Annotated in this window: 46 protein-coding genes, 1 pseudogene and 1 other annotated feature; of the genes and pseudogenes, 29 read left to right on the top strand and 18 right to left on the bottom strand. The window is 39.4% G+C overall.

What is annotated here, in order from left to right; translation table 11 throughout:
- Positions 1-1,411: 1,411 nt before the first annotated feature.
- The 7 genes from FJG96_RS00300 to parA form a co-directional block, all read right to left on the bottom strand.
- Positions 1,412-1,630, bottom strand: coding sequence for an EexN family lipoprotein (locus tag FJG96_RS00300; protein ID WP_139412272.1), 219 nt, complete (start codon positions 1,628-1,630; stop codon positions 1,412-1,414).
- 32 nt (positions 1,631-1,662) lie between these two features.
- Complete coding sequence (locus FJG96_RS00295; RefSeq protein ID WP_139412271.1) at positions 1,663-1,875, bottom strand: EexN family lipoprotein; 213 nt, start codon at positions 1,873-1,875, stop codon at positions 1,663-1,665.
- A gap of 3 nt (positions 1,876-1,878) precedes the next feature.
- Positions 1,879-2,148: an EexN family lipoprotein gene (locus FJG96_RS00290; RefSeq protein WP_139412270.1), complete on the bottom strand. Its 270-nt coding sequence runs from the start codon at positions 2,146-2,148 to the stop codon at positions 1,879-1,881.
- Between the two features lie 197 nt (positions 2,149-2,345).
- A complete protein-coding gene (locus FJG96_RS00285) occupies positions 2,346-2,621 on the bottom strand; it encodes an EexN family lipoprotein (protein ID WP_139412269.1) in 276 nt (91 codons plus the stop codon).
- 185 nt (positions 2,622-2,806) lie between these two features.
- Positions 2,807-3,097: an EexN family lipoprotein gene (locus tag FJG96_RS00280; RefSeq protein WP_139412268.1), complete on the bottom strand. Its 291-nt coding sequence runs from the start codon at positions 3,095-3,097 to the stop codon at positions 2,807-2,809.
- A gap of 1,125 nt (positions 3,098-4,222) precedes the next feature.
- The gene (locus FJG96_RS00270) at positions 4,223-4,450 is read right to left on the bottom strand and encodes a hypothetical protein (RefSeq protein ID WP_139412267.1); all 228 of its coding nucleotides are present in this window, start codon (positions 4,448-4,450) and stop codon (positions 4,223-4,225) included.
- On the bottom strand, positions 4,450-5,076 hold the full coding sequence (gene parA / locus FJG96_RS00265; protein WP_139412266.1) for a ParA family partition ATPase: 627 nt from the start codon (positions 5,074-5,076) through the stop codon (positions 4,450-4,452). Before parA ends, FJG96_RS00270 begins: the two co-directional genes overlap by 1 nt.
- Before the next feature lie 1,254 nt (positions 5,077-6,330).
- On the opposite strand from parA, the gene FJG96_RS00260 reads away from it, so the two are divergent.
- The gene (locus FJG96_RS00260) at positions 6,331-6,666 is read left to right on the top strand and encodes a protein tyrosine phosphatase family protein (protein ID WP_139412265.1); all 336 of its coding nucleotides are present in this window, start codon (positions 6,331-6,333) and stop codon (positions 6,664-6,666) included.
- A gap of 597 nt (positions 6,667-7,263) precedes the next feature.
- Here the strand turns inward: FJG96_RS00260 and FJG96_RS00250 are convergent.
- Positions 7,264-8,280 carry a bifunctional riboflavin kinase/FAD synthetase gene (locus FJG96_RS00250; protein ID WP_139412264.1) on the bottom strand — a complete coding sequence of 339 codons (1,017 nt, stop codon included), beginning with the start codon at positions 8,278-8,280 and terminating at the stop codon, positions 7,264-7,266.
- Positions 8,280-9,125: a TIGR01459 family HAD-type hydrolase gene (locus tag FJG96_RS00245; RefSeq protein ID WP_139412263.1), complete on the bottom strand. Its 846-nt coding sequence runs from the start codon at positions 9,123-9,125 to the stop codon at positions 8,280-8,282. The genes FJG96_RS00250 and FJG96_RS00245 overlap by 1 nt, the downstream gene beginning before the upstream one ends.
- Positions 9,126-11,211: 2,086 nt before the next feature.
- Here FJG96_RS00245 and FJG96_RS00235 point away from each other — a divergent pair.
- Positions 11,212-11,571, top strand: a complete 360-nt coding sequence (locus FJG96_RS00235; protein ID WP_139412262.1) for a helix-turn-helix domain-containing protein — start codon at positions 11,212-11,214, stop codon at positions 11,569-11,571.
- 637 nt (positions 11,572-12,208) lie between these two features.
- Here FJG96_RS00235 and FJG96_RS00230 read toward each other — a convergent pair.
- Positions 12,209-12,955 carry a hypothetical protein gene (locus tag FJG96_RS00230; protein ID WP_139412261.1) on the bottom strand — a complete coding sequence of 249 codons (747 nt, stop codon included), beginning with the start codon at positions 12,953-12,955 and terminating at the stop codon, positions 12,209-12,211.
- A gap of 394 nt (positions 12,956-13,349) precedes the next feature.
- Here FJG96_RS00230 and FJG96_RS00225 point away from each other — a divergent pair, with 394 nt between their 5' ends.
- From FJG96_RS00225 to FJG96_RS09175, 25 genes are all read left to right on the top strand, one after another.
- Positions 13,350-13,673 carry a TrbC/VirB2 family protein gene (locus FJG96_RS00225; RefSeq protein ID WP_139412260.1) on the top strand — a complete coding sequence of 108 codons (324 nt, stop codon included), beginning with the start codon at positions 13,350-13,352 and terminating at the stop codon, positions 13,671-13,673.
- Between the two features lies 1 nt (position 13,674).
- Positions 13,675-13,983 (top strand): VirB3 family type IV secretion system protein, encoded by a 309-nt coding sequence (locus tag FJG96_RS00220; protein WP_139412259.1) that lies wholly within the window; start codon positions 13,675-13,677, stop codon positions 13,981-13,983.
- 22 nt (positions 13,984-14,005) lie between these two features.
- Positions 14,006-16,360 (top strand): VirB4 family type IV secretion/conjugal transfer ATPase, encoded by a 2,355-nt coding sequence (locus FJG96_RS00215; protein ID WP_139412313.1) that lies wholly within the window; start codon positions 14,006-14,008, stop codon positions 16,358-16,360.
- Positions 16,357-16,890, top strand: coding sequence for a type IV secretion system protein VirB5 (locus FJG96_RS00210; RefSeq protein WP_139412258.1), 534 nt, complete (start codon positions 16,357-16,359; stop codon positions 16,888-16,890). Before FJG96_RS00215 ends, FJG96_RS00210 begins: the two co-directional genes overlap by 4 nt.
- Positions 16,877-17,881: a TrbL/VirB6 family protein gene (locus FJG96_RS00205; RefSeq protein ID WP_139412257.1), complete on the top strand. Its 1,005-nt coding sequence runs from the start codon at positions 16,877-16,879 to the stop codon at positions 17,879-17,881. Before FJG96_RS00210 ends, FJG96_RS00205 begins: the two co-directional genes overlap by 14 nt.
- 211 nt (positions 17,882-18,092) lie before the next feature.
- Positions 18,093-18,407, top strand: a complete 315-nt coding sequence (locus FJG96_RS00200) for a type IV secretion system protein VirB7 (protein WP_139412256.1) — start codon at positions 18,093-18,095, stop codon at positions 18,405-18,407.
- Positions 18,361-19,065 (top strand): VirB8 family type IV secretion system protein, encoded by a 705-nt coding sequence (locus FJG96_RS00195; protein WP_210234972.1) that lies wholly within the window; start codon positions 18,361-18,363, stop codon positions 19,063-19,065. The genes FJG96_RS00200 and FJG96_RS00195 overlap by 47 nt, the downstream gene beginning before the upstream one ends.
- Positions 19,062-19,928: a P-type conjugative transfer protein VirB9 gene (gene virB9, locus FJG96_RS00190; RefSeq protein ID WP_139412254.1), complete on the top strand. Its 867-nt coding sequence runs from the start codon at positions 19,062-19,064 to the stop codon at positions 19,926-19,928. Before FJG96_RS00195 ends, virB9 begins: the two co-directional genes overlap by 4 nt.
- Positions 19,921-21,093, top strand: coding sequence for a type IV secretion system protein VirB10 (virB10, locus tag FJG96_RS00185; protein ID WP_139412253.1), 1,173 nt, complete (start codon positions 19,921-19,923; stop codon positions 21,091-21,093). The genes virB9 and virB10 overlap by 8 nt, the downstream gene beginning before the upstream one ends.
- Entirely contained in the window at positions 21,094-22,164 is a 1,071-nt protein-coding gene (gene virB11, locus FJG96_RS00180) for a P-type DNA transfer ATPase VirB11 (protein ID WP_139412252.1), read from the top strand.
- A gap of 73 nt (positions 22,165-22,237) precedes the next feature.
- Positions 22,238-22,453 carry an antitoxin VbhA family protein gene (locus tag FJG96_RS00175; protein ID WP_139412251.1) on the top strand — a complete coding sequence of 72 codons (216 nt, stop codon included), beginning with the start codon at positions 22,238-22,240 and terminating at the stop codon, positions 22,451-22,453.
- A gap of 11 nt (positions 22,454-22,464) precedes the next feature.
- The gene (locus tag FJG96_RS00170) at positions 22,465-24,099 is read left to right on the top strand and encodes a BID domain-containing T4SS effector (protein WP_139412250.1); all 1,635 of its coding nucleotides are present in this window, start codon (positions 22,465-22,467) and stop codon (positions 24,097-24,099) included.
- 124 nt (positions 24,100-24,223) lie between these two features.
- The gene (gene traG / locus FJG96_RS00165; RefSeq protein ID WP_139412249.1) at positions 24,224-26,140 is read left to right on the top strand and encodes a Ti-type conjugative transfer system protein TraG; all 1,917 of its coding nucleotides are present in this window, start codon (positions 24,224-24,226) and stop codon (positions 26,138-26,140) included.
- Positions 26,141-27,270: 1,130 nt separating this feature from the next.
- The gene (locus FJG96_RS00160) at positions 27,271-28,869 is read left to right on the top strand and encodes a BID domain-containing T4SS effector (protein ID WP_139412248.1); all 1,599 of its coding nucleotides are present in this window, start codon (positions 27,271-27,273) and stop codon (positions 28,867-28,869) included.
- Between the two features lie 306 nt (positions 28,870-29,175).
- Entirely contained in the window at positions 29,176-30,333 is a 1,158-nt protein-coding gene (locus FJG96_RS00155) for a BID domain-containing T4SS effector (RefSeq protein ID WP_139412247.1), read from the top strand.
- Between the two features lie 344 nt (positions 30,334-30,677).
- Positions 30,678-31,502 carry a BID domain-containing T4SS effector gene (locus FJG96_RS00150; RefSeq protein WP_139412246.1) on the top strand — a complete coding sequence of 275 codons (825 nt, stop codon included), beginning with the start codon at positions 30,678-30,680 and terminating at the stop codon, positions 31,500-31,502.
- Positions 31,503-31,859: 357 nt separating this feature from the next.
- On the top strand, positions 31,860-33,167 hold the full coding sequence (locus FJG96_RS00145) for a BID domain-containing T4SS effector (RefSeq protein ID WP_139412245.1): 1,308 nt from the start codon (positions 31,860-31,862) through the stop codon (positions 33,165-33,167).
- A 306-nt stretch (positions 33,168-33,473) separates the two neighbouring features.
- On the top strand, positions 33,474-35,435 hold the full coding sequence (locus FJG96_RS00140; protein ID WP_139412244.1) for a BID domain-containing T4SS effector: 1,962 nt from the start codon (positions 33,474-33,476) through the stop codon (positions 35,433-35,435).
- A gap of 366 nt (positions 35,436-35,801) precedes the next feature.
- Positions 35,802-39,023, top strand: a complete 3,222-nt coding sequence (locus FJG96_RS00135) for a BID domain-containing T4SS effector (RefSeq protein ID WP_139412243.1) — start codon at positions 35,802-35,804, stop codon at positions 39,021-39,023.
- Positions 39,024-39,170: 147 nt separating this feature from the next.
- Positions 39,171-39,326 carry a hypothetical protein gene (locus tag FJG96_RS08710; RefSeq protein WP_180338202.1) on the top strand — a complete coding sequence of 52 codons (156 nt, stop codon included), beginning with the start codon at positions 39,171-39,173 and terminating at the stop codon, positions 39,324-39,326.
- 834 nt (positions 39,327-40,160) lie between these two features.
- A complete protein-coding gene (gene murJ, locus FJG96_RS00130; RefSeq protein WP_139412242.1) occupies positions 40,161-41,732 on the top strand; it encodes a murein biosynthesis integral membrane protein MurJ in 1,572 nt (523 codons plus the stop codon).
- Positions 41,733-41,791: 59 nt separating this feature from the next.
- A complete protein-coding gene (gene trpS, locus FJG96_RS00125; protein ID WP_139412241.1) occupies positions 41,792-42,862 on the top strand; it encodes a tryptophan--tRNA ligase in 1,071 nt (356 codons plus the stop codon).
- A 63-nt stretch (positions 42,863-42,925) separates the two neighbouring features.
- A complete protein-coding gene (locus FJG96_RS00120) occupies positions 42,926-43,417 on the top strand; it encodes a universal stress protein (protein WP_139412240.1) in 492 nt (163 codons plus the stop codon).
- Between the two features lie 62 nt (positions 43,418-43,479).
- Positions 43,480-44,058: a NifU family protein gene (locus FJG96_RS00115; protein WP_005774797.1), complete on the top strand. Its 579-nt coding sequence runs from the start codon at positions 43,480-43,482 to the stop codon at positions 44,056-44,058.
- A 594-nt stretch (positions 44,059-44,652) separates the two neighbouring features.
- Positions 44,653-44,775 (top strand): hypothetical protein, encoded by a 123-nt coding sequence (locus FJG96_RS09175; RefSeq protein ID WP_281278965.1) that lies wholly within the window; start codon positions 44,653-44,655, stop codon positions 44,773-44,775.
- Positions 44,776-45,078: 303 nt separating this feature from the next.
- Here FJG96_RS09175 and FJG96_RS09170 read toward each other — a convergent pair whose 3' ends face one another.
- From FJG96_RS09170 to FJG96_RS00105, 3 genes are all read right to left on the bottom strand, one after another.
- Positions 45,079-45,201 carry a hypothetical protein gene (locus tag FJG96_RS09170; RefSeq protein ID WP_281278964.1) on the bottom strand — a complete coding sequence of 41 codons (123 nt, stop codon included), beginning with the start codon at positions 45,199-45,201 and terminating at the stop codon, positions 45,079-45,081.
- 130 nt (positions 45,202-45,331) lie between these two features.
- A complete protein-coding gene (locus FJG96_RS00110; protein ID WP_139412239.1) occupies positions 45,332-45,667 on the bottom strand; it encodes a zinc ribbon domain-containing protein YjdM in 336 nt (111 codons plus the stop codon).
- Positions 45,668-45,935: 268 nt separating this feature from the next.
- Positions 45,936-47,576 (bottom strand): alpha-D-glucose phosphate-specific phosphoglucomutase, encoded by a 1,641-nt coding sequence (locus tag FJG96_RS00105; protein WP_139412238.1) that lies wholly within the window; start codon positions 47,574-47,576, stop codon positions 45,936-45,938.
- Positions 47,577-47,796: 220 nt separating this feature from the next.
- Between FJG96_RS00105 and FJG96_RS00100 the strand changes: the two genes are divergently transcribed.
- Complete coding sequence (locus FJG96_RS00100; RefSeq protein ID WP_139412237.1) at positions 47,797-48,321, top strand: peroxiredoxin; 525 nt, start codon at positions 47,797-47,799, stop codon at positions 48,319-48,321.
- 359 nt (positions 48,322-48,680) lie between these two features.
- Here FJG96_RS00100 and FJG96_RS09165 read toward each other — a convergent pair whose 3' ends face one another.
- From FJG96_RS09165 to pyrF, 5 genes and pseudogenes are all read right to left on the bottom strand, one after another.
- Complete coding sequence (locus tag FJG96_RS09165; protein WP_281278963.1) at positions 48,681-48,803, bottom strand: hypothetical protein; 123 nt, start codon at positions 48,801-48,803, stop codon at positions 48,681-48,683.
- An 86-nt stretch (positions 48,804-48,889) separates the two neighbouring features.
- Entirely contained in the window at positions 48,890-49,435 is a 546-nt protein-coding gene (locus FJG96_RS00095; RefSeq protein ID WP_139412236.1) for a replication protein, read from the bottom strand.
- Positions 49,436-50,338: 903 nt separating this feature from the next.
- Positions 50,339-51,826, bottom strand: coding sequence for a histidine--tRNA ligase (gene hisS, locus FJG96_RS00090; protein ID WP_139412235.1), 1,488 nt, complete (start codon positions 51,824-51,826; stop codon positions 50,339-50,341).
- A gap of 387 nt (positions 51,827-52,213) precedes the next feature.
- Positions 52,214-52,575: pseudogene (locus FJG96_RS00085) on the bottom strand (helix-turn-helix domain-containing protein).
- A gap of 582 nt (positions 52,576-53,157) precedes the next feature.
- Positions 53,158-54,003 carry an orotidine-5'-phosphate decarboxylase gene (gene pyrF / locus FJG96_RS00080; RefSeq protein WP_139412312.1) on the bottom strand — a complete coding sequence of 282 codons (846 nt, stop codon included), beginning with the start codon at positions 54,001-54,003 and terminating at the stop codon, positions 53,158-53,160.
- 509 nt (positions 54,004-54,512) lie between these two features.
- Here pyrF and FJG96_RS00075 point away from each other — a divergent pair.
- Positions 54,513-55,589: a YrzE family protein gene (locus tag FJG96_RS00075; protein ID WP_139412234.1), complete on the top strand. Its 1,077-nt coding sequence runs from the start codon at positions 54,513-54,515 to the stop codon at positions 55,587-55,589.
- 1,516 nt (positions 55,590-57,105) lie between these two features.
- Positions 57,106-57,403, top strand: a sequence feature (23S ribosomal RNA rRNA prediction is too short).
- Positions 57,404-57,671 lie beyond the last annotated feature (268 nt).

Here is a 57,671-nt window from a genome sequence, read left to right as displayed (position 1 = left end):
TATTAAGCATAATCTCTTAGTTTTTCGTAATCTATGCAAATAAACACTGTGAATTTTCCACAAGGTCAAAGTAAAATTTTAGCTCTCTCGATCAACCACCTCCCAATTTCAAACATCTCTTGCAACTCTTTTGGTGTTAACCTCTCCTTTTTATTTGCATTTTTAACCATCAATTTTTGTCTTTTCACGCTCCTTCACACTTCCCTTGAAGCCCAACATCATCCCCACCTTAAAGGACAGAGTTTTCGACCAGATCCAAGCTGTAAACAATTTATCTTCTTATCAAGCATCTTACCGAGCCGATTTTACTTAATTTCCTCCCTCAAGGCATATCACACCCCTAAAGGAAAATATTGAAGCTTATGCTAAAAAGCACCACCATCTTGACCTCTATGAGAAAGTAAGCCGCACCATCATACACTCTACCCCCCTCATGGTGCAACGCCCCTTGGCTCTTAAGAATACGTTTATAAGAAGCATTTGTATCCCTTTCTTAATCGTTTTTTATTCGCAAGAGAACACTTTCATTTTTGACGTACAAAAAACATGGGGTTGCGTAACTTAACCGAGAACAGATTTGAAATAAGAGAATTCTACGCGTATCGGGGACTCATTCAATATGAAAAACAACGAACACTCTTTACACATCAAAGCATTGTCCGAAGAATATTGACCAAACACTCAAGAATAAAAAAGAACACATGTATAAAATTTTACATGGGCTCCACCACCACTCAAAACGATAATACTACGGCAAAATTATAATAACAAACCCCAAGAAAAAGGCATACAAACTTGAAAGAAAAAAACAGGGAAGGCAGTCACCCTCTTACAGCATCCGGCAAAGCCATTCTAGCAACACTGGCTCACACTCTAATTGATGTGATAATATTCTCCAATAAAAAGCGGTTTTTTAAAAATAGTTTAAGAAAAATATTTGACTATAAAACGATAATAAGTCCATTCAGAATGATTTTTCCCTTTCTTAAAAACAGAAAAAAATAAATTCCAAACAGATATTTCCACCCAATTTTTTCAAAATTAACCGTAAAAGCTTAAAGCCATTCTTCGTGTGATAAAATATTGATGTGTATTAAACACCCCAGCATAGATTGAATCTCATATTTCATCATGCATGCAACCAAAGCATTAAAAAATCAGCGTATAATTTGAAAAAATGAGCCGCAACACGCGGCTGCTCCTTCCGGTGCAACAGTACTACAATTAAAAGCACTTTTTAGCTGAACAGATGACAATATGTCATCTGTTCCACAACGAGTACAAATCGTAAAAGATTAGCTCTTAAAGTCAAAAGCACCCCAAAAGTTAGGAACAAAAATCCAAAAAACGGAATAAAATCAATAACGGTCCCATCCCTTATTGAGATAATAACTTATCTGAATTTTATTTTTTAATGAAAGCCAAAAAGAAATTCCATATATGCTTGTTTAACGTTTCGACAATTTTTAGATTTCTCTCTGGCAGATTCCTCCATCTTTTCACATTTCATTCCCCATTCTTGCATCAATTTTTCATCTTTCTTGAAATCTTCTACGCTATAAGTCTTTTCGCAACCAGCAACAAAAACTCCAGTACAAAGCAGCAATGCTGTAAGTATGACTTTATTCATCAATAAATTCCCCTTCTTTTTAACGGATAAATTTAGGGCCTCAAAAAAAGTTCTACATATGCTTGTCGAAGGTTTTTACAATTTTGAGAAGATTTGAACGGTGAATCGTCCTTCTCACATTTCTTTGCCCATTCCTCGTATAATTTTTCATTTGTTTTAAATTCTTTTACACTATAGGTTTTTTCGCAACCAGTAATAGCAAGTCCAGTACAAAGCAGCAATGCTGTGATAATGACTTTATTCATGATTTAATTCCCTTCCTTTTTTTCTTCAGATTTTTCCTCGTCATCATGTACAAAACTTGCGCCAGGCCAATCGTTTCTATGAACTATACGATAAGCTTTGTCTGCATTTTTACAATTTGTTGAATCTAAATCCCCTGATATCATGCACTTCATTGCCCACTGTTCAAGTAATTTGGGATCTTTTTTAAAATCTTCTACGCTATAGGTTTTTTCACAACCAGCAACAGCAAATCCAATGCAAAACAGCAATGCTGTGATAATGACTTTATTCATCAATAAATTCCCCTTCTTTTAGATGATAAAATTTGGACACAATTGAACGTCCCGTGAAAATTACACATTTGGTCCATTGTGCATTTTCAAAAATCTTAAAATCCCCCCCTTACGCGATTTTTTTGCAACCTTTGACGATAAATCGCGTAAAAGAAAAATACTGCTCTCAATATTTTTATGATTTAATTGTTGTCTTACTATTTCCTCGTTTTATTCATCTTTTTGTTATTTCCGAACAATTCCTTTAAAATTTTTTCAGAATTCTCTTGAACAAGATCCGCATTGGCTTGTACAAGATTTATACAATTTTGGGATTTCGTAATAGAAGATAGCTCTATCTTATTACATTTCTCTTTCCACTCTTTGCGTAATTTAGCATCTTTCTTAAAATCTTCTACGCTATATTCTTTTTCGCAACCAGCAACAGCAAATCCAATGCAAAACAGCAATGCTGTGATAATGACTTTATTCATCAATAAATTCCCCTTCTTTTAGATGATAAAATTTGGACACGATTGAATGTCCCGTGAAAATTGCACATTTGGTCCATTGTGCATTTTCAAAAATTTTAAATCAAACTTCTCTACGCGATTTTTTTTACAATCCTTAAATCAATAGAATACGAAAAAAGCATCCTCCTATCGAGATTGTTTATAATTTAATTATTGTCCTGCTGTTTTTCAGTTTCATTCCCACTTTGGCTATTTTCAAGAAGTTTCTTTGCAAGATCTCTATAATGCTCTTGAAAAAGTTCCATACCGGCTTGTGCAAAATTTACACAATTTTGGGATTTCATAAAAGCAGGTGGCTCTAACTTATTGCATTTCTCTTTCCACTCTTTGCGTAATTTTTCATCTTTTTTAAATTCCTCAACACTGTAGTTTTTTTCACAACCAACAGCGATAAGCCCTGTGCAAAGCAACAATGCTGTTAGAATGATCTTGTTCATGAATTTACCCCTCTCTTTATTTTATACTTTAAGAACTTGTTTTATACTTTGAGAACGACATCATTGGATTCACAAAATCCTGTATTGTGCTCTTACGTATACCTTTCCTTTGACAAATACGAACAGCTTCAACGCCAATATGTTGAATCATGAGAGTTGTTTTATTGGACTTGCATTTGGAATGTTATCTACGCAGTGGCTCTTTAGATTTGAACTGTTTAGACTTCAGCAACAATTTGATATCTTGATATTTTCAAAAAGCTTTTTAATCACTTTTTTTCAAGAATTTTTCTTTTTTTTAAAAAAACCACTTTATCATGAAAAACAGCACAAATATCGTATCAAAAATTCACCATACCCAGATCCATTGCAAGTTTTCTGCAAATGAAACAACAACTCTTTTAATGATTTGATTGCGCTCTTTCTTATTTCTTAATTCGCCGAGAAAGAAAAAAACTTAAACGCCCCCTACACTTTTAAAATACCAATAGAAATTCTAAAAAAGCAATCTTATACATTCCTGATAGCCATAGAAAGGATCATCCCTTGACCATCATCAAGTAGCCTTCAATACTCAGACTCTAAAATCATGTAGTCTATAAAATCACACAAATGAAAGAAATAATTTTCATATCACACTCAATGATTTCTTTTGGTTATGAGGAAAGCTTATAGCACACCCATATCAGTCAATTTTATTGATTTTCCCCCCTGATAAATATGAATATAATTTTAAAAAGGAAATATTATCTAACAGAAAAAAACAAACAACGCTACTACTAATTTATATGATTTACCCATGTATTTCAGTAAAATAAACAAAAAATAACTTCACCTTTAAAACCATTAATCAAGACAATTGTTATGGAAGAATAAACTGAACTATCCAGCGATAAGACAAATAACAAGGGGGAGGATGAGCACATCCATCGGAGAAAAATTGAAATGAAGAATTTTTATAGGTTTCATGACTCTTTCATGAAATGAATCGTATGAAAAAAACGCGTAAAAAAAATGAGCGCTTTGATTACGATTACTTTCATGTAAAAACGACTGATATCATCTTTTAAAAAAACAAACCAACGCACATTTTTATTATCATAGATCTGTTATCGTATATTATTTTTATTTTCCGTATTTTTTTGCAAGCAATTCGCGCACCTCATCAGCCATTTTAGTTCCACGACTTGCACAACTGACCTTCATTAATCGATGCAAAGTTTCTGGAATATCGATTGTGAGGCGCTTCATCCCTCCATTCGCGTTTCCTTTGTGGCTTCCTACCCATGCATCAGCCGTTAAAGGAATAGATTTATTGGTTGGTTTCGTACCAATTTTAATTTTTTTATTCATCACACTAACTCCTTGATTTCCGCTGCAACGGCTTCAATCTCTGCGGCGGCTAGCCCTTGCTTATCAACTTCATAAACAGCCTTACCCTGAGCTGCAGCTTCTGCAAAAATCACACGTTGTGCAACGCTAGAAGAAAGAACATGGACGGGATATATGCCAAGCGCTTCGTTCACATCACGCCCTATTGCTGTATTGACAATTTTACGATTAATAACAAAAGCAGATTTGAGATTTTCTTTATAAACGCGTGCTTCGTCAATCAGCTTGACAATTCCATCAGCAGCCCAAATATCATAGGGACTAGGTAAAACAGGGATAAGCACAAAATCCGAAGCCATAAGAGCACTACGCGCAAGATCCGTCACACGCGGTGGACCATCAATAATAATATAATCATAACTATGACCAATCTGTGTAATTTCTTTGTGAACCGTTGCACGCGGTAAACCAATAACGGAAAACAAAGGAGCCTCTTCACGCGCAGCAGCCCAATCCAATGCACTTCCCTGTGGATCAACATCAATAAGCAACACCCGCGCACCGGTACGGGAAAAACTGGCCGCCAGATTCACGCTCAACGTGGTTTTTCCGACGCCCCCTTTTTGATTCAAAAGTCCAATGATCATTCGTTACATCTTTCAGTATTATCGTTTTTACGATTATACTGAAAACAACAAAAGAAGCAAGCATCTAACACCTGCAAAACAACAACTTCTGTTAATTTTTACGGTAAAAACGACAGCACTCAATTTTATTTTTAGAATATTCTTTTAGTATGAAGCCCCAAATATTCTGAAGGGAATATTCTTAAAAAGAAAAAGATAAATTTAAACAAGCGATAGATCTTTCTTCCCTTGCCTTAAAATGAAGGTTTCTTAAATCCATGCTAATTGATCAAGAATGGTCTCAGCATAATCTTCCTTGGGATTTACCCTTTATGGGGTCCTTGATCCCCCCCTGACAAACAAGCCTTTTTCTTAAAGAGATAACCAATACCCTAGAAGAATTCAGGGGGACATATTGAATGAGAAAAGCAAAATCGATAAAATTTACTCATTTTCCCCCTCTCATCTTCAATCAATTAAAATCACTTGTCTCTCATCATCAGCAGAGCTCACAGATGCGAACAAACACGAAAAAAGGACTAAAAAGACGTCTTAATGAAGTGTCTGAAATGCCAAGAACGGCTGTCCACATCGATGGCGCGTATATAATCGTGTCGGTTTGTCCCTTTTCTTGAATGAAAGATGAGGGATATACAATGAATGTTATACTCTTTAAATTGAGACTTTTCCGCACGACAGAGTGGAATGGACTTGAGAAAATCAGGACAAACAAGTAACATAATGGGGTGTTCTCTGCTTCGCGAGAACAATGAGTCAGCCATAAAGAGCGTTATCTTTCATAACGGTCCAGCCATTGAGTAGATCTATCTTTACGCTTGAGAAGGAGAAAACCGCCCTCATCACACAACTTGTGCCAGCTCATGAGCGTATGATAAGGCTCTTGTCCCTTGAAACGATAAAAGGCATTTTTCGTCCTTTCTTATACAATTTCACTCCACGCACCTCCCCCGCTTACCAGCAAGAGATCTTGATTAATGCAACATGGAACAGCCTTAAAACAAGAAAATTTTACAGTCTTCAGAGTTCTCATTCAAGTTAAACAATGATAGATTATCATTATAGATCAATATATTATTCAATATCGAACATGTTATACAGTAGAATATGTTGCATCTTACAAGGCATTTTTCCAAGCAAGTTTTCTCGACAAAAAAAATATTTTTGTTAAGATGTCCTTGAAAGATTTTACCTTCTTCATGTCCTTTTATAGACTTGAGAGTATCGTAAAAATCGTGCAATTGGGAATAAACGAAAATGAATTTACAGCAAATTGCCCCTGATATTTTTATCGGCGCCCAAGTGAGTATAGAAAATATCAAAACATTGGCAGAAGCTGGTTTTAAAACAATTATCTGTAACCGCCCTGATCACGAAGAATCTCATCAACCTGACTTTTCAAGCATTAAAACGGTCGCAAATGACTATGGCATAAAAGCCTATTATCTTCCCATTTCTCCTCCGACCATAGAAAAATCAGATGTTGAGACCATGCAAACAATTTTAAAAACAGCATCTCTGCCTCTTCTCGCCTATTGCCATCGCGGAACGCGTTCACTGCATCTTTATCGTTTAGCATGTCTTGAATCATAGGTTTTACGCGCTCTTAAAAAACAAAAATTCTTCAATTCGCACCAATCTTTAAAAAAATTATCTGTCAAAAATGTTTGTCTTACAGCTTACACTTGGGGCTTTCCTCTTTAAGGTCCTCCTTCATAGGATGCAATAAACAAGCTTTACTCTTAAATAGACAACAAACCTTCTCCTTTGAAGCCATGAAAAAGCTATAAAAATTCCTGCAAATTGATAAAGCGATTAGCTTTTAAAATAAAAAAAATCATCGATTTTAAATTTTGTGAAAGTGTAAGGTTAAAAGTGTAAGAAGTTAAAAAAACAGTTCTCCTTTTTCTTCTCATCTCTTCTTGCCAAACATGCTGTGTCCTTATTCATTCACGATTCATCATAGATTTTAACGAATCAGAAAGAAACAAGCAGTAAAGTTTTAATTGACAACAAAAGCCATACAATTAACTTTAAAAAAGACAATGCCTCAATCAGATCTTCAGATATTCGATTCTCCCTCTCAACAACGCAAGAAACATATACTCCGTGATGTTTTGGAATATATGTTTGTGATGATCATCACTTTAAGTGCTATTTTTGCGAGTTTTCTCTCTTTTTCAGATAAACTTAGAGCCTATTTTTAAAAGTAAGCAACTGATCCAACGGGGATAAGGGTTGGACTGTTTTTAAAATTTCTTTTGCTTTTTTTTCATCACGGTGCATTTGTGCAATCAAAGGTTCAAGCCCATCAAATTTTTCTTGTCCGCGCAAAAACTGGAAAAAAGAAACGGTACAGCTTTCCCCATAAAGGTCGTCATTAAAGTCAAATAAATAGGTTTCCAAAAGGGGGGCTCCATCTTTAACAACCGTTGGACGACAGCCAAAACTTGCAACCCCATCATATAAAACCCCGTTGGCACGACGCAAACGCACCGCATAAACACCATGAGCCAAACGAACTTGAGAAGGCAACATCTGATTAGCGGTAGGAAATCCCAAAAGACGTCCAAGTTTGTCGCCTTGAATAATATTGGAGCATACCCGATAGTGATAGCCTAACAAATGAGCGGCTTTGTCCACTTCCCCTTGTGAAAGAAGTTGCCGAATAAAACTAGAGGAAATGATTAACGGTTGTGAATCTTGAGAATGAGACACACATGGATGAGAAACGCAAGGGACTTGCACGACCTGAAATCCCTCTTCTTTCCCTCTTTGGCAAAGAAGAGGAACGTTTCCACTTTTCTGATAACCAAATTGAAAATTTTCACCTGTCACCACAACGGAAACATCAAAAGTTTTCTTTAAAATCGATTTGATAAATTCATCGGCTGAAAGAGTGGCAAATTGAGCATCAAAGGGCTGTTCAATCACGCCATCAAAGCCAAGGATTTTAAAAATTTCAGCTTTTTCAGCCGCCTCAGTCAAACGATAGACAGGCGCTGAACGTTGAAAAAAACTTCTTGGATGCGGTTCAAAGGTTAAAACAACAGCGGGTTTCTTTTTGATCCGCGCGAAATCAAGTGCTTTTTGCAACACTCCCTGATGCCCACAATGAACACCATCAAAATTTCCAAGTGCCAACACAGCTCCCCGCCAAGCCGAGGGAAAGGTATGAATTCCCTGAAGACGTAAAAATTTAGCCATTACTGAAGTGCCCACATGATTGCTTGTGGCCTATAACCATGACGTTCTAGAAAAGAATGCAAAGCTTGCTTATCAACCACACCATTTTGCATATAATCATAACAATGAATCCCCCCCATAATATAAAGGGCATCAAGACCAAATTGAGCCGCCCCTTTAATGTCCGTCAAAAGACCATCACCAATCGCTAAAATTTGACTTTTTTCTACTGTCCCACGTATTTTTTGAAGTTTTTCAAAGGCACACTCATAAATAGGCGCATGAGGTTTTCCAGCAATGCGGACTTCCCCTCCTAATTGTTGATAAAGACGTGCCAATGCGCCGGCACACCAAAATTCCTTATTTCCATAATGGACAATCACATCTGGATTAGCACAAATAAACGGTAAATTCCGCGCCCTTATGCGACGAAACATCGCCTCATAAGCAGAGGGTTCTTCCTCAAACTCTTCAAGAAAACCACTACAAACGACAACAGAAGCTTCTCTCTCTTCAACAAATTCACACGTCAATCCTTCAAACAACACCAAATCACGTTGTGGACCAATGAAAAAAACTTTACGTGGTGCAGCACAAATGAGATCCCGCGTGACATCCCCTGATGTGATAATGGCATCATAATAGTCACGATGAACCTTCATACTTTGTAATTGAGCCGCAACATCTTCCCGTAATCGAGGAGAATTGGTCAATAGAATGACAGTTTTTCCCATTTGTCGAATTTTATCCAACGCTTTCAACGCTGGTTCAAATGCCTGTACACCATTATGCACAACACCCCATACATCACAAAAAACAGCATCATAACGTTCTATAACAGTCTCAATATGGGTAAGTTCATTCATGGTGCACCTATCTCTATTTGTCATTGATCAAGCTGTTTTTTTACTTCAAAACTACTTACCGAAAGATAATATTTCTGTCATCTTCTTTCTCAAACCATATCCCAACTTTACATCACTTATTAAAGATCATAAGAAAGGATAAAATAAATAAGCTATCGTTAAGTTGTGCAAAATTCTAAAGTGCTTTATAACAAAAGCTTATCATTCCACAATACTCATTTTCTTCATAAAAACTTCAATTCCAACAACAACTGCGTTGATACAGTTTTTTAGCGAAAATACTCAAGTTGTTTATTTGGAAAATAAACAGATTAAAAAACGCCTAAAAATTACTTCCTTAGGGATAAAATCCTTGATTTATAATGATCGTTTATTCTTCAAGCCTCATGAGAAGCCCAAATATCTTTTCTCATTTCAAATCTGTTTATATTAAATCAATCACAACACTTTGTTTGCCCATTCATTAAGTAGAATGAGCAATAAAAACACTTAAAGATAAAGAATAAAATATTTCTTCCTCTCAAACGCAAAAATTATCGGAGTATTTTGAACTGACAGAGGATTAGAACTATGCGCCATTGTACACCTTTTTTCAGGAAAGATAGACACATAGCGTTTATCCTATCCATAGAAGCTTTCCCTTGCTACACTTCAGGCAGCACCATTCATGAAATGAGAACGAGCCTTGAGAAAGACTTTTTAAAAAATTGAGAAAGATTTTTTTAAACAAGTAGGTGAAGTGACAAAATCCAAGCTATTTTGTTTTTGTGTGTTGCCTGAGGGATGTTCACTCATGAAAGCTTTTCCCTCTCATTATGATCTCTCAACCACATAAGAAAACCCATTTTGGTTATTGATCAAAGTCCTCGTGAGGCACCCATAGAGAGCTGAATTTTAAACTTCACGGGGAGATTGTTGCTCCCTTCAGCAAATGCAGGGCTGAGGACATCATTTTGCTGAGCACGTCTTAAAAATTTGCAAGGCAAACAGTCTCTCCTTCAATAAATCTACCCGTTTTTAGAAAAACGATTTTTATTGCCAAGCTTTTAAAATTACTTTACCCACTGAAAGATGTTTTGGTCGCATACGTGGCGATCAAGAGGAAAGACAAATTCAAAACCTTAAACCATAAATTTATCCCGCTTTGCGTTTTTTTTGGAATTCCGGGAGATTTTGCCATGTCCAGGTGCTTTCCAGCACTAAAAGCAAAATGCTGACTAGGGTTCAGTGTTTTCAAGCTCCCGGAATACGCATAAGAGGCGCTCGCACTATGCGGGGACAAATGCAAACTCAAAATCTTAATATTGCCAAGCTCTTAAAATTACTTTACCCACTGAAAGATGTTTTGGTCGCATACGTAGCGATCAAGAGGAAAGACAAATTCAAAACCTTAAACCATAAATTTATTCCGCTTTGCGTTTTTTTGGAATTCCGGGAGATTTTGCCATGTCCAGGTGCTTTCCAGCACTAAAAGCAAAATGCTGATTCGAGGTCAGTGCTTGTTACTCCCGGAATACGCATAAGAGGCACTCGCACTAGGCGGGGACAAATGCAAACTCAAAATCTTAATATTGCCAAGCTCTTAAAATTACTTTACCCACTGAAAGATATTTTGGTCGCATACGTGGCAATCAAGAGGAAAGACAAATTCAAAACCTCAAACCATAAAATTATCCCGCTTTGCGTTTTTTTTGGAATTCCGGGAGATTTTGCTATGTCCAGGTGCTTTCCAGCACTAAAAGCAAAATGCTGATTTGAGTTCAGTGCTTTTAACTCCCGGAATACGCATAAGAGGCACTCGCACTAGGCGGGGACAAATGCAAACTCAAAATCTTAATATTGCCAAGCTCTTAAAATTACTTTATGAATGGAGGTGTTTTGGTCGCATACGCAACGACCATTAGGGTCTTGAAACCCCTAAGCTCTAGCGTGAAAATGAACCCACTCTGTGGGTGTCCCGGGATTCCGGGAGTTTTTGCTATGTCCAGGTGCTTCCCAGCACTAAAAGCAAAAAAACTGACTAGAGCTCAGTGTTTTCAAGCTCCCGGAATACTCATGCGAGGGCGCTCGCAACCGGAGGGGGCAAATGCAATCTCAAAATCTTAATATTGATCTTTTGGTCGGCAAAAAGATTCGCTTGAAGCGAAAAATGTTGGGAATGTCTCAAAAAACATTAGGAGACGCTTTAGGGGTAAGTTTTCAACAAATCCAGAAATATGAAAAAGGCTTAAACCGTGTAAGCGCGGGGCGGTTAAAGGAAATTTCCGATATCCTAAATGTTCCGGTTTCCTTTTTTTATGCGGATATTATCACAAAAGAAAACACCTCCTACCCTCATGAAGAAATTGCATCATGCAAAGAGGAATTTTTGCTTTTAAAAAGTTTTAGAGTCCTGACCTCTGTTAAACAAAAAGCCATTTTAAAATTAATTTCTGATCAAAATTAAAACGTTTTAAATGACCTTTATCCTCTAATCTGCTTTCTATTCTAAGAACAAAGCCCTGCAATTTATAAACAACGCGTTTTTTATTGAACAGGCTATTGGGCTGATTTCCTATGATAGGCAACACGATATTTTCTCTTCATAAGCCTTCATGCCGCTTCATCAATATTTCTCTGAAAATATCTCGAAAAACATCATGACAAGAAAAAGCTCATTAAGCCATCATGAAAACAATTCATGATATATATCTTAAAATATTGAGCGATACTTCTTTTGACTGTTCCAAATTTGAAAAAGTTCTATCCTCTCCACCTCCCCTATACTTAAAAGGAGCAGCTTACAATCCGGTGTCTTGTCTACCAGTTTTACTGAACTGGCTTCAACCTCTCAAAGGACCATGTTCCATGAGGCGCTACGAACAAAAACGCTCTAAAAAGCGAGCCTCCTGCACACATTGAAGTACAAAAACGTTTCAATCCAGTTCAATCTGTCAACAAAACAATCCATCTTTTGAAGGAAGCACATCAACTTGGTTTATTTTAATCACCCACCTCAAAGAACAGCCTCTCATGAGACTGTAAGGTTTGTGCTAATCTCACACATTTTTGCAATAAACATCACGTAAATATAACAAGACCAATTATTGACTTGCAAAGGGGTTGTAAGATCCATTATCTTGCCGCCATTTTGAAGGTTCGGTAAAGTCGCTTGACCAAAGACCAATCTTGTTGTTACGTGCTTTTTCTTCCGCATAATGATACTGTGTTGGAAGAGGATTTTTACCCTCCTTTGAGAGCACCAACATCCCTTCGCTAAGACCTGCCTCGGCTAAATCAACCCCTTGAACAAAACACTGCGCATAATAAACACCATTGTGCATAAAAGCCCGTTTACAGGATAAATCCTGACCAAGTGTTTTGGTAACAAGCCAAGCCGTTGTAACCGCACCACAAGGCCATTCTTGATCCTTTAATTTTGCTTTTTGGCGGGGCGCGCATGTGTCCACACCATAAAGATGAATATCACGGGTCATATGAGATCGCCAAGATTGTGCAGAAGGCGTCAGCAATTTAAACGTAACCCCACTGGTAACCGATGCCCTGCCATGAAAAACAACTGTATTATTGACACCATCGCTTGATAAAACTGTCTTCTGACGATCGAGCACTGGTATATTTTTTTCAAGCGCAGATTCATTTTTTTCTAAAGACTGTTGAGTCATCGATTGACTTAAATCTTTTTCTTCCCGATAGAGATCCACGATATCTTGGATATCTTGCGTTTTTAATATTTTAAGAAAGCTGAAATCTATTTGATCTTTATATTGGCTTAATCCCCACACTATGGACCCCATAATGTAAATAATAACAATCCATTTAAATAGCATTTCTTAACACGCTCGCTCAAAAAGTTCATATTTTTCTATTATTTTACATTATTTATCAGCAATCCCCTTGTTTTTAAAGAAAAAAATATAAATATCTATTTTGTACATTAACTACATTTTGTAAAAAATAATATTTTCTCTCACCTTATTTCAATATTGTTGTCTTAAGCAGAAACACAACTTAAAATTGCCATTTTCATATAACACAATCTCAGTTTGAAAAGACTTCTGTCTCTTTAAGAAAAGCGTTTGAGAGTGAGAAAATCCACAATCAAGACTTTAAAAACAAAAAAAACGAGGAGTTTAAACTGTCAAAAATAACAGAATTCTCCCGTTGTTAGAGGCAATGAAATGTCGACAGATGAACAAATATTGTTTGTTAAAGAGAGGTAAAATGACAGATAATAGATTTCAGAACATCATTTTTATCGTGACCATGCTGCTTTTTACAGCAGTATTAGTATCCGATCCTTCTTGTGCTGCTCCTTCTGCTCCTAGTGGGGGTGGTTTCGGGAATCTTGATGGTGTTTTAGGCAACATTGTCACAATGATGACGGGCGCAACGGCAAAGCTCATTGCCATTATATGTGTTGCTGCTGTAGGTATTGGCTGGATGTACGGCTTTATTGATTTACGCAAAGCAGCTTACTGTGTTCTGGGTATTGCGATTGTTTTTGGGGCTCCCGCTCTCGTCGGTAAATTAGCGGGCACAACATAAAATGAACGAAGATACCCTTTTCCTTGCCTGTACACGTCCGGCCATGTTTGCCGGTGTTACAATGGAAGCCATGGCACTCAATGTCATGGCAACATCTATTCTCTTTATTTTGACCAGTGATTTTACCATGTTTGGTTTAGGCATCGGGATTCACTTTATTTTGCGTGAAGTGACAAAATATGATCACAACCAATTTCGCGTATTATTTGCGTGGCTCAATACAAGAGGAAAACAAAAAAATCTCAGCCGATGGGGAGGCGGTTCTACCTCCCCCTTACGCCTTGTCCGCACTTATAAGGAACTACGCTGAAGGAACAAAACCGGTGAAACAGATGTCAATGATGAAACGGGAAACTTTGCCTGAAGAATATATTCCCTATATACGCTACATCAACCAGCATGTCATTGCCTTAAACTCACGCTGTTTAATGGTTGTGATGGCTGTTGAAGGTGTCAATTTTGACACAGCAGACATTGATCAACTCAATTCTTTACACAACCAATTAAACACTCTTTTGAAAAATATCGCAGATGAACGGGTTGCTTTATATTCTCACATCATCCGTCGTCGTGAAACGATTTATCCAGAAGGACATTTTCTTTCATCTTTTGCCACAACATTAGATGAAAAATATAAAAAGAAAATGGTTTCACAAGAGCTGTATCGAAATGATCTGTTTATTTCACTGCTTTGGAACCCCGCAGCGGACAAGACACAACAACTAGCTTCATTTTTTCAGCGCTTGAGCAAAGCTAAAAAAACACAATCTGAACCTGACGCAGAAGCTATTCAGAAACTCGAAGAGTTAAGTCAAGATCTCATGCAAGGTTTAGAAGAATATGAAGTCCGTCTCCTATCAATCTATGAACATGAAGGACTTTTATTTTCCGAACAAAGTGAATTTCTCCATCAATTAGTGGGAGGAAGACGTGAACGTATTCCTCTTACATTTGGCACCATTGCCTCAACGATTTACTCAGATCGCGTTATTTTTGGGAAAGAAATTATCGAAATTCGCCATGAAAGTAATGAGCGCTTTGTCGGCATGTTTGGCTGGAAAGAATATCCTTCTAAAACCCGCCCTGGAATGACCGATGGTTTGCTTACGGTCCCCTTTGAATTCATCTTAACACAATCATTTGTTTTTAAAAGTAAAGCGGCCGCCAGTGCCATTATGAGCCGCAAACAAAACCAAATGATTAATGCAGCCGACCGGGCTAGCTCACAAATTGATGCACTGGATGAAGCTTTAGATGATTTAGAGTCAAACCGTTTTGTTTTGGGCGAACATCATATTTCTTTAGCCGTTTTTGCGGATCATCCCAAAATATTGACAGAGAACTTATCAAAAGCACGTTCCCATTTAACCAATGGGGGTGCCGTAATTGCCAGAGAAGATTTAGGATTAGAAGCCGCATGGTGGGCACAATTGCCTGGAAACTTTAGCTATCGTGCACGTTCAGGCGCTATTACCAGCAGGAATTTTGCAGCTTTATCGCCCTTCCATTCTTTCCCCATTGGCAAATTGAACGATAATGTTTGGGGAGCTGCTGTTGCATTACTCAAAACACAGGCTGGTTCACCTTACTACTTTAATTTTCATTATGGAGATCTTGGAAACACGTTTGTTTGTGGTCCATCGGGGTCTGGTAAAACAGTGATTGTTAATTTTCTTCTTGCACAATTACAAAAACACAATCCGACCATGGTTTTTTTTGACAAAGATCAAGGAGCAGAGATTTTTGTACGTGCTGGAGGTGGAAAATATAAACCTCTCAAAAATGGACAACCCACCGGTATCGCCCCCTTAAAGGGCATGGAATACAATGAAAAAAATAAAATCTTTCTTCGTCATTGGATTTTAAAGCTTGTGACCAGTGAAGGGCAAATCGTGACCGAAGAAGAGCGACAAGATATCGCCAAAGCCATTGACTCTTTAGAAAACTTACCCCCAACACAACGCTCTCTTGGTGCCCTTCAACTATTTTTTGACAATACATCCAAAGAAGGGATTGCCATACGGCTACAACGCTGGATTAGAGGCAATGATTTAGGATGGGTTTTTGACAATGATCAAGATGATCTTAATTTAAATGCACAGTTTATTGGCTATGACATGACCGATTTCTTAGACAACGAAGAAATTCGGCGCCCCTTGATGATGTATCTCTTTCACCGCATTCTTGATCTGATTGATGGACGGCGCATCATCATTGTCGTTGATGAATTCTGGAAAGCTTTAGAAGATGATTCATTCAAAGCCTTTGCGCAAGATCGGCTCAAAACAATCCGTAAACAAAATGGCATGATGCTCTTTGCCACACAAAGCCCTAAAGACGCTTTAAACTCCACAATCGCACACACCATTATTGAGCAATGCCCCACCCAAATATTTTTTCCCAATCAAAAAGCAAATTACAATGATTATGTTGAAGCTTTTAAACTTACTGAGCGTGAATTTGAACTGATACAGTCAGAATTAAGCAGGGAATCCCGCCGTTTTCTCGTCAAACAAGGACAAAGTTCTGTCGTTGCAGAACTTAACTTACGGGGAATGAACGATGAGATTGCCGTTTTAAGCGGCACAACAAAAAATATTGAACTTATGAATGAAATTATAAACGAACATGGCGCAGACCCTGAAAAATGGCTGCCCATATTTTATCAAAGGAGAAAAAAACAATGAAAAAATATGGCTTAGTGACACTGTTATCTTTTTCTTTTATTTCTCATGCACTCGCACAAATGTCCCCCGATGCAGACGAATATTATAAACAAGCACTCGAAAATACACAAAAATTAGATACTGCAAAATCAGAAACCGCTGAGACCATTTATAAGAAAGCCACTGAAACTGCAAAAAAAATTAAAGAGATAAATGGTCAACTTGAACAGCTGAAGTCACAAACAGAGACAACAGCAACTGAAACGACCTCAGACGCTGACAAAAACTCTAACCTTGAAGAATTGCAGAAACGACAAGCTCTTCGACAAGAGCTTCAAGTAAAAGTTTCTCTTCTTCAAGCCGATCTTCAAGCAAATTCTTTAAAACTTCAGGCCCTTAATATGATTCAAGCCAGAGATACGAAGACAAAAGAGGAGCTGCGTGAAGAAAAGGAGCAACAAAAACATAAATTACTTCAAGCACAATTAAAAGAAAAAGAAGAAAAACTCAAAGAAAAACTTGAAAGTACTGGTGCAGATGTCAGACTATAATTTCCCTAAATTTGATAAGTTTTCTCCCTTTGAAAGCATTTCTGGGTATATTTTAAAGCCTCTCGACAATGTGATGGACACAACGGTGAGTGGGTTGTCTTCTGCTATTTCAGCGCCCTTAAATCTTGCTGCAATCATTTTTATCTTTCTTTATGGCTATAATGTTATGACAGGTCGCGTTGCGCTTTCCATGCATAATCTTCTCAATAATGTTGTTAAAATTGTTGTTGTGACAACAATGGCAACGAATGCAGAGACGTTTAATAGTTATGTCAAAGATATTTTCTTCAATGACTTGTCCAACGCGATTGGGAATGCGTTAAACAGCAATCCTGCAAATTCCAATGTTTTTGATTATATTTTGTTAAAGGCAAGTGACCGCTATCAAGAAGTTTTATACAATGCTTGGTTTTTTGAAAAGATCATTGTGGGTCTTCTTGGTTCTATCATGCTTCTGGCCGTTATTCTCTTTTGTATAGGTGGCTTTATTGTGCAAATGTTTGCCCAAGTTGCACTGGTCATGATTATAGGTCTTGGACCTCTGTTCATTAGTTTATATTTGTTCAATGCAACGCGAAAATACACCGATGCGTGGATTACAACGTTGGTTAATTTTACCATTTTACAAGTTCTCGTAATCATGCTTGGAACAATTATATGCCAAGTGATCATCCAAGTTCTCAGAGTTTCCTATGAATCAATCTATGTTCTTTTCCCACCTGTCATCGTTATTTCGATCATAGGTGTTATTATCTTCCGAGCGCTTCCTGGTATTGCCACAGCGCTGGCCTCTGGCGGACCATACTTTAGTGCTGGTGTCTCTTCAGGAGGACAAATCTTCACAATGCTTGCCAATAGTGCAAGAGCGAGTGGGAATGCGGTCAAAAGTGCTGCTTCACAAATCTCAGGAGCAGCTGGGAATGCTGCAAAAGGTGCAGCAGGCGCGGCAGCAAAAGCGGGAAGATCTGGAGGTGGTCGTGGTCGGTTTTAAGATAAAGCACCTCTTTAAAAGAAGGAACATTTTGGTTTTTACTTTGCGTGCACCTTTTGGCGCACGCACCATGGTCTTGTTCCATGAAAGACTTAACATCTTGGGCCTTACAATAAAACCAATCACAATCTTGCATCCCATAAACTTGTAAAAATGTTCAAAATAAAAGGCTCTCATGCGTTGTATTCCAAGATATCTGTGAGTTTAAAAAATGAAACGAAAACTAACTTTTGTTATGATCCTAACAATCGCACTTTCTGGCTGTGCCTCTTTGAGTGGTCCCAAAAAACCACCACGCTGTAATGGCAAACAGACACGTGCTTTAAATAAGGACAAGTGGAATTGGGACAACAAAAACGTTGCCTCCTTAGAAAAGGCCGTACATCCTGTTACCACGCCCATTATTCTCAATACTTTGGAAAGTGAAAAAGCAACAGCCAACTTAGCAATTCATCCAGCTTTATTAAAGCCGGCTATTCATGAAGCACGATCTGAAAAAACTGTGGAGGTTCCGCGTGAAAAGTGATGCCCTTGAAGAATATATAAAAGAAGCCCGCTCATTTGACATTGACCGCATGCATGGCATGCGCGTGCGGATGAAAATTTCCATGGCTTTAACAGTGCTTTTTGGATTGATGACCATTGCGCTGGCTTTGGCTGTCGCAGCTTTAACACCTTTGAAAACGGTAGAGCCTTTTGTTATCCGCGTTGATAACTCAACAGGCATCATCGATACTGTAAGCGCCCTAAAAGACTCTCCTAACGACTATGATGAAGCGATAACGCGTTATTTTGCTAGCCAATATGTTCGTGCGCGTGAAGGTTTTCAAGCCTCAGAAGCGGAAAACAACTTTCGCTTAGTCTCTCTTTTATCTTCTCCAAAAGAACAAAACCGTTTTGCAACATGGTACTCGGGCAACAATCCAGAAAGTCCGCAAAATATTTATCATAACATGATTGCAACGGTCACAATCAAATCAATCTCTTTTATAAGCCAAGATCTTATCCAAGTTCGTTATTATAAAACGGTCAGAGACTTTAATGAAAAAGAAAATATTTCCCATTGGATTTCAATCCTAAATTTTTCTTACATCAATGCGCATATTTCAACGTCTGATCGTCTCATCAACCCCCTTGGTTTCCAAGTATCGGAATATAGATCTGATCCAGAGGTGATAAAATGATCAGACTTTTACAAATAATCTTTTTAATTTTTACGATCACTCTCAGCTTTCACACAGTTTTCTCATTTGCAGAAACAGCGCCTGTCAGTGCCCGTAAAGATAACCGCATCCGATTTGTCAATTATGACCCCTACAACGTCGTACAAATCATTGGCTCCATTCGTTCATCCGTTCAACTGGAATTTGCCGATGATGAAGAAGTCACTTATGTAGGAATTGGCAATTCGGTTGCTTGGCAAGTTGCGCCAGCTGGCCATTTTGTTTTTCTCAAACCGCGTGAAATCCAACCTGTAACCAATTTACAAATCGTCACAAGCCGCCAAGATGGAATACAACGCTCCTATCAATTTGAGCTGCAAATCCGTGACGGCGACGTTTCAGCCGGTAATGAGACCTATTTCTTGGTCAAGTTTCGTTATCCAGAAGATGAAGCCTTGCGTAAAAAATTAGCCGAAGCGGCAAAAGCCGAACAACGTGAAGAAAACTATGTCAATGATATTTTAAATATCCATGAAGATTTTGGACCTCGCAATTGGGCTTATGAAGCTCAAGGTTCATCCCTCATTGAACCTGCTTCTGTCTATGATAATGGGAAAACAACCACCTTTACCTTTTTAGGCAATGTTGAAATTCCCACCATTTACCTTGTAACGCCTGATGGGCAAGAGGCTCTTATTCCTAAATCAATCAAAGGCAACAAGGTTATTGTTCATGCGACAGCGGCACAATTCACGCTACGGCGTGGGAATGAAGTATTGTGCATCTTTAATAAAAGGTTCGTCCCACAAGGAATTAACCCTGAAACAGGGACGACATCCCCATCTGTACAACGTAAAGTGAACATAGGAAACAGCCATGAATAATACCGTGGATGAAAAGAACATTAATGATCGCGATACCATAAAAAATGCTCAAGGAAAAAGTCAACAGAGCAATGTAGGCAAAGCAATTGCTCTTATTATCCTTTTCAGTGTCTGTCTTTATTTAGCCTATTCCACACTTGTCACAGACAAAACACAACCAACAGAGAAAAAACAATCGATTGAATCTTTAAAAGAAGGAAAAGTTATCAAACAAACAGAACTTTTTCGCCCTGCAAAGCCTACCCCTCCCTCCCCTGAACAGGCGCATCGAAAGGACGGTCTGTTACCCAAAGTCGAGCTCCCAACACCCAACATCAATCAATTAAATTCTGATGATCCGCTACTGGAAGCTGCACAACGTGCTCCTGTATTAGCTTATGCGAATGCACAACAAGGCAAAGGAGATTCACAAACCAATAACAGCGCTTTGGCACAGCAACTGGAAAGCAAGCCCGATGAGACAACACAACGCTTTAATCATCTTCTCAAACCCACAGTGCTTGAAGGGATTCGTGCTTCAACCCTTGGCAATCGAAATTATATTATCACGATGGGAACGTCTATCCCTTGTATCTTAGAAACAGCGATCAACAGCGATCAACAAGGTTTTGCCAGTTGTATCGTCTCCAGAGATATTTTATCCGACAATGGTCGTGTTGTGCTTCTTGATAAAGGTACTCAAATTGTTGGAGAATATCGCGCTGGGTTGAAAAAAGGCCAAAAACGTCTCTTTGTGCTATGGAACAGAGCAAAAACCCCCAATGGTATCATTATATCTTTAGCATCACCGGCAACAGACAGTTTAGGACGCTCTGGGATTGACGGTGATATTGATAATCATTGGTTAGAGCGGATTGGATCTGCCCTTCTTGTCTCCCTGATAAAAGATGCAACAAGCTATGCCAATAAACGTTTATTAAAAAAACAAGAAAAAGAAGAGACTGAAACGATCTCTTCAGGACAAAACATCGCCAATATTATTGTCGAAAATTACGCCAATATTCCTCCAACCTTATCCAAAAACCAAGGGGAAATGGTAAACGTTTTTGTCGCCCGCGATTTAGATTTTTCCGGCGTTTATAAATTGAAAGTCATCGAAAACAAAAAACAGATTATCAATCGAGCTGTTTCAAGAAACTTTTACAAAAATTCTGCGATACCTTAAATGACCCAAATCTTACACACCATGAGCGATGAAACCGTCGCGATTGTTCTGACAAAACTTGAACCGATCAGTATTTTTTTGAAAGATGAGAGTCTTTTTGAAATTGTGATCAATCGTCCCCATCAAGTGATGACGGAAGGGATTGATGGCTGGAAAACAATAGAAGCACCGGCTCTCTCTTTCAATGAGCTTATGGGAATTGCGAAAGTTGTCGCGTCCTATTCCAAGCAAAATATATCAGACAAAAACCCAATATTATCCGCAACTCTACCAGGCAATGAGCGCATTCAAATTGTCATTCCACCCGCTGTTGAAAAAGGCACGATTAGTATGACAATTCGTAAACCCTCCTCACAGAGTTTTTCTCTCGAAGAACTAGCAAATAAAGGTCTCTTTTCGCACTGTGAGCAGGTTTCTTTCACACCATTGAATGATTATCACACGCGTTTTAATGAACTCAAACTCAGCGAGCATAACTTAGCTACTGCCTACTGCAATAAAGACTTTGTTTTCTTTTTAAATCAGGCTGTAAAATGCCAGAAAAACATTTTGATTGCGGGAAAAACTGGTTCGGGAAAAACAACATTATCAAAAGCATTAATCGCTAAAATTCCTCAAGACGAGCGTATTATCACCATTGAAGACACACAAGAATTGGTGATCCCGCACCCTAACCATGTCTCGATGATCTATTCAAAAGATGGACAAGGCTTAGCTTCTGTTGGCCCCAAGGAATTGCTTGAATCATCTTTACGGATGCGTCCTGATCGTATTCTTTTGCAAGAACTTCGGGATGGTACAGCCTTTTATTATATCCGCAATGTCAATTCAGGCCACCCAGGTTCCATTACGACGGTCCATGCCTCAACAGCCCTTGCTGCCTTTGAGCAAATGACCCTTTTAGTCAAAGAAAGTGAAGGAGGGGGTGATTTAGAGCGTGATGATATTCGAGGTTTATTGATTTCAATGATTGATATCATCATCCAATGCAAACGGGTTGAAGGGAAATTTAAGGTCACAGAAATTTATTATGATCCCTTCAAACAACGCAACATCTTTGGCGGAGACTAGAATAAGATTACATCGATTGAAGGCTCTTTTAAAGCAACGATTGAACATACATCGCCCATAAAAGGAACAATGCATGAAAAGCAAAACAACAGGAAACAGAGAAAATCTTTTATTGATGACAGCGGAAGAATTAAAATGCCGCCGCCAAGCCGTTGATGCCGCCATCAACACCCATACGATAGAAGGGATAAAGCTTCATTCCACAACGCTAAAAATTTTAGAAGAATACGCAAGGGGAAATATTTCACTCGAAGAATTTAATACGCTTATGGAAAACGCACCACTATAAGGAGATTAACAATGCCCAAAGCAAAAGCAAAAACAAAAAATATAAACAACCCTTCTCCCCATAATTACCTCTATCCTAAAACTGTTACATTAAAAAATAAATATGGCACAAAGGACCTTGATACTTTTTTGAAAAAATGTTCGCATGATACAACAAAGGCAATGATTAATCTGCGCGAAGAGTCCTTACCAGAACAGTTTGATAGCGCCTATCTATGCCATATTCATAAAAAATTGTTTAGCAACACATTTGAGTGGGCTGGTTTGACTCGAAATATCCCCGTTACATTTTCAGATGGCACCACAGCCGTCATGCCCGAAATGAAAAGAACAGGCTGGGAAAATGCTTTTGCAATCGGAGATGAGATCCAAGAAGGTTTACAACAATTAGATCAAACGCTTGCCGAAAAAAACAATTTGCAAGGCTTATCGCGCGAAGAATTTAATTCGGAAGCAATACACTTATTTAACGCTCTCAACCAAATCCACCCATTCAGAGAAGGCAATGGACGCACACAACGGGCATTTTTTGAAAATCTTGCCAAAAGCGCAGGCCATCGACTTGAATTTTCGCTTGTCACAAAAGAACGCATGCTTCTTGCTAGTGTTGCAGTCGCAGAAAAGGGTGATCTAGAACCGATGCAACATCTGTTTGAAGATATCTCTCATCCAGAAAAGGTATGTCTTTTAAAAGAATTCATGGATAACATGAAAAACAGCGGACGCAATGTGAATGATCGCCCTGTTATGGTTGTAAAAGAAGGTGAAACTTACACGGGCCTGTATAGAGGTGCTGGCCTTAACAGCTTTGCCTTCAATGTGAAAGGAGCTTACATCATCGGAAGTAAAGAACATCTCACACCAGAACAACTCAAAACATTAAAACCCGGTGATAGATTTACCTTCACCGTTCCACAAACACGAGAGTTAAAAGGCATTCTCATTCCAGAAGAGCAATTAGCCCCTTTGACAAAAATTGAAAAGGCTGAAAGGGTTGCAGAAGATGCCTGTGTTCAAACAGCGCGAAAACAAATTCAGCAGTTGGCAAAAATTGTTTATGGCAACGCACAAACATTAGACAAACAAATGGTCGCGATTATTAAAAATCCAAGCTTAGGTCAACAGCTTGCCAACCAGATTGAAAAGGCACCAGACTCTGTTGCTCATCTTGCAGGTTTTAATTTATGTGGACTCCAAAATCAGACACGTGCAAACGCGAAAAATCATGTTGATCTCCTCTGTACTGCTGTTACCAATTTCGCTCATGCTGTAAAACATGCGGAGAAGGAAATTACTCAAGAACATAGAGCAGAACAAAAACGCTGTGCCAAAACAGTAGAAATGCCAAGTCAAAGCTTGCAAGATCTTTTTGCCTTGCCAAAAGAATTACAGCAAGAAGTTTTAGCAAAAAATCTTGGACTTCAAAAAGAGTTGACCAGCTTTGTCAAAAACATCAATAGCCGTCTTTCCACAGCTGAACATAAAGCTGTCAAAAATAATGCGTATGAAGCATTAGCTGAAAGCATGGGTGTCTCGGAAAATAAAGCCAAGCAAATTACACAAACCATTAAGCAAGCCAAAGAAGTGCACCAGCAAACCTGCACACGCGCAGTCAACCGTTCAAATGTGCTCGCTATGGCCAGCTAAGAATGGATAAATTTTTTCTTTTTCATGAGAAGAGCGCACAAACAAAAACAGATGAGCGCTCTCTTGTGCCTTTGGAAAAAAGGGCATTTCGCAGCATATTCTAAAGAGGATTGAATAAAATACAATGAAATATACCAAGACACAAATGGTCCTTATTTTAACCCCTATTGCTTTAGGTGCTTTAACGATATTCCTTGTCCCTCATTTTTTGTTGCTGATAACAAATGGCCTTAAGAGCGATCAAATGTATTGGACCCTTCGTTCAGAGCCTTTATTAGTCTTATCACTAACAGCTGCTGTTTCATTGTTGTATAGTCTCTCGCAAAAACTGCACTTGCGTAAAATCATCACTTTTGTTTCCCTAGCCTTTTTTGGAACCATTGCCCTTTACTATATTGGAGGTGAAATAAAACGTTTAAGTCCCTATGTTGGCCAACAAGGAATAACGTGGAGCTATGCACTTCAATTCATGGATCCCATGGTTATCTTTGGCATCATCATTGGTGGTTTTTTTTCCCTCATTCAATTCATCACAACCTCTCCCCCTAAAAATAGGGTCAAGCGTGCCAAAAAAGGTGTTTTTGGGGATGCCGCATGGATGAATCTAAATGAGGCAGCAAAAATCTTTCCTGCCAATGGGCAAATTGTTGTAGGAGAAAGATACCGTGTTGATCAAGATAATGTGTGCAAAATTCCCTTTGCCCCTGGCAATAAAACAACATGGGGCAAGGGTGGAACAGCCCCGTTGCTCACCTTTAATCTTGATTTTGGCTCAACTCATATGATTTTTTTTGCTGGCTCTGGTGGCTATAAAACTACAAGTACAGTAGTTCCCACGTGTTTAACCTATCCAGGCTCTGTTATTTGTCTTGATCCTTCAACGGAAGTTGCCCCAATGGTTAAATTTGCGCGTCAAAAAATGGGCAATAGAAATGTTATTGTTCTCGATCCTAATTCACTTTTAACAAAAAATTTTAATGTCATCGATTGGCTTTTAGATGACAGTGTCCCACGCACGCAACGTGAAGCGAATATTGTAAGCTTTTCTAAACTGCTTCTTACCGATAAAAAATCAGACAATTCTTCAGCGGAATATTTCTCGACACAAGCCCATAATCTTTTAACGGCTCTTCTTGCTCATGTTATATTTTCAGATGAATATGAAGACGAAGAGCGCAATTTAAAAACATTACGTGGCATTCTCTCTCAATCAGAAACAGCGGTTGTCAATCAACTACGCATGATTCAAGACACAACCCCTTCTCCTTTTATTCGTGAAATGGTGGGGATTTTTACAGAAATGGCGGAGCAAACCTTTTCAGGCGTTTATACAACCGCCTCAAAAGACACCCAATGGCTTTCTTTATCCAATTACGCCGATCTTGTTTGCGGCGATGATTTTTCCTCCTCAGATATCACAGATGGCAATACAGATGTTTTTCTCAATCTTCCTGCTAGCATTTTAAACAGTTATCCAGCAATCGGACGTGTGATTATTGGGGCCTTTCTCAATGCCATGGTGACAGCAGACGGTAAGTATAAAAAGCGTGTTTTATTTGTCTTAGATGAGGTAGATCTTCTAGGTTATATGAATATTTTAGAAGAAGCACGTGATCGTGGACGAAAATATGGAACATCCTTGATGCTCTTTTATCAATCTTCTGGTCAGTTGGTCAATCACTTTGGCGAAGCAGGAGCACGTTCATGGTTTGAAAGCTGCTCCTTTGTTAGCTATGCTGCCATTAAAGACCTTCAAACAGCGAAAGACATTTCAGAACGCTGTGGTCAAATGACCGTTGAAGTCACCGGAACGAACAAATCAAGAGGTTTATCCTTAGGAAAGAGTTCTTACAACATCAATTACCAACAAAGAGCTCTTATTTTACCTCACGAAGTTATTCAAGAAATGCGTCAAGATGAGCAAATTATTCTCATGCAAGGACAACCCCCTCTGCGATGTGGTCGCGCCATCTATTTCAGAAGAAAAGAAATGCTAGCCGCAGCGGCAAAAAACCGCTTTGCCCCACAAAAGAAAAGCTAACCCTCATCAATGATGATAACAACAAAAAAGTATACATTGCTGTTTTTTTAAAAGCCTACGAACAAAAAAACACCCTACTACCATACCAGAAAAACAGGGTCACAAAGCCCGTGATTTTTCCTTTTCTATTTTCCCCTTGCTATTTTGCGTATCATTTTACCAGCGCCCATGATCTTTAAATTTTTATAAAAAACGTCCATCCCCCAACCAAGAGCAATATCAATATCTCTCTTAAGAAAAGAAACACCCTCTCACAAAGTTTTTCATATATAATTTATGACAACACATTTATTTATAATGACAATTAGTCTCATTTGGTTAAATGAGAGACCCAATAGCCTAAGACGCTCTCATTTCAAATCTATTCTATGATTAAAGAACGCAATCAACAAAAGCGTGCGGCAATGCCTATCCCCTTACAGACAAGCAAAAATATTTAAGAACGCTCATAACCAATCTCAATGATGCAAGAAAAACAAAAGATTTCCCTTTGAGACAAGAGCTCTCCCCCCACGATAAGCATTGATTTTTTTCCAAAACATATTCGAGAGATACACAAAAATGAATAAATCATTCTTATACAAGCTTCCCCCCTTTACGATATCATAATGTGTTCTATTTTAATAACCAAGCGCTAAAAAAGCGCTTTTCTTTCTCACCACAGAAAGTTTTTCCCTCTTATGGATCTTAAAGAAGCACAATACAATAAGAGTAACAAGACCAAGTAAAAAACATTTTATTTTTAATATAGACCAACAAGATGTTCACAGAGACCAAGAAGAAAAATATTATGGAGTAAAATTCTTGATGACTGCTTTTATTCATAAACTTCCCAATCTAAGTGCTATGTATGAAAAGTTCCAAAGCCGTCCGATAACCAAGAGCAATCCTCTCCGCCATATCCGCGTCCTTCATCAAAGCGCTTTTGCAAACTACTTTACTAAAAGCAAAACAGCAAAAGTCTTAAACAATATTTTTCTTTTTAGCTTCTTTCCCTTACCTCAAAGAGGGAAGAGCACTTTCTCTCATAACACTCAAAATCTCAAAAGAATACGCGCTGGGGGACTTTCAACATGACCCGCGTTTAAGGCGCATATCAATTCCCACCCTACTTTCTCAGGAGAGACGATATGTTAGAGCAAAATTATCTCTATAAAGGAACTTCAACCCTAAAAAATAAATATGGCATCAAAAACCCAAAAAAACTATATGAACGCAGCGCCCATGAAGCCGCCAGAGAGGCTGTTAATTTTCGTCATGAATCACCCCCTCTAAAATTTGATGCCGCTTATCTCAAATTAATCCACTGGAGCTTCTTCCACAAAACTTTTGAATGGGCAGGTCAAACCCGCGATACATCCTTTACCTTTGAAGATGGCAGCACTGCCCGTATGCCGGCGATGCGCCCTAAAGGGTATGATGTTCCTTTTGCCATCGGTCCGCAGATAAAAAAAGAGCTCACACAACTTGAAAGAACACTAAGCGAAAAGAACAATTTACAAGGTTTATCGCGCCAAGAGTTTGCTGAAAATGCCGCTGACGTTTTTATGATGCTCGAGCACGCACATCCTTTCCGAACAGGCAATGGACGCGTCAATCGAATGTTTATGGAAAAACTTGGACAAGCAGCAGGCCATAGCATTGACTTTTCGTTCATCACAAAAGGACGCATGACAGCAGCTTGTATTGAAGCCATACAACATAGCAATCCTCAACCGATGAAAGATCTTTTTGAAGATGTCACCCATCCGCAAAAATCTCTTATTTTAAAAGAATTTATCTCCCAGATGAGAGACGCTGGACTAGATGAAATTAATAATCGTGTTGTTGTTGCCGCAAAAGAAGGGGTCCCCTATGACGGCATCTTTAGAGGCGCTTCAGCAGAAGGGTTTGTCATGGAAGTCGGAGGGGGATTCGTCGTGGGCCACAAAGATGATCTTTCTCCAGAACAAATCAAAACATTACGCAATGGCGATCGTCTCTGCTTTCAAAAAAGCAACGTTCAAAATGTAAAAGAAACCTTGATCCCACAAGAAACCTTAGCTCCTCTCACAAACGACGAGTTATTTGCAAGAGTTTCAAATGACCCTTATGTTGAAGCAAGCCGAAAAGAAATCGAACATTTATCAAAGACTGTATATGGTAAAGCCCACGCCTTAAAGACACAATTGGATATGATAACGGCAGCTCCAAACTTAGGAAATCAATTTGCCGATGAAATTTTAGAAAACCCTCAATCAATTTCTAAACTTTCAGGGAGAAAAATCCTTGATATGAAAAGTCCAAATCGCAGACACGCCGAACAGACTGTTCCACAACTCAGCCACGCCCTTAAAGATTATGGCACAATAACCCAACAAACAAAAGATGAAATTCTAGGACAACACCAAAGAGAACAAAAACGCCTAAGCCACGGGGTTGAGAAACCTGGAAAAAATTTACAAACCCTTTTTGCCTTACCAGAAGAACAACAAAGGGAAGCTTTATTGCATTCTCCCGCACTCCGACAAGAACTCCATACCTTTTTACGCCAACTCCACAATCGTCTCTCCTCAGAAGATCGCAAAGCCATACAAGAAAGAGATCATACAAGATTGGCTTGTCTTCTTGGGACATCGGAAAGCAAAGCCAAAGAAATTGCGCAGACTGTCAAGAACACCCAAGAAGCCCAATGTCAAGTTCGTACTTTAAAAGTTAGTCGCTCTTCATCGCTGGCTCTAACCGGCTAAAAACGCGCACTTTTTTGCCTTCCAACAAAACGCTTGGTTCCAATCATTTCATCGCGCTTGCCCCCACCAATTGTTTTAAAATGTTACAAAAAAATAGTCCTAAAAATTGATCCTATAATTTATTATAACTTATTGATAAGATTTCACAAAAAAACTGTATAAAAGACATAAATCCCCACTACAGATCAATATGAATAGCGCGAAATCTTTGGTGACCATTCAATTCGATATCTTCTTTTATCAAGATATCAAAAAAGTGGGGAATGCACCAAAGAGGTTTTCTCAAAATATTGAAAGGAAACAGCCATGAAAAAAAGCCACCCACAATCAGACCCTCAGAACCCAGAAGCCCTCTACGCCAAAGTTGATAAATCACACAGAAAAGGTCCGCGCATCCCAAGCCCAGAAGAAATACAAGCAGCAAATAGAAGTCGACCACCTCTCCAAGAAGATCCCTACGACAGACCGAGGGGAAGAGAGCAAACAAATTCGCCCTACAACTCCCCGAGAATGGGAGCAGGTGGGTATGATACGCCCTCTTCTCAACGACCGCAAGAAACTCCTTATGCCCCTCAAAATCCACTGGGAGGAACGGTCTATGCTCCCCAATATCCCTTAGGAGCTTCTCGTCCAACCGCTGGGAGGGGTTCGCGTGAGCCTTCTCCGGAAAACCCCACAAATCCCTACGCCGTCGTTAATCTCGCAACGGGTGAAACAGAGTTCCAAGAGCGAAGAAATCCCCTCTATGACTCACCGAGCGGGAGCAATGAGGATCTACGCTCCTCCCCAAAGCCAACAGATTCTCTCTATGAAGAAATTGATCCGAGAACACAGGGCGGGCGCTCTCCCCATAAACCAATAGAAACTGTCTATGCAACATTGGGCGCGGGCGCTGAAGGCGGAGAACGCCAACAACGGGAAAATCCCATCTACGAAGGCGTTGGCAGAGCAACAACGCCTCCTCCCAGAACCCCAAAAGATGTGGTTACAACAAGGCTTTTACAACACACAGACTTTCAATATGGTGTAAGAGAAACTCAAGAGTGGTGCAAAGTTGTTTACGGTAACGAACATGCCTTGAATGGACCACTTGCGAAGATTCTTGAAAATCCTCAAGGAGCAGAAAAGATCTTATGGGACCTTGCAGAAAATCCTGAAGGTCCTGGAAAGCTTGCTGGTCGGCAACTTCTTGGCGTAAAGAGCCCCGATCGTAAAGAGGCTGAAGAGGGCTTTCGTCACCTTTGCTCATCTCTTGAAAGACATATCCATAAGGCACAAAAGCTCCACAAAGACTTTACACGTGATCTGGAAAGAGGTCAAAAACAAGAGAGTCCAGAAAGAAGCCCTGAACACCGACGTCACCATCACCACCATCGTCACGCCAGAGGGCAGGAACGAAATAGTCCAGAACACAGCCCTCAACGACAAAGACAGGAAGAAAAAGGAATAGCTTATGCCATGTAAGAGGGCATCAACATAAAAACAGATCAATTTTTGTTTTTCATATCATCTCTTTATTCAGTGAAATTCTTGGCGCAAATTGTTTCATGGCGGTTGCGCCAAGAATTGTTTTACAATGGTACAAAAAATAGACCTAAAAGTGGACGGTGTAATTTATTATAACTCATTGATAAGATTTCATAAAAAAACTGTATAAAAGACACAAATATCCGTTACTCTGATCTCGAATAGCGCGAAATCTTTGGAGGTCATTCAGTTGGATATCTTCCTTTGTCTCAAAGCAAACAAAGCATAAAAGGCGAGAATGCCCCAAAGAGGTTTTCTAAAAATATTGAAAGGAAACAGGCATGAAAAAACATCATCCACACCCTTCTGCAAATCCAGAAGCCCTCTATGCACAAGTGAACAAACAAAACAGAGGAAACCAGCGCAGACCAAACCCAGAGGAGGAAGTTTTATACGCATCCGTAAACACCATTGATCCTCTTTCAAGAGGTAGACACCACAATCAAAAGCACCAAGAGTCTGAAACAGACTACACAACGGTTGCTCCCTCAAGACGTGAAGAGGAAGTTGTATACGCATCCGTGAGCAGCATTGATCCTCTTTCAAGAGGCGGACGCCATAATCAAAGGCAACAAGAGTCTGAAACAGACTATGCAACGGTTTCCCCACAACAAAGAGGAAGAACCTCCCTCACAACTGACCAAATAAGTGTACACCTTTTAAAAAACCCACATGTCCAAGCATATGGAGAAGAGATCATACATTGGAGTAGCATTGTGTATGGAAAAGACAACCTTTTCCAGCAACACTTGCAAGGCATCCTTAAAGATCCGCATAAAGGGAAAGACCTTTCAGATCAACTTGCTGAAAATCCTGAAAGCATGGGAAAACTTGCTGGTCGCCACGCACTTGGCATGAAAAGTCAAACACGCAAACAAGCTGAAGAGGGTTTTAGACACCTCGTTAATGCCATTGATGGGTATACAAAGGCTGTAACAGAGGCAAGGGATAGGATTTTGCAAACCCCTCATGCGGAACAAAGACGCCAGCAAGAACATTCTCAAAGCCACCATCATCATCGTCATCATCACACAAGAGGACAAGAACAAAATAGTCCAGAGCACAGCCCACGACAACAAAAACATGGAATGGCTTATGCCATGTAAAGGGGCATTAACATCAAAATAGATCAACTTTTGTTTTTTATTTAATCTCTTTTGCAGTGAGTTTCTTGGCGCAAATCGTCTTGTTGCGATTGCGCCAAGAATTGTTTTACAATGGTACAAAAAATAGTCCTAAAACGGTCCTAAAAATAAACCCTGTTATTTATTGTAACTTATTGATAAGATTTCACAAAAAAACTGTATAAAAGACACAAAGCTCCATTATGTTGGGTGCGAATAGCGCAGGTCTTTGGAGCGCATATCAGTTCAATATCTTCCTTTGTCTCAAAGTAATCCAAGCATAAAGAACGAGTATGCACCAAAGAGGTTTTCTAAAACAATTTTTGAAAGGAAACGTGCATGAAAAAAGATCACCCTCACCCTTTTCCATCCTCTTCAATCAAAGAACTCATAGAACTCTATGAAAAAGCAGCGGCAGAGGTCACAGGCGAAGCCCCCCGTCCTCAAGAAAAGCCTTTAACAAGCAAAAGACTATCAACGATACCGGAACAAGATGAGGAAAGTCTCTCTGTTTTAGCAGAAGAAACGATTATGGAGACAAGTGCACAGGCATCTGTTAGAATGACGCATTCGACAACGCCTCTTTCAAGCACGCGCGCGACCCAAAAACTGCAAGAAGCTGAAATGACACGTGCAACAGCTGCTCCACAAGCCACCCAAAGAGCAACAACACAACTCTCAGAAGAAGAAATCATACAATTTCTTCCCCACCATTCATTGGTTAAAACCTATCAAGAAGAAATCCAACAATTATCGGCAAAAGCCTATGGCAACCCCAACATTTTGCAAGAAAAAATGCAGGAAATTCAAAGAAATCCCCAAGCGGGAGAAGAGCTCTCATGGCGCATGGTAGCCCATCCTGAAAGCATTGCTAAACTTTCCGGCAGAAGCATGTTGGGCTTCAAAAATAGAGAACGCAGACAAGCAGAAGAGAGTTTTTCCGCCCTCAGTCTCACCGTTGAGTGTTATACAGAAGCGGTAAAACAGGCAAGAGAGAGCCTCTTGCAATCTCCAGAGCAAGAACTCAAAAACTATGAACGTCTCATGGGAAAGGCTGCTGTTGCTGAACTGCTGAAAAAACCGGATCAAAGGGAAAAAGAAAGTCTTTCAGAAGCAGACATGTCCACCCAAATTCATCAAAATTCAAAAGTCAATAGACACCATGCGCAAATCAGATATTGGAGCAAAGTTGTTTTTGGTAATGAAAATATTTTGCAATCACAAGTGGAAGAGCTTTTCCAAAAACCTGAAACAATAGAACAGCTGGCACAGCAACTTGCCGGAGACCCCAAGTCTATTCACAAATACGCTGGTCGCAGCTTTGGGGGGTTAAAAAATAAAGCGCGCGTTCATGCTGAAGCGGGTCTTTCTCACCTCATTGATGCCCTTGACAATTATGCGACAGCTGTCACACAGGTCAGAGAGAACCTTTTACAAACTCAGCAGAGACAACAAGAACATCGTGAAGCATCTGAGCAAACACAAAACTTGCAGCAGCAACAAAGCGTTTCACAATCTGCTCAACGCCTTGAATCTTCAGCAGCCACACAAGAAAGAACAACGCCCTCTACCCAGCAAAGGGAAAGAGAAACAGATTTGCGTCCTCGCAAAACTGCCGCCCCAAAAGCAATGGCTTTTGCCAGCTAAACAGACATAAGTTTTCACGTTGAATCGAACATCTTGGCGCAACACAAGAGAAAGGTGATTTGCGCCAAGAAAGAGAGAACGTTGGAACCAAGTTCATTTTCCCACCACTTAATCTAAGCTATTGATAAAACAGTCTTTAAAGCGTGATCATAAACGGCATCAAAAGAGTGAAATCATGTGAAACTGCTCAGTTTTATATCCTCTCTCATAAAGTCACAGTGAAAAGGCATAAAACAGAATAAACACAAACGCACATTCTTACGTAGTATTTAAAAACAATATTGGAAGAGTTTGAAAGGACCATGCATGAAAAAAAGAAATCCCTCCCCTTTTATCGCCGAAATGATGGAAAAATTTCAACAACAAACTGAACAATCCCCCACCAGAACCCCCCCTCCCCCAATTTCTCCAAAACCGCAAAAACCATCTATACAAAAACAGCCAGAAAATTTGTCACCCTCTCCAAAGGTTGCGCCACCACCACCCCCACGCGTAAGAGAAAAAACACCAAGCGACACAAAAATCCAAAAGCCTGAAACTCAAGAAACGCCTCCTCTACAAACAAAAGTAGCACCGCCAAAACCCCCACGTGCAAAAGAGAGACAACAACACAGCCCACAAGTTGAATCCTCGTCCACCACCCAAAAAAGAATGGCCCCACCCCCTCCTCTACGCGGAAGAGAGAAAACGCCAACCGACGTAAAAATCCAAAATCCTGAACCCCTCGAGCACCCCTCCGCAGCCATAAAAACTGTGCCACAAAGACCCCCACGTGCAAAAGAGAGACAACAAAACAGCCCACAAGTTGAATCCTCTTCCACCGCCACAAAAAGAATGGCACCACCCCCTCCTCCACGCAGAAGAGAAAAAACACCAACCGACGCAAAAATCCAAAATCCTGAAACCCTCGAGCGCCCCTCCGCAGCCATAAAAACCGCGCCACAAAGACCTCCGCGTGCAAAAGATAGAATCCTGCAAAAACCAACCGTTCAAAAAGAAGAAAGTCCCTATGCAACACCGAGAGCGCAAACGCACCAACGCGTAAGAGACAAGACACCAATCGATGCAAAAATCCAAAATCCTGAAACCCTCGCCCCAAGTGTTAGACCCAAAACAGTACAACAGAGGAAAGTTAGGCAGCAAAGCAGTTCATCATCACAAGACAGTGGAACCTATGCAGTCCCTCGTTCAAGAAAACCGCACCAAATAGAAGAGAGGAAACCAAGCGATGCTGTCGTTCAAAAAACAGCCTCCGCACAAACAGCCATGAGACAGCCAAAACCGTCTCAGGAACAAAAAGCCTCTCTTAATACAATGGAAAGAGAACTCTTGCTCGTAGCATATCAAGAAGAAATACGATTTTTATGCGGAAAGGTTTATGGTGACCGGCTTATTTTAGAACAAAAAATAGCAGAGATCAAAGAAAACCCTGCTATGGGAGAACAGCTCTTATGGGATGTTACAGAAAACCCTCAGTCTATTTCTAAGCTTGCGGGTCGAAAAGTTCTTGGCATAAAAAACGGAGCGCGCAAACAAGCTGAAGAAACACTTCCTAATCTGTGTGAAGCCATTAACGGTTTTTTATATACCTCAAAATATGCAAAAGAGAATATTTTACAGAGTGCTCACGGGGAACAACGACAGCATCAACACGCGCAACAGGAAGAAGCAATCACTCAACACACACAAAGCCGGCTTAATTCAGAAAAGAAAATCCAGCCTCTCTCCAATCAGGAAATTGCCCGCAGAGTTCAACAAGATCCATCGGTTCAATATAGTCAAAGAGAAGTTCAATATTGGAGCAAAATTGTCTATAAAGATCCATTTATTTTGCAATATAGAATGGAAGATATGCACAAAATTCCAGAGATCGGAGAAGAGCTTGTCTTTCAAATTGAAAAGGATCCGACCTCTTTTGCTCCCCTTGCTGGTAGAAAAGCCCTTGGCATAAAAAATGGTGCACGCAAAGCCGCTGAAGAAAATCTTCCTACCCTTTGTACCGCCATTAAGGATTATGGTGAGACGATAAAGCAATTAAGAGAAACCATTGTTCACAACCATCAGACGGAACAACAACAACGCCATCAACCGCTTAGCGATCTCGATAAAAAATTGCAAAAGCAGCAAAGCCTATCAGAGACCCCGCAGCTGCCTGAGCGCTCAACAACAAAGCGACGTCAAGAGCTTTCTGAAACATCGAGACAAGAAGAGCACTCTCCTATTCGCCCGCGCAGAGGTGAAGCATCAAAAGCCATGGCTTTGTCGTGATAGTCTCATCACCTTTGGCTTGTCATAGAAAACTTTGGTGCAATTATGTAATTATATTGCCAAGATTGCACCAAGGTCAAAATTGCACCAAGGATAGCGTATAACCTACAGAAAAATTTGAATAAACTCTCCTCTGCCAAAACGCATTAAATAAAATTGCACGATAACATTTCATAAAAATGACCAACATTGACGTTGCGCCATCATCAACTTGGCTCCATGCGAAGAGAGTCAAATTTTTCCTATCATTCAAATCGACATCCTTCTTTGAAGAAGAAAATACTTAATAAAAACAACATAAGGCAAAAAGTGCAAAAAAGAAGCTTTTTAAAAAACAAATATTAAAAAATTTGAAAGGAAATATGCATGAAAGAAAACACAGAACAGGGTGCTTCCTCCACACAGGAAGAGTTACAAGAACAACAAATAGATGCAGCCGTTTTAAAGCAAATCAATGAAGCCGCACAAAATTTTTTCTATCCCAAGGGCACAGTGCTTAAAAATAAATACCGTATTAAAGATAAAGAGATCTTAAAAGAACGCTGTTCTGATGATGTCAAAAAAGAAATGATCAAACTTCTCCAAGAGCCCCCACCAGAACAGTTTGATGCTGCTTATCTCAAATATCTTCATCATCGCCTTTTTTCTCATGCATTTGAATGGGCAGGCCAGACCCGCGAAAAACCATTTACCTTTGAAGATAACACTGTTGCTTCTATGCCCATTATGAAAAGAGCCGAATTTACAAAACCTTTTGCGATAGGCAGAAAAATACAAGAGGGACTAGAAAAGTTAGATAAAACTCTTGCTGAAAAAAAGAATTTACAAGGCTTAATGCGCGAAGAATTTGTTGAACATGCTGCTGGAATAATGATCGATTTACATCACTTGCATCCTTTCAGAGAGGGTAATAGGCGTACAAAGAGACTGTTTGTTGAAAAACTCGCTCAAGCAGCAGGCCATACGCTCGATTTTTCTGTTGTGAGCAAAAAGCGCAAAGACTTTGTCCGCATGGCCGCCATGGAACATGGTGATCCAGAACCTATGAGGCATCTGCTTGAGGATATCTCCCATCCAGAAAAATTGCTCATTTTACAAGAATTCATCAACTCTATGCAAAAGCTTGGAATGGGTGAAAAAAATTATTATCTCACTGTCGTTGCAAAAGAAGGCGAAACCTATCATGGGACCTATAGAGGCTGTGGAGCCAAGGGCTTCATGATGGATGCTCAAGGGATACTCATCTTGGGAAATAAAAAAGATCTCACACCAGAACAAATACAAACATTAACAAGTGGTGAAACCTTCTCCTTTACAGTCCCAAAGGCTCAAAGCCCAGACAAAAAACAGCAACAAACCCAGCAAAAAACATTGCTGCCAGAAGAAAAAAGAGAGGCTCTGAAAAACGATGAAATAACTGAAAAGAGCAAAGACAGCGCCTCCATTCCAACAAAGGGAAAAGAAAAAGCCCATTTTGCATCATGGATTGCCTCTCATGCTTTAAATGACAGCGTTAAAAGTATGCCCCAAAGCCTGCAAGAAAAAGAACAAAGGGCTCAACCCATGGTTCACTCTGCTTCCTCTATGAGGCAAACGCAAAAAGATTTCCCAAAAACCATTTTAGAGATGAGCCATACAGCAACAACGGATCAAATATCTGTCCAAATGACCAAGGAAACAGGCTCTGATCATCAAAAAAGAGCAAAACAGTCCCCCCCAAAAAAAGCAATGGCATACTGGGAGAAAACAGACACCACCCCTCTCACCTCACAGAAGAAATTCTCCTCATCGCTCAAAATCGAAAAAGATCATACAGCGTCCCATAATTTCTTTTACCCAAACAGTATCACTTTAAAAAATAAATACGGAATAAAAGACTCTGAACAATTAAAAGAACAATGTGCCCATGATACAGCAAAAGCAATCATTCATCTGCGCCAAGAAGAGCCACCACAAAGGCTAACCTCCACATATCTCCAATATATTCATCATACCCTGTTTAAAAAAACTTTTGAATGGGCAGGTCAAACACGCGATAAACCATTTACATTTGAAGATGGCAGCGTTGCTTATATGCTAGAGATGAAAAAAGCCGGCGTTCATTTTGCATCCAAAAAACAAATACAAGAAGGACTAAAAAATTTAGATAAAACACTTGCTGAAACAAATAGTTTAAAAGGCTTAACCCGCGAAACGTTTGTTGAACATGCCGCTGAAATGTTGATACAGCTCAACTATACGCACCCTTTCAGAGAAGGTAATGGACGCACACAACGAATGTTTTTTGAAAAACTCGCTCAAGCAGCAGGACACACACTCGACTTTTCTCTTGTAACAGAAAAACGCATGAACCTTGCCAGCATTGCATCGCTAACACATAACGATAAGGAAATGATGAAACATCTGCTTGAAGATATCTCCAATCCAGAAAAAATACTTATTCTAAAAGAATTCGTAGACAATATGAAACATATTGGGCTTAAGAATATTCATCATCATCTGATTATGACAGCAAAAGAAGGTCATACCTATACAGGCTTCTATAGAGGCAGTGGCCCCAACGGATTCATGCTTGATGCCAACGGGACTTTCATCATAGGAAATAAAAAAGATCTTACACCAGAGCAAATACAAACATTAAAAATGGGTGATGCCCTCTCCTTTACAGCACCAAGCACTCAACACCCACAAGAGGTGCTGATCCCCGCAGAAAAAATAGCGCCTCTTACAAGCAGCGAAATTGCCACGAGGATAAAAAACAACGTATCACTTCAAGCAAGAAGAACAGAAATCGAAACTTTGTGCCACATCATTTATGGCAATCGACATATTTTGCAGGAAAGAATTGAGAGAATCCATGAAAATCACAGGGAAGGAGAACAGCTTACCCATCAAATTGCCACATCTCCTCAATCGATTGCTCAGTTGTCTGGGAGCAATATATTGGGCATAAAAAATAACGCGCGCGCCAATGCTGAAGCCAATATTTTGCCCCTCTGTAGAGCCATTGATTGTTATATCAATATTTTTAAACAAACAGAAAAAGACATTCTCCATGACCATCACGCCAAACAAAGGCGCTGTGAACAGTCGGTCGCAATGCCTAAGGTTTGGATGCAAAATCTCCTCTCCTTGCCAAAAGAACAGCAGCAAGAAACCTTATCAAACTCTCCTGAATTAAGAGGTGAAATGAGAGTTTATATCAAAAAAATCAATGAACGCTTATCCTCAAGCGAGCATGAAGCAATAAAAGAAAATAATCCCGAAAAACTGGCTAAGAGTCTTGGCACATCAGCTGTCAAAGCAAAAGAGATTTTGGAAATCGTCAAGCAGACAAAAGAGATAGAACAAAATATACACCCCTTGGCTTTTTATGACCACCAATTGAGTAACCGCTTAGCACCAAAGCAGCATCAATCTCTCCCACAGCAGTTATCCAAGAAAAACACTGAAAAAACATGGTCAAACACCCTTGATAAAGAAGCAAGTAAAGCACAAAAAATACCAAAAAATATCTATCAAAACATCAAGAGACAAGAAAATATGCCCTCTCACAAAACAGAGCACGCAAAGGCCATGACTCTCTAAAAATTCATATAAGCTTATCTTTTTTACCAGAGAGGGTAAAAAAGATAAGCTTTATCCCCTACCTTCATCGGCAAATCAATCGTGCGTCAACGAAATGCGAAAGCCATAAGAGAGAAACTTTCAATAAACAAAGAAAAAGCCCCATCAATGATGAACAGGAATCTCAGCAGAACAATTGATAAGGATTGGTCATTTTTGAAAAGATCATTCATCCCTTTCATTCCCTATAATGCCCTTGCCAGTGGTGCTAAAAACAGGCAAGATGTTGTTGAAAAATTACGTTTTGCCATCCTCTATTTATAGAATCTCTGAAACAAGAAGGCTGCCTTATTTGGAGAGAACATAAAGCTGTAAAGCTGTAAAAGTACCCCCCCCCCTCACATGAGCGTTGCCATCACCGTTGAGCTCAGCCTGACAAGCTTTTAAAAGCCTCTATCTTTTTCAAAAATGCAAATAGCGCATTGCTTCACGTTTTTATTTTATTTGCGTATCTTTAAATAGGGTATCATAAATTGATTTATGATGAGTATTCACTACTTTGCATGTTGAATGAGAGCTCCAAAAATCGTAAGATTCTCTCATTTCAAATTTCTTTATGTTGCATCAATCAAAACCATTCGTTTGCACGTTACAGATGGGATTAACGTAGGGATCACAATGAATTAAGAAAAGAGTAAAATGCCTTTTCATGAATCGTCTAAATGCAAAGTCTGTCGCAACATTCTAGAGCTGGAAAGGTGTGTAAAGGTGAGCCAGCTTGTTACTTCATAAGCGCACAAATGGATCACGTCTCTCATGTAAAACACGGCGCATTTGAATACATGCTCCACGAACATCACCCCCCTAGAGAGAAAGGGGCATTCTATATCCCTAAACTGTTATGATATCGCTTCCATATTTCATTTTGAAAAAGAAATTTTAATGATTTTATGGCAATAATAAAAATTGTAAGGCAACTAAAACAAGGAGCATGTTAAAAGTCTTCACGCAACCATTGTTGACAGAAAGATAAACACCGTCGTAAAACGCTGCACAAATATATTCTTGTATGGGAATACAGATCAGATTTTTATGATTTAAAACGGCTTATTTCTCTACTCACCGCTTTTCTTTTACCACAAACCTGATATATTTTTTATGACATTGATTAAAAAAATTGCAACAGTTGCTTCCGGAACCCTTATGAGCCGTATTTTTGGCTTCATCCGTGAAATGCTTATGGCAGCAGCGCTAGGGACGGGTCCTGTTTCTGATGCTTTTAATGCTGCTTTTCGTTTTCCCAATACATTCCGCCGTTTTTTTGCTGAAGGTGCCTTTAATGCTGCTTTCATTCCTCTTTTTGCTAAAAAAATCACTGAAGATGGTCAAGAATCTGCCTGCAAATTTGCAGAAGAAGTCTTTGGTGTTCTCTTTTCGCTGCTTTTACTGTTAACCATTGCGATGGAACTGAGTATGCCTTTTTTGGTGCGAACTGTTATTGCGCCAGGCTTTAGCGAAAACGCCACAAAATTTAATGCCACCATTCATTTTACTGCGATCATGTTTCCTTACTTAACCTGCATGTCGCTCGCTGCGATGATGGGGGGCATGCTCAATGCTTTGCGCCGCTATTTTATTGCCGCCGTTGCGCCACTCTTTTTAAATATTATTCTGATTGGTGTGCTCGCCTATGCTTGGATCTATCAACTTGACGCTTGGCACATCGGCTTAAATCTCTCTTGGGGTGTGTTGGCGGCAGGCCTTCTTCAACTTTTCCTAATTGCGGTTGCATTACGTCAAAGTGGCATGAAAATTTTCTTCCGTCGTCCCCATTTAACCCCTAATGTACGCAAGCTCTTAACCTTAGCATTCCCTGCAGCCATCACGGGTGGTATCACGCAAATTAATTTGCTCATCAATACCAACATTGCTTCTAGTCAATCAGGGGCTGTCTCTTCTTTGATGTATGCTGATCGGCTTTATCAATTGCCTCTAGGCGTGATAGCCATTGCCGTTGCAACTGTTCTTTTACCAGAATTAACCCGCGCGTTGCGGAGCAAAAATCAGGAAGAAACCCACCATTTGCAAAACCGCTCTATTGAATTTACACTCCTGTTAACGCTTCCAGCATCCATCGCTTTTTTGCTGCTCTCCCACCCCATTGTTAGTTTACTCTTTGAACGTGGACAATTTACCGATCAATCAACACAGCATGTTGCACAGTTATTAGAACTTTATGGACTAGGACTTCCAGCTTTTGTACTCATCAAGGTCTTTATTCCTAATTTTTTTGCCCATGAAGATACCAAAACACCGATGATTTTTACGGGCATTTGTGTTTTCATCAATATCAGCCTCGCTTTAACATTATTTCCTTCCTTTTCCGCACGCGGCATTGTTATTGCGGAAATTACTTCTGGATGGGTCAATACCCTATTGCTTTGGGGTGTTCTCATCAAACGAGGGTATTGGAAATATGACACCCAACTGATCAAGCGAATATTATGCCTCATAATCGCTTCCCTTTTGAGTGCACTCGTCCTCTATTACGGATTACATGTGTACGGATTTTTATCTTTTTCTTTATCTTCAAAAGCCTCCTTTTTCTTGCGTTTCAGTACCTTAGCAGGGATCATGCTTGGCATATTCTCACTTTATTTTATTGCCTATTTTTTATCCAACCCCCTTTCCTTTTTTCACACGCTTAAAAATTTGAAAAAACGTCCATAATCTCTATACTTTGTCAAAAATAATAAAACGAATAACCTTGAATTAGAAAGCACACTCCTATGGATACCTTCACTCCCCTTGTTTTTTCCGGCGTACAACCGAGTGGTCACTTACATCTTGGCAATTATCTTGGAGCCCTTCAAAATTGGGTTGAACTACAAAACGCTTATCACTGCCTCTATTGTGTTGTGGATATGCATGCGCTCACCGTCAACCCAGACCCCCTTATTTTACAGGAATCCACCAGAACAGTGACAGCCGCCTTTCTAGCCGCCGGTATTGATCCCCAAAAACACATTATTTTCAATCAATCCCGTGTTTTTCAACATGCTGAACTCGCTTGGATTTTAAATTGTGTTGCCCGTATCGGTTGGCTTCAACGTATGACACAATTTAAAGATAAAGCAGGAAAAGATCGCGAAAAAGCATCCCTTGGGCTTTTTGCCTATCCCACCTTGATGGCGGCTGATATTTTAGTCTATCGTGCAACGCATGTTCCGGTAGGGGAAGATCAAAAACAGCATGTTGAACTCACACGCGATATTGCACAAAAGTTTAACAATGATTATGCACACCGTATTGCTGACTTAAATTTTGGCATCTCTATGCCAACGGATGAAGAAAAAAGACCAAGCTTTTTTCCCCTCCCAGAAGCACTGATTGGAACAACCGCCCCACGCGTTATGTCCCTGCGTGATGGGACAAAAAAAATGTCAAAATCAGATCCTTCAGATTTCTCACGCATTAATTTGACCGACGATGCAGATCTTATCGCCCAAAAAATACGCAAAGCCAAAACGGATTCTGCGCCTCTTCCAGATTCTCTTGACGCTTTAAAAGAACGACCAGAAGTGAATAACCTGCTTGGTATTTATGCCGCCTTTGCCAAAGTGAGTAAAGAAAAGGTTCTTTTAGAGTTTTCTGGTCAACAATTTTCACATTTTAAAACAGCTCTAGCCGACCTTGCCGTCCATAAGCTTGCCCCTATAACAGAAGAATTACGCCGCCTTCATCAAGAAAGTGGTTATATTGACTCTGTTTTGCATGATGGCGCAGAACGTGCTAGTATGCTTGCAGAAGAAAATATGAAAAAAATTCGTGAAATTGTTGGATTTTTGCACAATACATAAAAACAATACCCTAAAAAAACTGTAGAGAGCAAAAAAATCGTTTGTACAAAATAGAGAAAGTGCATGATTTCTAAACCCAAAAATCCGAAAAAAGAGCCTAAGAAAAAAAATCTTGTCATCATCGATGAGACACCAGAGTGTCGGCGTGCTGTTGCGTTCGCCGCACAACATGCCCAAAACACCAAGAGAACTTTGGTCTTGCTTTGTATTGTTGATAGTGCAGAATTTCAACATTTTCTGGGTGTAAACAATGTTATGCGCACAGAATCAACGCAAAGTGCTCATAAAATATTAGGAGACATTGCCAGTGATGTCCGCACCTCCCATGCGCTTGAAACAGAAATAGTGGTGCGTGAAGGAAAAAAAATTGATGAAATTTCTAAACTGATTGACGAAGATAAAAGAATTGCACTGATTGTTTTAGCCGCCAGCGGACATGCAGAAGGACCAGGCCCCCTTATCCAATTAATCGGGAATAGAGGGACAGCTTTTTCAATCCCTGTCATTGTCATTCCTAGCAATCTTGCTGATGAAGATATTAAGTCTATTGCCTAAAAAATACAATATTTTAAAAATGGAATGATCTTATCTAATTCTTCATGATAAAAGGAGAGTCTATGTTTATTCAAACTGAAACCACCCCAAACCCTGCAACACTTAAATTTCTCCCAGGGCGGGTGGTCCTTTCTGAAGGCGTCTTAGAGTTTCGCGACCGTGAAGAAGCGGCTAAAAGTTCACCTTTGGCAGCTAAACTATTTAATATTCCCAATGTCAATGGTGTCTTTTTAGGCTATGATTTCATTACTGTAAGCAAAAAAGAAGGAGAATGGCAACATCTCAAACCTGTCATTTTAGGCACAATTATGGAGCATTTTCTCTCCAATGAGCCTGTCATTACCACCAACGCTACAACACAAGCAAAAGCCCATGCCCTTAATGAAGAATTTTATGACGAAAAAGACGCTGATATTGTTTTAACCATTAAAGAGCTGCTTGAAACACGTATTCGCCCAGCCGTTGCCAATGATGGGGGTGATATTACTTTTCGCGGGTTTGAAAATGGCATTGTTTATCTCAATATGCGGGGCGCCTGCTCTGGATGTCCCTCTTCAACAGCGACACTTAAACATGGGATTGAAAATCTTTTACGTCATTTTATCCCTGAAGTTTTAGGCGTTGAAGCCATGCCACAATAAGTATTGACACCTCAATAGATAAAACAATCCCATGGATTATTTCTTTTCACCAACGCTCTAAACATGGGGTGCAAAAATCTTACACCATTTTATCTCTCATCATTTGAGATGCAAACCATGCTGTCATAAAAAGACAATACGACTTCAAAAAAATCCTAGAAAATGAGAATTTTTCCTTTCACTTCCCCTCATGTCTCAAAATATTTTCCCCCTTTAGAGACATATTTTAGAGGCATCGTTTCAACGAACCTATTACATACATGCAAGGATAACGCGTAGGCAGAGACACACTTTAAATTTATTTTGCCTCATAACCTTGTTATGCCATTTTATCCCCAAAAACAAGGGGCCATTCAAAAAGAAAAGAATATAAGACAGAGCACAGACTTGTCCCCTTGCGTCCCATCATTTTGAGTATTTCCGACGATAAAATTCCGTAAATTTCTTCTTATAACAACCAATTGATAAGAGGCACGCTTTTATACCTTTCATGGGAATCCTAACAGTCTTCTCATTTCAATTGTCTTTATGGCATCAACCAAAATCATTCACGAACACATTACAAATTGGAAGATAACAAAAACGATACCTCTTATGAACATTTTCAACGATAAGAATGCAACCATCGGGACAAATATAAAGGCTGTTGCAACATTAAAGACCAGCAAAGTATGTGATGGTATTGGCTTATCCTTTTATGAAACACAAAAACGATAACGCTCAACGGTGCTTGCCCTATACCATTTTCATAAGTCTCATTGTGAAAGAGGTTAAAAACATCTTAAAGAAAGATATTTTTTAAAGATCATTGCGGCTTTTCCTCTTCTTGAAATCAAGAATTCCACCTCTACGCCCTTTACTCTTATCTTCACAAATGAAGATGCAAAAGAGATCAAAACCTTTAAAAAAATCAATCAAAGCCAAATCGTTGAGGGTTATTTTGGAAATGATCTGATAAAAGAGGAAAAAATTCCTTCAATTAAGCCATCATCAATTTCTTACTTTACGGTATTATTCTTCTCATAAAGCGCGTTCTTTTCCTGTTTTCTTCATATCAATGAACATCCAGTCCCTATCACCAACAGACATATCTGAAATAAAAGACAGCACTTTCTCTCGCAAGACATAGTTTTGTATCCCCAAGATATTGTATCTATCGGATGAGCATAATCTATGAAATAAGAACAGAACGATTGGAAAAGAACTCTATTGAAGCAGAATATGAAAACAGCAAACCAACGAAAGGCAAAAACAATAGCAAAAGGATAAACGCCTAAACTTTTTTAACAAATTCCGACTTTAACCCCATCTGTCCAATCCCAGGAATTTTGCAATCAATATTATGATCCCCCTCCACCAAGCGAATATTCTTAACCTTCGTCCCACTTTTTAAAACAGAGGAAGCGCCTTTTACTTTCAGATCTTTTATCACCATAACGGTATCTCCGTTGGTCAAGATTTGACCATTGGCATCATAAACAATCTCGGAAAGAACAGTATCATCATCCTTTTGGGGCCATTCATGTGCGCATTCAGGACACACAAAATTTTCACCCTCTTCATAAGTATAAAGACCATCACAACGAGGACACTTGGGATATTGGGTCATAAATTCCCCTTTATTTAAGAAAAACCATTCATGATGATGGGTCATAAAGCAAGAAGAGCTTATTGTCCATTATTTTAGAAAAACATGTTCTTTTATTTCCTCTTGATCTGCCACCTATGTTCATAAATGCGATCATCCCCTACAATCGCTGCGTTTATAACATTATACAATACCCCTCATAGACCATAAAATCCTCTTATATTGAATCAATCGAAACCTTTCGAATGTGATCAATCATCATATCTTTGCAAAAAACATGCCCATGATCTCATGTGATAATATCAGGGTGATCTCGTCCCAATTCTTGTTGTATGTTTAACAGTTTTAGAGCCACCTGTTGCAAAGGTTGAAGAACCTCTTGGGGGTTTAAATTGTGTCTGCGCGGATCCCCTTCATATTGTTCAAAATAAAGCCGTAAGGTCGCACCACACGTCCCTGTTCCCGATAAACGAACCACCAATCGTGCGCCATTCTCGAAAAAAATACGGATCCCTTGGCGCGTACTCACGCTCTGATCAACAGGATCATGATAAGTAAAATCATCTGCTTTTTTGACCAGAAATCCAGCAATTTCGGTTCCGGCTTGTGGTAAGTGCGCTCGCAAGTGTTCGAGTAAAGCCAAAGCCTTGTCTTCTTCAACTTCTTCATAATCATGACGCAGTGCGTAAAAGCGCCCATAGGTGCGCCAAAGCTGTTGCACAATTTGTGCAACTGTTTTTCCTGTTACAGCTAAAAGATTTAACCAAAATAAGACAGCCCATAAACCATCTTTTTCGCGGATATGATGAGAGCCGGTTCCAAAGCTTTCTTCACCACAAAAGGTTACTTTCCCAGCATCCAAAAGCGTTCCAAAAAACTTCCACCCTGTTGGCGTTTCAAAAAAGTTTAATCCGCATTTTTCAGCAACCAAATCTGCAGCAGGCGTTGTTGGCATAGAGCGAGCCACCCCCACAATGCCCCCCATAATATCTTGACGATACCCTTTAATAAGATGGGCATGTTCTACCATAATTGCCAAGGAATCAGAAGGTGAGACATATTGCTGACGTCCAATAATGAGGTTACGATCACCATCACCATCAGATGCGGCACCAAGATCTGGTCCTTGCTCTGACATCAATAAATCATAAAGAGCCTTGGCATAAACCAAATTGGGATCAGGATGACCGCCTCCAAAATCTGGTAAAGGAAGACCATTGACCACCGTCCCTTTAGAAAATCCTAAGCATTTTTCAAAAATTTCATGGGCATACGGTCCAGTTACCGCATGCATAGCATCAAAGCGAAAAGTCAAACCTCGTGTCACAGCCTTAGCAATACAATCAAAATCAAAAATTTCCTGCATCAAAGCAACATAATCGGCAACAGGATCAATAATCTCGATCTGCATCTCTCCCATAAAGGTTATCCCTTGGCGATCTAACTCAACATCTGGTGCTTCAAGAATTTTATAAAAGGAAAGCTGTTTCGATGTTGCAAAAATAGCCTCACATAAAGAATTAGGTGCAGGTCCCCCATTGGCAATATTGTATTTTATTCCACAATCTCCATCTAGCCCCCCAGGATTATGGCTTGCAGAAAGAATAAGTCCACCATGCGCATGGTATTTACGAATAAGATGCGAAACAGCCGGTGTGGAAAGAAGCCCCCCTTTTCCGATTTTTACACGAGAAACACCATGCGCTGCTGCCATCTTCAAGACAATCTGAAGGAGTGTCCGGTTAAAGGTGCGTCCATCGCCCCCAAGAATCAACAGCTTTCCTTCAAGAGGTCCAATATTATCAAAAAGAGACTGTATAAAATTTTCCACATAATGGGGTTGTTGAAAAACAGAGACTTTTTTGCGCAAACCAGATGTTCCCGGTTTTTGCCCCTCAAAAGCCGTGGTCAAAACTGTCTTTATGGTCATTGGTCATACCTTCATATGCTTTCCTTTAATTTTAAGATGAAGAGTATTCAAAGTCGATCATTAATTCCACTTGACGGAACAATGAAATATTTGCACACTTGTTAGAGATCAAAATTTTTTAAGAAGCCCTTTTATTTAAAACGTTCTTTCCCATATGGTTTTAGATACGAGGGCTGTTTTAAAACACAATTTTCGTAAAAAAAAATACAGGAGCATCCATATGATGAAAAAAACAGTTCCCAATGTTACATTTCATACACGTGTCCGCGATGAATCAGTAAGTGGAGATAATCCTTATCGGTGGCAAGAAGTTAAGAGCGATGCTTACTTTAAAGGAAAACGCGTTATTCTTTTTTCTCTTCCAGGCGCTTTTACCCCCACGTGCTCAACCTTTCAACTGCCTGATTTTGAAAAACTCTATGATGAATTTAAACAAGCGGGTATTGATGAAATCTATTGCCTTTCCGTCAATGATGCTTTTGTCATGAATGCTTGGGGAAAAGCACAAAATATCAAAAATGTGAAATTAATTCCTGATGGTTCTGGTGAATTCACACGCAAAATGGGTATGCTGGTTGCAAAAGACAATGTCGGTTTTGGCATGCGGTCATGGCGCTATGCTGCTGTGATTAATGATGGTGTGATTGAACAATGGTTTGAAGAAGCAGGTTTGTCAGACAATTGCGCAACCGATCCTTATGAAGTTTCTTCACCACAAAATGTTTTAAAAGCTTTAAAAAGCTAATCCAAATCCAAAATCCTCTATTTAAATTTTACGACACAGATTTCTCTAGAAAGGGAAATTTGTGTCGTTTGTATTTAAAAAAACATCTCTTCCTGACAACATTTTGATTGATCATGATCCTTGAAGCATTATTTAACTTGGATTAGATCTTAAAATATCGTCATATTCTTCCATTTAAAATCTATTTATCTTGAATCAATCAAAATCACGGAGCTGCACATCATAAGCAAATAATGCGATGAATCATAAATGAGGACAACACACTTGAAAAACGAGAGATACCTCTCATAGATGCTCTTAAATTCCAAAAGAATTGATCATCCAAGGTTTTACAAAAACATCAAGAAGAAAAATACAGATCAATGATTTGTTTGAAGAAGCGCACGCGTCAAATTGATCTGATGATCAAGAAAATAAAAGAGGGCATAAAACAACCCTGCATCCATAAGCCCCCATAACTGTTGGTAAAGAGGATAAATCAAAACACATTCCCATTCACACAACCAGCAACGTTACTATTTTATAGCTATTTATTCTAAGCTTTTATTTTTCTCTGAGAGAGAAAGGGTTAAAGCAGGCGTTTATTGGGATATTCTACCGCAAAGTGTTCTTTCATTTCTTCTTCTAATTCTTCCTCTTCATCGAGCTCTAAATCTTCATCACATTCAGGCAGACCAAAAATATCGGGATTAATGAAATAACAGTCTTCCTTTGTCCCCTTCGCGACAATCTTATTCTCTTCTAATTCCTTAAGCCCCTCTTTAAAACTTTTAAAATTAAGATATTCTGGCTCTTGAATTGAAAAATCACAAGCCAAAAACTCCTCCAGACTATCATGATCCAACATTATCTGATCAAACCATAAATCCACATCATCCCCCTCATCGAGCATTTTTCCTACTTGCCACAACATCATAAAAAAAGCTTTCATTCCATTAAATGACAATCCAAAAATCATACGCCGACACGACGAGGCACCTGAAAAGGCAATTTGTGGAAGATTTTCAAATCCAAAACCTGAAGGAGGAAGTTTAAATGATTTTCCAATATCTTCTGGTTTTTTCAAAATAAAAGGATTTCTTTCATATAACACGGTAAAATCATATCGGGCCATTTTGATTTCTCCATTAAAAAATTCTTTATGAAAAATAAATTATTTCAATGAGTTATCACTGTAACATCTTACAATGAACCCTCATATTCTCCCTTTAAAAATTGTCTGATTTAAGTTATCCGTTGTTTTTGGGACGAAAAAATCTTCTAAAAGAAAACGCTTAAAGATCTCTTTTATCTCTCAGGGATGTGAAATTTTAGACTGTGATGAAGAAAACGGTGGAAAATAGGGCACTAACCCATGAAAATTCAAAAATGACCCCCTATACAAGTGGTCTATATTCTAAAAACGATTGGATTTTGCATGATAAATCATCGATTTTTCTAAAGAGGGTCGAGGTAAAAATCTCAAACGCTTCAGTCACCCCCTATTTTACCGCATGAAGATGTTCTCACCACACCTTAAAAAGATCTCTTTTTTCACCCTTCAAAACATTCATTTTATCATAAATACAAAAGCACTTTTTAAAAAGATCTTCTTTTTATGCCGCACGATCTTTAAAAAAATAAGACATTGATTTATAATGATAAATAACTTTTTTTTGCATATTGAATGCAAGGAACCGAAGATGGTAAAATTTTCTTATTTCAAACCTGTTTATCTTGCCTCAATTAAAACCATTGGCTTGCACATCACAAGCGGGGTTGGCGTGTGAGTAAAAATTGTACAATAAAAATGCCTTTTCATGAATCATCGAGAAATACCAAGGAATAGTCCGCAACATTCCAGAGCTGGAAAAGTGTGAGATGGTGCCGGTTTACTCCTTCACAAGCATAAAGATGGAGATCTCAATAGATTTTATATGATTGGGGCTTTATCCTTATCGCATTCATGGGCAAATACCGTGAAATTAAAGGAGAAATATTCAAGCTCTTTCCTGTCATTTCTTTTTAAAAAAAACCATTAGCGTTTTTGGGCTTCCAAAATATCTTGTACGGTTTGCACCAATTGCTCTTCATCCACCATCACTTGTGCAGGACGGCTTTCACGCCATGTTTGATTATCCTTAATTTCATGAGACAAACGCGCTCCTTCAATCAAATCTTTGATCTGTATTTTTCCACTCTCACGTTCTTGTGCCCCTTGGATCACCACACAAGGCGCTTTTCGCCGATCAGCATATTTCATCTGCGCTTTAATTCCCGATGCCCCCAAATAGAGTTCTGCACAAATTCCTGCATTTCGCAATTTCATGACCATTTTTTGATAGCGTGCAACAGCTTCTACCTCTTTATCCATCATTAACACCACAACAGGTCCACACGTATTTTTTTCTGGTAATTTTCCCAGATTTTGCAAAGCAGCAATCAAACGTGAAACCCCTATTGAAAAGCCTGTTGCCGGAATATTTTCCCCACGAAAACGCGCAACCAGCCCATCATAACGCCCCCCTCCTCCAACAGAGCCAAAGACAACTTTTTGCCCCTCATCATTGAGAACATCAAAAAGCAATGCTGCCTCAAAAACAGGTCCCGTATAATATTCCAATCCACGCACCACCGAAGGATCAATTTTAATACGATTGTGATACCCATTGGCGGCAAAGATTGTTTGCATTTCCTCAAGTTCGCCAACCCCTTCAAGACCTTGCGCACTCTGACCAACGATTTTTCTGAGAGCATCAAGGGTTTCTTCTGCCGTTTTTGCTTCTATCGTGAGTAAGGAAAGAATACATTCAATCTCTTTATCTTGAAGCTCAGCCCCTTTTGTAAAATCACCACTTTCATCCAAACGTCCCTTGCCTAAAAGCAAACGCACGCCTTCAGGACCAAATTTATCCAGTTTATCCATGGCTCGAAGAACAGTTAAGCGGCGATCAAGCTGCTCCTTTTCTCCTAAACCAATCATCTGCAAAACACTTTCGAGAATTTTTCGATTATTCAAACGAATAGCATACTCATGGCGTGCAATGCCTACTTTTTCCAGACTATCGGCTGCCATCATGCAAATTTCCGCATCTGCTGCAACGGTTGGTGTTCCAACGATATCTGCATCAAATTGCATAAATTGTCGAAACCGCCCTGGACCAGGCTTTTCATTGCGAAAAACAAAGCCCAACCGATAACTGCGATAGGGTTTTGCTAACGTTTCAAAATTTTCCGCAAAATGACGAGCAAGAGGAGCCGTTAGATCATAGCGTAAAGACATCCATTGTTCATCATCATCTTGAAGCGAAAAAACCCCTGCATTGGGACGATCGGAATCTGGTAAGAATTTCCCCAACACATCCGTATATTCAAAAATGGGTGTTTCAAGCGCTTCAAAACCGTAAAGTTCATAAACTTCACGAATTTGCGCAATCATGGTTTCGGTTGCATACAATTGTGCACTTGTACGATCCACAAAACCACGAGGTAAACGGGCTTTGGTTTTTTCTTGTTTCAATGACATGTTATTCTCTAGCAACAATATGGTGTTTACGGATAACCATTATCCCATAGCAACAAACGCTGCAATGACTTTATCGCCCTTAAAGCTTTTAACAACATGTTAGAGGCTTTCTATTGTCTACGGTTCAGTAGAACTTTAAAAACCTTTATCCTTGAAAACCGTTAAAAGATCAAAGCGAAACAAGCGCATTATTGCCATAAGATGTTTCTAGATACTTTCATGGGTCTTTATGAAGAGACGTCGCTCATCTATTCATATAAAGGCAGCAGGGCATAAGTAAGACAAGACAGCGGACTGTTTACAAATGACTTTTTTAAAAATCAGTGTGCGTGAAAAATCCGCATCTTTTAAGATCAGAAGGAAATAGAGAGAAGGGAGCGCCATACATCATATCTTCTGATCAGAAATTAATTTTAAAATGGCTTTTTGTTTGACAGAGGTCAAAACTCTAAAACTTTTTAAAAGCAAATATTCTTCTCTATTTGAGGCAATCTCATCATGATGGGATGGGATGTTTTCATTTGTGATGATATCCGTATAAAAAAAGGAAACCGGAACTTTTAGGATATCGGAAATTTCCTTTAAACGTCCTGCACTTACACGGTTTAAGCCTTTTTCATACCTTTGGATTTGTTGGAAACTTACCCCTAAAGCGTCTCCTAATGTTTTTTGAGTCATTCTCAACATTTTTCGCCTAAAGCGAATTTTTTGCCAACAAAAAGATCAAGTTTAAGATTTTGAGATTGCATTCGCCCCCCACCGAGTGCGAGCGCCCTCGCATTGGTATTCCGGGAGCTTGAAAAAACTGAATCCGAGTCAGCATTTTGCTTTTAGTGCGTAAGACACACCTAGACAGTGCAAAATCTCCCGGAATTCCGAGACACCCACAAAGTGGGGGGTTATTTTCACGCTAAGGATTAGGGTTTTCAAGGCCCACTTGGGTCGCCGCGTATACGACCAAAAACATTTTTTAATGTGTAAAATAATTTCAGGATTTTTGCAATAAAAATAGTTTTTCAGGAGGTCGCAGAATTTATTTTTCATGAGAAGTTATCGGCTTCTCAAATTCTTGAACACACACACATCAAAATCATATCCCCAAGCCTCCCATTTCACGAAAGGATCTCACCCTTGTTTCTTAAACGCCCCCTCTAGAGAGGGGCCTTAATCAATAAAACAGCTTTTATTTTGTCCTTCACGCGGTCTCAAGACGGATGATTCTTCTGCTATCCCATAAAAACATCGTCATTGAGAGAAGAGAGCCCCCATACGCAATCAAAAAGTAGAACTTTTTGATCAGGAAGAGCCCTCCCCCAGTAAGAACCCCAAATTTAAGAGAGAAGCGCGTTTTTAGATTGTTCAGCAAAGTGATGAATGGCATTTTTTAAATCAACAGGATTTCGACCAACCTCTGTAATCGACCTTGAAATTGAAGGAATAATATTCTGCCATAGCCTTTGAGGAAACTGCTGAGTTAATTGTGTTATAGTTCCCCCTTGAGCCCCAATGCCTGGAACAAGAAATAAGCTATTTTTTAGCTGTTCAATTGTCTCTTTTGCTTCACAGCCTAATGTTGCGCCAATCACGGCTCCGATAGGTCCAATATGGCGATATTGACTTGAAGATTGGCTATTATAGTCATAAATACGCTGCGCTAAATGGACCGAAACCGTTTGATCCCCAATGCGAGCATTCCGAATTTGTTTTCCCTCTGGATTAGACGATTGAACAACCATAAAAACCGCTGTTTTTGTTTCTTCTGCAATCTTTATCAAAGGAATAAGAGCATCAAACCCCAAAAAAGGATTGACTGTTATCGCATCGGCTTTGAAGGGACTATTGGAACCAAGCCAAGCTTGTCCATAAGCTTCAGCCGTAGAGCCAATATCCCCTCTTTTTGCATCAACGAGAACCAACAAACCTTGTTTTTGTGCATTTTCAATGAGTTCTTTCAAAACTTGAAGCCCTTCCACCCCATATAACTCAAAAAATGCCGCTTGCGGCTTTATGATCCCCACCTTCCCCACAACCGCTGTTAAGAGGATATCGCAAAAATCTTTTAGACCTTTATCATCTGGGCTCAAATTCCATGCTTTCAAAACTTTATGACTCGGATCAAAACCTACACAAAGGGGTCCATATTTTTCACTGTTTTTAAAAAAAGTTGAACAAAACATTTGATATCCTAACACGGTCTCTCTTTAAACTTTTTGATACAATCAAAAAGAAAAGCATTTGTCAAAAGAATACGCGCCTGACACCCTTAAGAAAGCGCTCTCATATTGCTCTTATAGACAAAATCTGCGTTTGTTTATGAAAGATATTCCCATTTACAAAGCTTATCGCATGTTGATCGATCAAAATACTTGTATCAATCAAGACGTTGTCATGAGATGAAAAATTCAAACTTGATGACAGAATAGGAACAAAAAACAGTCCATATTATTTTGTTCGATGCCCTCGTAAAGCCCCCCATTTTATCTTTTTCACGCTTCTTTTTTACACTAATTCTCGATCATGTTCTTTAAACAAAAATTAAAAAATGCTTCACCCTGATGTTTTCAATCTTAACTTTCGATCTTTCTTATTCGCCTTTAGCAGCCTAATTATCCATAATGGGCTATAAACTTTGGAACATAATTGGCAAAAAGACATTGTATCTCCAGCATATTCAAGGAGATAAAACATGGAAACCCGCATTCCTGAAAAAACACCTTTCGATACGAATTTTCTAGAAGAAACATCTCTAGAGACAAAATATTCATTTTTTCATACACCTATTTCATGGTCCGCCATTTTTGCTGGACTGGTTACAGCTCTTGCTGTTTCAATCTGCCTGTCTTTCCTCATAGCCGCTTTAGGCTTAAGCCAAATGGACTTTACCTCGTCCTCCCCTTTTAGAGGTTCTTTCCTCTCAATGGGTATTGGCTCGCTCATCGTTATGGTGATCAGTCTTGCAAGTGGAGGCTTTGTTGCTGGGCGTTTTGCTGAAATCTCTGGCGCTCTTCACGGTTTCTTAACTTGGGCTCTCATCACACTGCTGATGACATTCCAAGCCATCCACGTGATTTCACATACAGCAAACTTAAGCGCTAAAGCTGTTGGGAAAAGCGCGTCTATGATAGAACAAACCGTCGACAACCTTCCCTCTCTACTTGCAAAATTAAACAGCGAAAATTTTGAAAAGTTTTTTGCAGAACCCCGTGACAATGGGATTAATTTTGATAAACTGGGCAATGAGTTGCGCACGCTACTCAAAAAAAGCGATATTCCAGCTCTCAATCCTGAACGCTTGAAACAAACCTATCAGGCTGCGCTCAGCGATATTGGTTCTGCCATCACCGCTTTCAAAAATGATCCTTCGCATTATCGCACCACTCTGAAAAATCTAGGGAATAGCCTTTCTAATCGCCTAGAAACGCTGACGACAAAATTTAATCAAAGTGATATCATCAAAGCCTTGATGAACAATGGCATGTCGCGTACAGATGCACAAACGGCAGCCACCCACGCCGTTCAACTCTATGAAAGTGCAGAGGAAAAAACAGAACAAACCCTCAAAGCACTAGAAAAACAAACCGATACCTTGTCTCAAAAGCTTGAAACACAAACAAAAAATGCTCTTCACATAGCTGATAAAGTTACGACAAAAGCATCACACATGGGATGGTGGGGCTTTTTAGGGAGTTTGATAGGCGCTATCATTTCCAGTATTTGTGGCTATTATGGTTACAGAAGCCGTAAGGATATTTTCAAACTTTAAAATTTTTAGCTTTCAAGCAAGCGTAAAAAAAGCTGTACAAAAATGTACAGCTTTTTATTTTTTTTAATATCTCAGCCGTTCTTTATGCTTCATTGCTCCCATACTCCTTAAACAAAAGACCTGCGAATATTAAAAAGACTGTTAAAGAGATATCTATTCTCAATCAATGAGCAAATATACCCTCCATGGTCTTTTAAGGATTAACAGTCTGGTTTGATTTCCCATAGGCAATAAAATTCACTGTTTCTATAAGGAATAACATCGCGTTTTCAGCGCCTATAGCTTTCTGACCTCACTGCCACTCCCAGCCCCCATCATCATTCTCGTTTTTTTTAGCTTTAAAAAGCTACCTCCCACCATAGGCAAACGGAGTCTTCTCTACTACGCGACTATAAAGGGGAACATCACACGGCACGCCCAAAATCAATAGAGAGAATAACCCCACATCACATCCTTGCAATGATCATTGGCGCAAGCAAACCTCCCCCACAGAGTGAAAGAACTGGAGGTGAAGTAAAAAGAAAAGAGAACATGAGTATTTGCACGCACAAGATGCATGCAAAAATTATCCCCCACAGATAAAACGCGCGCGCTCTGAACACATCAGTGATCTTGTAAATGCGTTACGCATCCGCTTCAAATGATAACACCCCATAACCCATATGCCCCATTTTCTTAAAGCGCGGATCAATATCTTTCTCTTGTCCTTCCGCCTTTCCCTATTTTACTTTTACTCTCTAGCCTAACCGTTATGAGAATACAAAGCTCCGTTTTCTCTTTTTGAGAAGTAAAGAACCGGTCCAATATTTAGGAACATAGCCTTTTATGGACCTTCTCACACCATTTCTGTCTGATTTTAAGAGACAAAAAATCAACACTATTTTGCAAGAGGTTGGCTTATGTGTGATGTTAAAGTGATATAAAAGCCCAGCAGTATAATTCTGATGCATACTCTCTCAGAGTTAAGGAAAGTTTCATCGCTCACCCCCATATTTTTATAGAGGGGAAAGCTTGAGAGTTTATGGGTCTTATTTCTTGTTTTTCACCGCTCGTTATCCTTGTTTTTCTCCTTCTCTCCCATTCAATATTTCAGCGTTTGTTTTGCTTTATTATTTCATTGTTTCTCTCTCCGCTTTTTTAAAGGATAAGAGGGGTGTAGAAAATATAAAATAGCAACAAAGAGACCTTGAACTTAAGGGAGCAAATTTTTAGCATGGAGAAGTTGCTTGCTAAAATTCATAAGGTTAGTGTCATATCTGCAAAGGCAAAAAGCCTCCCGGATGGGAGGAGTACCGATGGATAATGGAACAATGTCGCAGTAAAAAAGGAAGAGCATATTGCGCTAAGAGTAGAGATATGCGCTCTACAGATGTGACAAGGGGCAAGATATCGCAAAGCATATAATCTATTTTTCAAGTTTCTTTTCGAGAGCGAAGTATCGATAGAGTTTCTGCTCTTGCGAAGCTTTTATTGCGCAGAATGCCATATCTCTAGGCTCCTACCTTCTAGCCTTAGCAAGAAAGCTGTTTAGTGGCATTTACCCCCTATTACGGCCCATTAGGTTCTTTATGGATGTCTAACCGCAGTCCGTAAGCCGGATTCGGGACCGTGTATGGTGGGTAGTTTGACTGGGGCGGTCGCCTCCTAAAGAGTAACGGAGGCGCGCGATGGTAGGCTCAGAACGGTCGGAAATCGTTTGTTGAGTGCAATGGCATAAGCCTGCCTGACTGTGAGACTGACAAGTCGAGCAGAGTCGAAAGACGGTCATAGTGATCCGGTGGTCCCGTGTGGAAGGGCCATCGCTCAACGGATAATATGCGGAAAGATTTCCGACGCGCCCCCAGCCCCTCAACATAGCTTCACCTGCGTTTTTTCTCCGCTAGTAGAATGGTTGCAAGTGTTATTTTAGGTCTTTAATGCTTTGGGAAGTGTGTCATTTTTTGACGTTTTTAACTTTTGCGCGCATAATGTGTTTATTTATACTGGAGATATTTTTCTAGCGTTGTCGTCGACTATATGAGCACAGTAACATATGCTTTCATGGTGTTTATCTTGATGGCACATAAAGGGGAATAGAGAGCA

Source organism: Bartonella mastomydis, from assembly GCF_900185775.1.
Lineage (GTDB): Bacteria > Pseudomonadota > Alphaproteobacteria > Rhizobiales > Rhizobiaceae > Bartonella > Bartonella elizabethae.
The sequence above is the reverse complement of the archived record's forward strand: the minus strand, read 5'-3'. Positions and strand labels throughout refer to the sequence as shown.

Coding starts and splice junctions, on each gene's coding strand:
- FJG96_RS00300 (WP_139412272.1), bottom strand. CDS start 1,630: ATGAATAAAGTCATACTTACAGCATTGCTGCTTTGTACTGGAGTTTTT.
- FJG96_RS00295 (WP_139412271.1), bottom strand. CDS start 1,875: ATGAATAAAGTCATTATCACAGCATTGCTGCTTTGTACTGGACTTGCT.
- FJG96_RS00290 (WP_139412270.1), bottom strand. CDS start 2,148: ATGAATAAAGTCATTATCACAGCATTGCTGTTTTGCATTGGATTTGCT.
- FJG96_RS00285 (WP_139412269.1), bottom strand. CDS start 2,621: ATGAATAAAGTCATTATCACAGCATTGCTGTTTTGCATTGGATTTGCT.
- FJG96_RS00280 (WP_139412268.1), bottom strand. CDS start 3,097: ATGAACAAGATCATTCTAACAGCATTGTTGCTTTGCACAGGGCTTATC.
- FJG96_RS00270 (WP_139412267.1), bottom strand. CDS start 4,450: ATGAATAAAAAAATTAAAATTGGTACGAAACCAACCAATAAATCTATT.
- parA (WP_139412266.1), bottom strand. CDS start 5,076: ATGATCATTGGACTTTTGAATCAAAAAGGGGGCGTCGGAAAAACCACG.
- FJG96_RS00260 (WP_139412265.1), top strand. CDS start 6,331: ATGAATTTACAGCAAATTGCCCCTGATATTTTTATCGGCGCCCAAGTG.
- FJG96_RS00250 (WP_139412264.1), bottom strand. CDS start 8,280: ATGGCTAAATTTTTACGTCTTCAGGGAATTCATACCTTTCCCTCGGCT.
- FJG96_RS00245 (WP_139412263.1), bottom strand. CDS start 9,125: ATGAATGAACTTACCCATATTGAGACTGTTATAGAACGTTATGATGCT.
- FJG96_RS00235 (WP_139412262.1), top strand. CDS start 11,212: ATGCAATCTCAAAATCTTAATATTGATCTTTTGGTCGGCAAAAAGATT.
- FJG96_RS00230 (WP_139412261.1), bottom strand. CDS start 12,955: ATGCTATTTAAATGGATTGTTATTATTTACATTATGGGGTCCATAGTG.
- FJG96_RS00225 (WP_139412260.1), top strand. CDS start 13,350: ATGACAGATAATAGATTTCAGAACATCATTTTTATCGTGACCATGCTG.
- FJG96_RS00220 (WP_139412259.1), top strand. CDS start 13,675: ATGAACGAAGATACCCTTTTCCTTGCCTGTACACGTCCGGCCATGTTT.
- FJG96_RS00215 (WP_139412313.1), top strand. CDS start 14,006: ATGTCAATGATGAAACGGGAAACTTTGCCTGAAGAATATATTCCCTAT.
- FJG96_RS00210 (WP_139412258.1), top strand. CDS start 16,357: ATGAAAAAATATGGCTTAGTGACACTGTTATCTTTTTCTTTTATTTCT.
- FJG96_RS00205 (WP_139412257.1), top strand. CDS start 16,877: ATGTCAGACTATAATTTCCCTAAATTTGATAAGTTTTCTCCCTTTGAA.
- FJG96_RS00200 (WP_139412256.1), top strand. CDS start 18,093: ATGAAACGAAAACTAACTTTTGTTATGATCCTAACAATCGCACTTTCT.
- FJG96_RS00195 (WP_210234972.1), top strand. CDS start 18,361: ATGAAGCACGATCTGAAAAAACTGTGGAGGTTCCGCGTGAAAAGTGAT.
- virB9 (WP_139412254.1), top strand. CDS start 19,062: ATGATCAGACTTTTACAAATAATCTTTTTAATTTTTACGATCACTCTC.
- virB10 (WP_139412253.1), top strand. CDS start 19,921: ATGAATAATACCGTGGATGAAAAGAACATTAATGATCGCGATACCATA.
- virB11 (WP_139412252.1), top strand. CDS start 21,094: ATGACCCAAATCTTACACACCATGAGCGATGAAACCGTCGCGATTGTT.
- FJG96_RS00175 (WP_139412251.1), top strand. CDS start 22,238: ATGAAAAGCAAAACAACAGGAAACAGAGAAAATCTTTTATTGATGACA.
- FJG96_RS00170 (WP_139412250.1), top strand. CDS start 22,465: ATGCCCAAAGCAAAAGCAAAAACAAAAAATATAAACAACCCTTCTCCC.
- traG (WP_139412249.1), top strand. CDS start 24,224: ATGAAATATACCAAGACACAAATGGTCCTTATTTTAACCCCTATTGCT.
- FJG96_RS00160 (WP_139412248.1), top strand. CDS start 27,271: ATGTTAGAGCAAAATTATCTCTATAAAGGAACTTCAACCCTAAAAAAT.
- FJG96_RS00155 (WP_139412247.1), top strand. CDS start 29,176: ATGAAAAAAAGCCACCCACAATCAGACCCTCAGAACCCAGAAGCCCTC.
- FJG96_RS00150 (WP_139412246.1), top strand. CDS start 30,678: ATGAAAAAACATCATCCACACCCTTCTGCAAATCCAGAAGCCCTCTAT.
- FJG96_RS00145 (WP_139412245.1), top strand. CDS start 31,860: ATGAAAAAAGATCACCCTCACCCTTTTCCATCCTCTTCAATCAAAGAA.
- FJG96_RS00140 (WP_139412244.1), top strand. CDS start 33,474: ATGAAAAAAAGAAATCCCTCCCCTTTTATCGCCGAAATGATGGAAAAA.
- FJG96_RS00135 (WP_139412243.1), top strand. CDS start 35,802: ATGAAAGAAAACACAGAACAGGGTGCTTCCTCCACACAGGAAGAGTTA.
- FJG96_RS08710 (WP_180338202.1), top strand. CDS start 39,171: ATGATGAACAGGAATCTCAGCAGAACAATTGATAAGGATTGGTCATTT.
- murJ (WP_139412242.1), top strand. CDS start 40,161: ATGACATTGATTAAAAAAATTGCAACAGTTGCTTCCGGAACCCTTATG.
- trpS (WP_139412241.1), top strand. CDS start 41,792: ATGGATACCTTCACTCCCCTTGTTTTTTCCGGCGTACAACCGAGTGGT.
- FJG96_RS00120 (WP_139412240.1), top strand. CDS start 42,926: ATGATTTCTAAACCCAAAAATCCGAAAAAAGAGCCTAAGAAAAAAAAT.
- FJG96_RS00115 (WP_005774797.1), top strand. CDS start 43,480: ATGTTTATTCAAACTGAAACCACCCCAAACCCTGCAACACTTAAATTT.
- FJG96_RS09175 (WP_281278965.1), top strand. CDS start 44,653: ATGAACATTTTCAACGATAAGAATGCAACCATCGGGACAAATATAAAG.
- FJG96_RS00110 (WP_139412239.1), bottom strand. CDS start 45,667: ATGACCCAATATCCCAAGTGTCCTCGTTGTGATGGTCTTTATACTTAT.
- FJG96_RS00105 (WP_139412238.1), bottom strand. CDS start 47,576: ATGACCATAAAGACAGTTTTGACCACGGCTTTTGAGGGGCAAAAACCG.
- FJG96_RS00100 (WP_139412237.1), top strand. CDS start 47,797: ATGATGAAAAAAACAGTTCCCAATGTTACATTTCATACACGTGTCCGC.
- FJG96_RS00095 (WP_139412236.1), bottom strand. CDS start 49,435: ATGGCCCGATATGATTTTACCGTGTTATATGAAAGAAATCCTTTTATT.
- hisS (WP_139412235.1), bottom strand. CDS start 51,826: ATGTCATTGAAACAAGAAAAAACCAAAGCCCGTTTACCTCGTGGTTTT.
- pyrF (WP_139412312.1), bottom strand. CDS start 54,003: ATGTTTTGTTCAACTTTTTTTAAAAACAGTGAAAAATATGGACCCCTT.
- FJG96_RS00075 (WP_139412234.1), top strand. CDS start 54,513: ATGGAAACCCGCATTCCTGAAAAAACACCTTTCGATACGAATTTTCTA.